The 57671-nt window shown below is 46.2% G+C and carries 50 protein-coding genes, 3 tRNA genes, 1 pseudogene and 1 riboswitch (1 of these 55 running past the window's edge); of the genes and pseudogenes, 14 read left to right on the top strand and 40 right to left on the bottom strand.

What is annotated here, in order from left to right:
- Nucleotides 1-1034 carry the 5' portion of an ABC transporter substrate-binding protein gene (locus OB236_RS17135; protein ID WP_262685081.1) on the bottom strand. It extends 313 nt beyond the left edge of the window, so only the first 1034 of its 1347 coding nucleotides appear in the window; its start codon is at nucleotides 1032-1034; its stop codon lies off the left edge, out of view.
- Nucleotides 1035-1056: 22 nt separating this feature from the next.
- Nucleotides 1057-2922: an ADP-ribosylglycohydrolase family protein gene (locus OB236_RS17130; RefSeq protein ID WP_262685080.1), complete on the bottom strand. Its 1866-nt coding sequence runs from the start codon at nucleotides 2920-2922 to the stop codon at nucleotides 1057-1059.
- 187 nt (nucleotides 2923-3109) lie between these two features.
- Between OB236_RS17130 and OB236_RS17125 the strand changes: the two genes are divergently transcribed.
- Entirely contained in the window at nucleotides 3110-4102 is a 993-nt protein-coding gene (locus OB236_RS17125) for an AraC family transcriptional regulator (RefSeq protein WP_262685079.1), read from the top strand.
- Nucleotides 4103-4366: 264 nt separating this feature from the next.
- On the opposite strand, the gene OB236_RS17120 is transcribed toward OB236_RS17125, so the two are convergent.
- The 13 genes from OB236_RS17120 to OB236_RS17060 form a co-directional block, all read right to left on the bottom strand.
- Nucleotides 4367-4843 carry a GNAT family N-acetyltransferase gene (locus tag OB236_RS17120; RefSeq protein WP_262685078.1) on the bottom strand — a complete coding sequence of 159 codons (477 nt, stop codon included), beginning with the start codon at nucleotides 4841-4843 and terminating at the stop codon, nucleotides 4367-4369.
- A gap of 23 nt (nucleotides 4844-4866) precedes the next feature.
- Nucleotides 4867-5598, bottom strand: a complete 732-nt coding sequence (locus tag OB236_RS17115; RefSeq protein ID WP_262685077.1) for an MOSC domain-containing protein — start codon at nucleotides 5596-5598, stop codon at nucleotides 4867-4869.
- Between the two features lie 312 nt (nucleotides 5599-5910).
- Complete coding sequence (locus OB236_RS17110; RefSeq protein WP_262685076.1) at nucleotides 5911-7221, bottom strand: aspartate aminotransferase family protein; 1311 nt, start codon at nucleotides 7219-7221, stop codon at nucleotides 5911-5913.
- A gap of 56 nt (nucleotides 7222-7277) precedes the next feature.
- A complete protein-coding gene (locus OB236_RS17105) occupies nucleotides 7278-8750 on the bottom strand; it encodes a M81 family metallopeptidase (protein WP_262685075.1) in 1473 nt (490 codons plus the stop codon).
- Between the two features lie 26 nt (nucleotides 8751-8776).
- On the bottom strand, nucleotides 8777-9169 hold the full coding sequence (locus tag OB236_RS17100) for a RidA family protein (RefSeq protein WP_262685074.1): 393 nt from the start codon (nucleotides 9167-9169) through the stop codon (nucleotides 8777-8779).
- Between the two features lie 117 nt (nucleotides 9170-9286).
- Nucleotides 9287-10345, bottom strand: coding sequence for a sialidase family protein (locus tag OB236_RS17095; RefSeq protein ID WP_262685073.1), 1059 nt, complete (start codon nucleotides 10343-10345; stop codon nucleotides 9287-9289).
- Nucleotides 10346-10362: 17 nt separating this feature from the next.
- Nucleotides 10363-12240, bottom strand: a complete 1878-nt coding sequence (locus OB236_RS17090) for a DUF2341 domain-containing protein (RefSeq protein WP_262685072.1) — start codon at nucleotides 12238-12240, stop codon at nucleotides 10363-10365.
- A 159-nt stretch (nucleotides 12241-12399) separates the two neighbouring features.
- A complete protein-coding gene (locus OB236_RS17085; RefSeq protein ID WP_262685071.1) occupies nucleotides 12400-13311 on the bottom strand; it encodes a dihydrodipicolinate synthase family protein in 912 nt (303 codons plus the stop codon).
- Between the two features lie 81 nt (nucleotides 13312-13392).
- Nucleotides 13393-14532, bottom strand: a complete 1140-nt coding sequence (locus tag OB236_RS17080) for a succinylglutamate desuccinylase/aspartoacylase family protein (RefSeq protein WP_262685070.1) — start codon at nucleotides 14530-14532, stop codon at nucleotides 13393-13395.
- Nucleotides 14468-15202, bottom strand: coding sequence for an MBL fold metallo-hydrolase (locus tag OB236_RS17075; RefSeq protein ID WP_262685069.1), 735 nt, complete (start codon nucleotides 15200-15202; stop codon nucleotides 14468-14470). The genes OB236_RS17080 and OB236_RS17075 overlap by 65 nt, the downstream gene beginning before the upstream one ends.
- Entirely contained in the window at nucleotides 15199-16218 is a 1020-nt protein-coding gene (locus tag OB236_RS17070) for a Gfo/Idh/MocA family oxidoreductase (RefSeq protein WP_262685068.1), read from the bottom strand. Before OB236_RS17070 ends, OB236_RS17075 begins: the two co-directional genes overlap by 4 nt.
- Before the next feature lie 45 nt (nucleotides 16219-16263).
- Nucleotides 16264-17466 carry a threonine synthase gene (locus OB236_RS17065; protein ID WP_262685067.1) on the bottom strand — a complete coding sequence of 401 codons (1203 nt, stop codon included), beginning with the start codon at nucleotides 17464-17466 and terminating at the stop codon, nucleotides 16264-16266.
- Between the two features lie 128 nt (nucleotides 17467-17594).
- A complete protein-coding gene (locus tag OB236_RS17060) occupies nucleotides 17595-18272 on the bottom strand; it encodes a FadR/GntR family transcriptional regulator (RefSeq protein WP_262685066.1) in 678 nt (225 codons plus the stop codon).
- A gap of 244 nt (nucleotides 18273-18516) precedes the next feature.
- On the opposite strand from OB236_RS17060, the gene OB236_RS17055 reads away from it, so the two are divergent.
- Nucleotides 18517-19203, top strand: a complete 687-nt coding sequence (locus OB236_RS17055; RefSeq protein WP_262685065.1) for a FadR/GntR family transcriptional regulator — start codon at nucleotides 18517-18519, stop codon at nucleotides 19201-19203.
- Here OB236_RS17055 and OB236_RS17050 read toward each other — a convergent pair.
- From OB236_RS17050 to OB236_RS17025, 6 genes are all read right to left on the bottom strand, one after another.
- Nucleotides 19175-19975 carry an SDR family oxidoreductase gene (locus OB236_RS17050; protein WP_076230758.1) on the bottom strand — a complete coding sequence of 267 codons (801 nt, stop codon included), beginning with the start codon at nucleotides 19973-19975 and terminating at the stop codon, nucleotides 19175-19177. The genes OB236_RS17055 and OB236_RS17050 overlap by 29 nt on opposite strands.
- A 16-nt stretch (nucleotides 19976-19991) precedes the next feature.
- Complete coding sequence (locus OB236_RS17045; protein ID WP_262685064.1) at nucleotides 19992-20813, bottom strand: carbohydrate ABC transporter permease; 822 nt, start codon at nucleotides 20811-20813, stop codon at nucleotides 19992-19994.
- 12 nt (nucleotides 20814-20825) lie between these two features.
- A complete protein-coding gene (locus OB236_RS17040) occupies nucleotides 20826-21698 on the bottom strand; it encodes a carbohydrate ABC transporter permease (protein ID WP_256711293.1) in 873 nt (290 codons plus the stop codon).
- A gap of 83 nt (nucleotides 21699-21781) precedes the next feature.
- The gene (locus tag OB236_RS17035; protein ID WP_262685063.1) at nucleotides 21782-23110 is read right to left on the bottom strand and encodes an ABC transporter substrate-binding protein; all 1329 of its coding nucleotides are present in this window, start codon (nucleotides 23108-23110) and stop codon (nucleotides 21782-21784) included.
- 338 nt (nucleotides 23111-23448) lie between these two features.
- The gene (locus OB236_RS17030) at nucleotides 23449-24567 is read right to left on the bottom strand and encodes a Gfo/Idh/MocA family protein (protein WP_262685062.1); all 1119 of its coding nucleotides are present in this window, start codon (nucleotides 24565-24567) and stop codon (nucleotides 23449-23451) included.
- Between the two features lie 18 nt (nucleotides 24568-24585).
- Complete coding sequence (locus tag OB236_RS17025; protein WP_262685061.1) at nucleotides 24586-25536, bottom strand: aldo/keto reductase; 951 nt, start codon at nucleotides 25534-25536, stop codon at nucleotides 24586-24588.
- A 316-nt stretch (nucleotides 25537-25852) separates the two neighbouring features.
- Nucleotides 25853-26049: riboswitch (cobalamin riboswitch) on the top strand.
- Nucleotides 26050-26239: 190 nt separating this feature from the next.
- Here OB236_RS17025 and OB236_RS17020 point away from each other — a divergent pair.
- From OB236_RS17020 to OB236_RS16990, 7 genes are all read left to right on the top strand, one after another.
- The gene (locus tag OB236_RS17020) at nucleotides 26240-27823 is read left to right on the top strand and encodes an ABC transporter substrate-binding protein (RefSeq protein ID WP_262685060.1); all 1584 of its coding nucleotides are present in this window, start codon (nucleotides 26240-26242) and stop codon (nucleotides 27821-27823) included.
- The gene (gene nikB, locus OB236_RS17015) at nucleotides 27820-28785 is read left to right on the top strand and encodes a nickel ABC transporter permease (protein WP_262685059.1); all 966 of its coding nucleotides are present in this window, start codon (nucleotides 27820-27822) and stop codon (nucleotides 28783-28785) included. Before OB236_RS17020 ends, nikB begins: the two co-directional genes overlap by 4 nt.
- Nucleotides 28778-30601: a nickel transporter permease gene (gene nikC / locus OB236_RS17010; RefSeq protein ID WP_262685058.1), complete on the top strand. Its 1824-nt coding sequence runs from the start codon at nucleotides 28778-28780 to the stop codon at nucleotides 30599-30601. Before nikB ends, nikC begins: the two co-directional genes overlap by 8 nt.
- Entirely contained in the window at nucleotides 30589-31329 is a 741-nt protein-coding gene (locus tag OB236_RS17005; protein WP_262685057.1) for an ABC transporter ATP-binding protein, read from the top strand. The genes nikC and OB236_RS17005 overlap by 13 nt, the downstream gene beginning before the upstream one ends.
- A gap of 24 nt (nucleotides 31330-31353) precedes the next feature.
- A complete protein-coding gene (locus OB236_RS17000) occupies nucleotides 31354-31713 on the top strand; it encodes a (2Fe-2S) ferredoxin domain-containing protein (protein ID WP_262685055.1) in 360 nt (119 codons plus the stop codon).
- A gap of 130 nt (nucleotides 31714-31843) precedes the next feature.
- Entirely contained in the window at nucleotides 31844-32503 is a 660-nt protein-coding gene (locus tag OB236_RS16995; RefSeq protein WP_262685054.1) for a CPBP family intramembrane glutamic endopeptidase, read from the top strand.
- Between the two features lie 266 nt (nucleotides 32504-32769).
- Nucleotides 32770-34206 (top strand): S1C family serine protease, encoded by a 1437-nt coding sequence (locus OB236_RS16990; protein ID WP_262685053.1) that lies wholly within the window; start codon nucleotides 32770-32772, stop codon nucleotides 34204-34206.
- Nucleotides 34207-34333: 127 nt separating this feature from the next.
- On the opposite strand, the gene OB236_RS16985 is transcribed toward OB236_RS16990, so the two are convergent.
- Nucleotides 34334-34528 (bottom strand): hypothetical protein, encoded by a 195-nt coding sequence (locus OB236_RS16985; protein WP_262685052.1) that lies wholly within the window; start codon nucleotides 34526-34528, stop codon nucleotides 34334-34336.
- Nucleotides 34529-34700: 172 nt separating this feature from the next.
- On the opposite strand from OB236_RS16985, the pseudogene OB236_RS16980 reads away from it, so the two are divergent.
- The 4 genes and pseudogenes from OB236_RS16980 to OB236_RS16965 all read left to right on the top strand — a co-directional run bounded on the left by OB236_RS16980 (nucleotide 34701) and on the right by OB236_RS16965 (nucleotide 36183).
- Nucleotides 34701-35157 (top strand): annotated as a pseudogene (locus OB236_RS16980) (DUF1801 domain-containing protein).
- 99 nt (nucleotides 35158-35256) lie between these two features.
- The gene (locus OB236_RS16975; protein ID WP_076230720.1) at nucleotides 35257-35679 is read left to right on the top strand and encodes an SRPBCC family protein; all 423 of its coding nucleotides are present in this window, start codon (nucleotides 35257-35259) and stop codon (nucleotides 35677-35679) included.
- A gap of 197 nt (nucleotides 35680-35876) precedes the next feature.
- Nucleotides 35877-36005 carry a TetR family transcriptional regulator gene (locus OB236_RS16970; RefSeq protein WP_317259359.1) on the top strand — a complete coding sequence of 43 codons (129 nt, stop codon included), beginning with the start codon at nucleotides 35877-35879 and terminating at the stop codon, nucleotides 36003-36005.
- 4 nt (nucleotides 36006-36009) lie between these two features.
- Nucleotides 36010-36183, top strand: a complete 174-nt coding sequence (locus OB236_RS16965) for a hypothetical protein (protein ID WP_262685051.1) — start codon at nucleotides 36010-36012, stop codon at nucleotides 36181-36183.
- A 59-nt stretch (nucleotides 36184-36242) separates the two neighbouring features.
- Here OB236_RS16965 and OB236_RS16960 read toward each other — a convergent pair whose 3' ends face one another.
- A complete protein-coding gene (locus tag OB236_RS16960) occupies nucleotides 36243-36818 on the bottom strand; it encodes a TetR/AcrR family transcriptional regulator (RefSeq protein ID WP_262685184.1) in 576 nt (191 codons plus the stop codon).
- Nucleotides 36819-36990: 172 nt separating this feature from the next.
- Between OB236_RS16960 and OB236_RS16955 the strand changes: the two genes are divergently transcribed.
- Nucleotides 36991-37968: an NADP-dependent oxidoreductase gene (locus OB236_RS16955; RefSeq protein ID WP_262685050.1), complete on the top strand. Its 978-nt coding sequence runs from the start codon at nucleotides 36991-36993 to the stop codon at nucleotides 37966-37968.
- Nucleotides 37969-38248: 280 nt separating this feature from the next.
- Here OB236_RS16955 and OB236_RS16950 read toward each other — a convergent pair whose 3' ends face one another.
- The 17 genes from OB236_RS16950 to OB236_RS16870 form a co-directional block, all read right to left on the bottom strand.
- Nucleotides 38249-41299 carry a peptidase domain-containing ABC transporter gene (locus OB236_RS16950; RefSeq protein ID WP_262685049.1) on the bottom strand — a complete coding sequence of 1017 codons (3051 nt, stop codon included), beginning with the start codon at nucleotides 41297-41299 and terminating at the stop codon, nucleotides 38249-38251.
- 19 nt (nucleotides 41300-41318) lie between these two features.
- Nucleotides 41319-42104: a peptidylprolyl isomerase gene (locus OB236_RS16945; RefSeq protein ID WP_262685048.1), complete on the bottom strand. Its 786-nt coding sequence runs from the start codon at nucleotides 42102-42104 to the stop codon at nucleotides 41319-41321.
- A gap of 116 nt (nucleotides 42105-42220) precedes the next feature.
- Nucleotides 42221-42370, bottom strand: a complete 150-nt coding sequence (locus tag OB236_RS16940; protein ID WP_262685047.1) for a hypothetical protein — start codon at nucleotides 42368-42370, stop codon at nucleotides 42221-42223.
- Nucleotides 42371-42548: 178 nt separating this feature from the next.
- The gene (locus OB236_RS16935; protein ID WP_262685046.1) at nucleotides 42549-44603 is read right to left on the bottom strand and encodes a LuxR family transcriptional regulator; all 2055 of its coding nucleotides are present in this window, start codon (nucleotides 44601-44603) and stop codon (nucleotides 42549-42551) included.
- Nucleotides 44604-44982: 379 nt separating this feature from the next.
- Nucleotides 44983-45207 (bottom strand): helix-turn-helix domain-containing protein, encoded by a 225-nt coding sequence (locus OB236_RS16930; protein WP_262685045.1) that lies wholly within the window; start codon nucleotides 45205-45207, stop codon nucleotides 44983-44985.
- 10 nt (nucleotides 45208-45217) lie between these two features.
- Nucleotides 45218-45700: a DUF2975 domain-containing protein gene (locus OB236_RS16925; RefSeq protein WP_262685044.1), complete on the bottom strand. Its 483-nt coding sequence runs from the start codon at nucleotides 45698-45700 to the stop codon at nucleotides 45218-45220.
- A gap of 421 nt (nucleotides 45701-46121) precedes the next feature.
- Nucleotides 46122-47951 (bottom strand): glutamine--fructose-6-phosphate transaminase (isomerizing), encoded by a 1830-nt coding sequence (gene glmS / locus OB236_RS16920; protein ID WP_262685043.1) that lies wholly within the window; start codon nucleotides 47949-47951, stop codon nucleotides 46122-46124.
- A gap of 523 nt (nucleotides 47952-48474) precedes the next feature.
- A complete protein-coding gene (gene glmM / locus OB236_RS16915) occupies nucleotides 48475-49815 on the bottom strand; it encodes a phosphoglucosamine mutase (RefSeq protein WP_262685042.1) in 1341 nt (446 codons plus the stop codon).
- 40 nt (nucleotides 49816-49855) lie between these two features.
- Nucleotides 49856-51088, bottom strand: a complete 1233-nt coding sequence (locus OB236_RS16910) for a CdaR family protein (protein WP_262685041.1) — start codon at nucleotides 51086-51088, stop codon at nucleotides 49856-49858.
- Between the two features lies 1 nt (nucleotide 51089).
- The gene (gene cdaA / locus OB236_RS16905; protein WP_076238083.1) at nucleotides 51090-51896 is read right to left on the bottom strand and encodes a diadenylate cyclase CdaA; all 807 of its coding nucleotides are present in this window, start codon (nucleotides 51894-51896) and stop codon (nucleotides 51090-51092) included.
- Nucleotides 51897-52036: 140 nt separating this feature from the next.
- A complete protein-coding gene (locus OB236_RS16900) occupies nucleotides 52037-52648 on the bottom strand; it encodes a zf-HC2 domain-containing protein (RefSeq protein WP_076238084.1) in 612 nt (203 codons plus the stop codon).
- A gap of 79 nt (nucleotides 52649-52727) precedes the next feature.
- Nucleotides 52728-53294: an RNA polymerase sigma factor SigW gene (gene sigW, locus OB236_RS16895; protein ID WP_076238085.1), complete on the bottom strand. Its 567-nt coding sequence runs from the start codon at nucleotides 53292-53294 to the stop codon at nucleotides 52728-52730.
- Nucleotides 53295-53357: 63 nt separating this feature from the next.
- Entirely contained in the window at nucleotides 53358-54236 is an 879-nt protein-coding gene (locus tag OB236_RS16890; protein ID WP_262685040.1) for a DMT family transporter, read from the bottom strand.
- 163 nt (nucleotides 54237-54399) lie between these two features.
- A complete protein-coding gene (ppc, locus tag OB236_RS16885; RefSeq protein ID WP_262685039.1) occupies nucleotides 54400-57189 on the bottom strand; it encodes a phosphoenolpyruvate carboxylase in 2790 nt (929 codons plus the stop codon).
- Between the two features lie 149 nt (nucleotides 57190-57338).
- Nucleotides 57339-57412: transfer RNA gene (locus OB236_RS16880), tRNA-Gly, on the bottom strand.
- Nucleotides 57413-57444: 32 nt separating this feature from the next.
- Nucleotides 57445-57521, bottom strand: a tRNA-Pro gene (locus OB236_RS16875).
- Nucleotides 57522-57594: 73 nt separating this feature from the next.
- Nucleotides 57595-57671 (bottom strand) — tRNA-Arg (locus OB236_RS16870).

The raw sequence follows: 57671 nt of genomic DNA, 5'->3' as shown, positions 1-57671 counted from the left end.
TTCTTGCTTTCCTTAGTGATGGCCAGTGAGACATCCGGACCGCCGAAGAGGCTGCCTGGTTTGCCATCTCCGTTCAAATCCGGGAACGGAGCTGCCAAAAACTCATAGTCGGTAGTCAAGCCATATTTCTTTTTGTCATTCGCGGAGATAGTCTTTGTCATTCTGGTATCGTGCCAAGTGCCGAGCATAATCATGGCCGTTTCGCCTTTAGCGAATTTGTCAGATGCATCCGGATAAACGCTGAGACCATACGCACCATTTTGCATAATTCCATTTTGGAACATATCCTTCCAAGTCGTTGCCGCTTTCACAAGATCACCGTCTGTCCATTTGACTTTGCCCGCTTCGGCTTCGTAAATTTTACCCGGAGCGAATTCATTAGCTATCGCAATGAACATATCAAAATTTTGCCAAGCATCTTTGGCGCCTTGAATAAACGGAGCATTGATCCCTTTAGATGGAGCTACTTTCACATATTCCACCCATTCAGCATACGTGGTTGGTGGTTTCAATCCTGCCTTCTCCAAGAGGGTATTGTTATAAAAGAGGTAACCTGCCGCACTATTAAAGAATGGAAGTGCAGGCGTTTTGCTGCCCGCTAACAATTGCTTCAGACCTAAATCGTAGAACCGATTCTGCCAGTCATTCCCCCATTCTTTGACAGCGTATGGAGTAAGATCCTCGCTAAACTCCGTGTATTCTTTGGCCATCGCGCCAGCCTGAATACCGAATACATCAACCTCATCTCCTGATACCATCGCCAATTTCAGTGTTTTGACATAATCGTTATACTCATAACGCTTGTAATTAACCTTAACTTCGGACTGTGAGGCATTAAACTTGTCTACGAACGGTTTGGCTTTGTTCTCATCCGGATTCCACGACCACCAATTGATCGTAACCGGAGCTGCTGATTTGGCCTCCGGGGCTTTCGATGTCGCCGGAGCAGAACTCGTATTTCCACCGCTGCACGCAGTGAGCAGCATAGAGGTAAAGAGCGTAGTGGATGCGATTAAACCTATTCTTTTTTTCATGTTCAAAACCCCTTTTTATGATTTATGCAAATAATATATCGGTAAAGAAATAATACGGACCTGGCGTTTTGGTGTTTTTCTGCGCTACAGGAAGAACATACACTTCTAAAGGATGCTCCCCTTTTAGCACCTCGATTTCGAGCTGATGCTTCCCCTTCGGCAGTTGGATCTCCGCGAATTTCGACTCTAAAGCCCGATGAAATGCAGGCATGAATGCAGTTTCATTCTCATCATCGATAATGAGCTCTCCATTCAAATGAGCCTTTACAGGATTAGCAGTTGCTACGATAAGCCGCAGCGCTTTGTCACCCGGGTTGATCATTGTCGTAACTGCACGATAAATTCCAGGTTGGTCCGTCTGTAACGCTTCCGCGAAGCGAAGCCGATTCCCTGGGAAAATCGCTGAAGCCTCTAAGGAACCTTCCGGACCGGATACCTTCCAATGCGTTGCGCACAATAGGTTTAGATTCAGCGTCTCTTTGTTCCAATAGTTGTTGTCATGATAGCGCAAAACTTGAAAAGTAAGCGTGTAAGCAGGTTTAAGCTCATGGTTCGAGGTAATGTTTGTTTTCCAGGAGAGTTCCTGATCCGGCTTGATCATGAATGGCTCCTCCTTATTTCCGATCCAACCATCCGGTATATCCAGCTTTAGGTAACCCTCCCACAATTCCTTCGAGCGATTTATTATTGTGAAAGTTATTTCCTTTTGCTGCTGCTTACCGATAGCAGGCCCTTCATCTCCATAGTTGACGATCACTTCAAGCCCTAAATTGCTCCGTGTACCTTTGGGTAGCAGATAACGATCGGTGTGAAAGCTGTGGTTCCAGAGCCAATTTGGATCATAATGATCAAGCAATCCCTCCTTGAGTGCAGTAGGAGTCTGTTTAGTGAATTCCAATGGAATTTCCCACACGGCGGCGACTTCTTTACCGACCTTAAAGGTTCGGCTCGTTAATTCATCCAATGTCAAAGGAACGTTGAACCCGACAATAGGAGCATTAACCGCAATGCGGTCACCCACCGGCTTAAGCCAGCGCTCTGGAAGATTCTCCGGTCCCAAAATGATACCGAGAATGGCACCTAATGTCGCTCCCGTACAGTCGGTATCATACCCACAGTTCACAGCTTTCAGAATGGCGTCCTCAAAGTCTTCTCCATATAGCCATCCCAGAATGGTGAAAGCAATGTTTTGCGGGGCATCCGTGAAATTGGGGTTCCCGTGGTACTTCAAGATCAATTCTCTGGCTTCAACCCACGTTTTCCCTTCTTTATGCCACACAAGCAAATCCTTAACCGCTAAAGCTGTCCGACAATCGACCGGCATGTAGGTAAGTCCGATATTAATGAGCCGATCTCTGTCGTTTTCAAAAAATGCAGCGCTTTCAATCGCAGCAAAAAACATCTCGCCGTACACACCTTCCCCCCCAGCATGATCGACAATAGCATCCTGATACGCGTAATAAGCTGCTACACCTGGGCATCCGGGAGCTATCATTGCCCAAATTTCAGAACGTATAGGTGAACCCATACAGTTGGTAAACGGATTGTTAAACCACCCTGCAATCGGTGGGACAAGTCCTCTTCGCAAATTAGCTAACGCGTAGCCATACTCGTCAAAAGGAAAAAACACATGCTCCATCCATTCTTGACCCAGCTCCACGGATGTCAATCGTGCCCCGTATTGTTCCAGTGCATGCAGCCAAACGATTTGAAGATCCAAATCATCGTTAGGTAGCGGACCTTCCGACAACTCAGTGTAGTAGGTTAAATCCAGCAGCTCCATTTTCCCCTCGACCGGATATCCAAGCGTACCACCTATATTTTTACCTAACCATCCCCCATAAATTTTACGGTAATAATCCGTTTCATTCAGTCGACTCGTTCCCATTTGGTTTGCCTCCATGTTTGTAATATAGACTCAATTTATCAGCATCGTTAGCAAACCGCCATTGACGATTTTAATGTTTCACAAAAACTTTGTAAGCGTTCTATACAGGCAGCTTCTCCTGTTGGTAGAAAAAAAAGCAGGCCTATGTTACCATCAACCTACGATAATTTAACAAGGAAGGCAGGCGATGATGTTGAAATACTACACGCTCTCCCGATTATCCGCAATCGATGTCAAATGGACCAATTCATTCCGTGTGAATGAATTATTTAACGCGCATCATTACAACCCTTACTACCAGTTAATAATGGTTTCAGAAGGACCGATATACATACAGGTGGAGGATGAAAAATTCATTTTGGAAGCAGGGGAAACGTTCCTGTTGAATCCGTGGGAACGTCATTGGGGGTGGAAAATTCCTGAGGGGCCCTCCACTTTTTACTGGGTTCAGTTTTCATCTACGTCCCCCTTAACGGAATTAAATACCCAGACAAAACCTATTAGCGATTATAAAATTTTACATGCCGAAAAGAACGAACTCAGAACGGTTGAAAATAAAGATTCCGATCAGCTTCTGATCCCGCGTCGTTTTAAACCAAGCCCTCGCTATAAATTACTTGGTATTTTTGAAGAACTTGTTAATGAATTAAAAAAACCAATCGGCTATTTTAAGTTTCGGATGACTACGCATTTTTGTAAAATACTGGAGATTATTTCTACAGATCTGCTTGAACAGCATTTTAAAGATTTGACGTTACCAACCTCTTATCACATTTATAGACAGCTGCTTAATTTTATCCACGATTTTTATCAGACCGATCTTACTAAAGAAGTTATTGAAAAAAGGTTGAGTCGTAGTTACGAATATTTGAGCCAGGTATTTAAAAAACACTCCGGGATGACAATTACTCATTATATTCATCAATTACAGATTCAACGGGCTAAGCATTTATTAGACGAAAGCCAAATTCCCATTCAGGAAATCGCTAAGGAGATCGGCATCGCAGACCCCTTTTATTTCAGTAAAATATTCAAAAAATTAGTGGGCATTCCCCCTTCCACATACAGAGAGAACAGACTTTCGGAAGGCCGTACTTTCCTTGGTGAGGACATGCAAAAGGGACTAACCCCTCCGAGAGAATCGGAATATAGGATAGCCCCTGGTTCAACACTTTTATGATTACTTCTTTCACACTGGCGTCTCCAACGGACGACAATATATTTTGGAATGAATGTATCCAAGTTGGAGATGGAATCCGCCCATTTTGCGGCCTAATGGGAAGCATATTTGTATATGACCATAGTGGGGCCTTATTCGATGATGCAGGGATCTGAAATATATTAAAGCTAATTGTACTCATAATATCCATCTCCCCTTAACGAAAGACTGTATATCATCCATACAATGTAAATGCCTAAAATTATATGCAATCAACTTATTCGTTTAGTTCGATAATAGTTTAGTCATCTTGAAATTAACTAAATTAACGCCATTGCGTTCAACAACCTGCAATTGTATGGTTTGATATCCTTGACGTTCGAAAAAGGGCTTTGCCGTGATACTTGCCTCCGTATCCATTTCAGTGAGCCCTAATTTTCTTGCATCTGCTTCAATTGTATTCATCAAAGCAACGGCTATTCCTTGCCCCTGATAATCTTTATGTATATACAGTCTATCCAAGTGACCCTCGGGGGTCATATCAGCAAACCCGACGATCTCACCATTAATTTCCGCAACGTATGTGATGTTGTGACTCAAAGAAACTTTCCAATTCGCAATCTTAGCGATTTTTTCACCTTTTGGTGCCCATGCTTGAAGCTGATCTGCTGAATAATCCCGTGCGTTTATGGTATGTACGGTTTCGTAAAATAATGTAACGATCTGATTGATATCGGAATCTTGGAACTTTCTTATTTTCATCAAAGAGTGACTCCTTGCTATTTTCAATGACTTAGATACACCTTATCACCAACATGAATCTTCCCCACCTGTGCTACAGAAGCATATACGCCAAAGTTCAAATTCATCTCCTCATTTACTTTCCTCAAAAGAGAAGTATCATGCTTCAGCGTATCAGGATCAATCGTAATCATGGAACAACGGCGACAATACTTATCTACTTGTAAATGTGTATCGCCCACGACTAACCGCTTTCCAATCCAGTCGCTTTCATCGATTGATTCGTCATCTAAGGCCACAATGAAGTTCGCTCTAAACCGACGCAAATCTAATCTCTTGCCCCAGATCTCTTCAAGCTTACGTAATGAGGTTGTTGTGACAATCAGAATACTGCTCGCATCAACAGCCAAGAGGTCGGACTTTTGGGGATCATATCTTTGCATCGTTATCTTTTTCTTGGACAACCTTTGTATTTCATCCAGCAATGCTTCATTCCATGTAAAATTCCGCCCAAACGGCGAGGTTACATGAATATTAGGAAACTCATTTTCCGATCCCTCACCCATGAGCTCCGCCTTATAACCCAGCATTTCAGGGATGCTTCTTGCAGTAATAAAGCTATCCCATCCTTCCTTGGTTTCATCTATAAAAGCATAACAGCGGTCGCCATACAATCCGTATCTCTCGATTGTGCCGCTCTCTAAACGTTCACCTGCGAATGACTTTACTGGAAATCGATGGATTTCACGGAGTTCACCAATACAAGATGCTGCCAATGTTAACGCCTCTTTCCCTAGCATGAATATAGCTATGCAATTAAGAATAAACAAATTGTTATAATTTAACAACAATAATTGAAAAGCACATTAAAAAACAGTTCATTAAAACGGAACTTTATCTTGAACTCCCTTCAAATCAATCCTATCATCAAATAGAATGAAATTATAAAATATTCGGATTCATCTAATCGATAGGGGAAAAACAGCCGCGGTGGTCTCTAAACTGTGATCCGAGTCTGCTTATTACCTACATATAAAAGCTTCCTAAACCCATTATAATGGGTCTGGAAGCTTGAAGGACTAGCATGATTACAATTTAATAAGCGATTGCTCAACAGCTTTCAGTGTATCGCGTACATCCACAGCCGAATGCTCTGTCGATACGTACCACAAACCGCTGGTGCGGACAAGTACGCCTGCCTCCAGCATTAATTCGGCAAACCTTGAATATTGGGCCGCATCGCGCTTATTAAAAGCGTCGAAGTCCTCCACCTGCTGTTCATGAGTAAACATCATATGAAATACAGGTCCGAGTTGATTCACGACGCCCGGAATTTGATGCAAAGCAAGCAGCTCGCGAATCCCGCTGGCCAAATCCGTACCGGTCTGTTCCAGCTTGATGTAGTATTGCTCTTCTTCACGAGAAAGCTCTGTTATCGTCGCCAGTGCGGCGGCTGTCGCCAATCCATTACCGTTTAAGGTCCCCAGGTGACTGACCTTACCCTGATCAATCTGTTCAAGCAGCTCCCTCGAACCAGCAACGCCGCTAATTGCAATACCACAGCCCATCGCTTTGCCGATAGTAACAAGATCCGGCATGAGGCCGAATCGACCGTGCGCTCCACCCAATCCGACACGGAAGCCCGTGATGACCTCATCGAGAATCATCACGATGCCAAGCTCCTGTGTCAGTGCACGCATGTGCTCCAGATAACCAGGCTTGGGCATAAGGCAGCCTGAATTGCACATAACCGGCTCAGAAATGACTGCGGCAATTTCGTGCTGTTGCTGCCTGAGCACCAATTCCAGAGCTTCAGCATCATTCCATGGCAGCAGTATGATATCCTCCAGACTGTTTTCGCTTTGCCCTTCGGTTCCAGGCGGTGTAAGATTCTCTGCCTTGTTAGCTAGAGTATGCATATCGGGACTTGGGAATGAGGTGAAAATACTGTCCGACCAGCCGTGATAATGACCGTGAAAACGAACGATTTTCCGTTTACCGTTATATGCTCGTGCAAGCCGAAGGGCCAGCATTACGGCTTCCGTTCCCGAGCCGCTAAGTGCAACCTTGTCCGCGCAGGGTAATATTTGTGTCAGCCTTTTGGCCAACTGAATTTCCCCGTCATGCTGCAATCCGTAGGCTATGCCGCGCTGTGAAGCATCATTCACGCTGGCAATCAGGGCAGGATGCGCATGACCAAGTATAAGCGGACCGTAGGCAAGCAAATAGTCGATATAGGTGTTTCCGTCCACATCGATAATTCGGGAGCCGGATGCATTTTCAACAAACAGCGGTACAGGCTTCATAGCAGCACGCAATGAGCTGGCCACCCCGCCAGCCAAAAATTGCTTGGACTCGTTAAATTTTTGTGACGATTTATCCGTTATATATGGATTCAAGCCGTGCATCCTCCTTTATTTTGCATTATGCATCATGATCGAGTGTCTTGTTTTCCTTATGCTTGTTTATCCAGGGGATAGATCGGTCTTTTCACGTATTGAAAGTCGAAATGGCTCAGATTAGCGGAGCAGCAGCCTGGTGTATCCACATGTATAACACGTTTGGCGAATGCTCCAAGCGCTGTTTGCCAGGCAATTGCCGATTTAACAGCAATAATATGGTAATCATCGGGCCATATACCTATATAACGCAGATGTCCCAAATCCCATGGCGGTGTCCGCTTTTCCGTTACGACTACAGTTAAATTACCGCTTACTATAACCGCCGTTCGTCCCATATCGGCAAGCTGGCCGGTCATATAAGGACCAACATGATGATAAAGACCATCGAACAATAAACGGATCTGTCCCTTCAGTTCAACAGGCAGACCGTGAAGCTTGTCATGCCTCCCACCCACTTGCCCATGGAACACGCCCCCTGTACCGATTTCATGTGCTTGCTGCGCGGCCTGTGGGTCACACATAACGATGAGCGATTTACAAGGCAAATCCGTCAAGTGCTGCAGTATATGCGTGGCGTCACCTGGAGCCCCGCCACCTACATTGTCTGATCCTTCGGTTAGGATTACCGGGCCTTCCGGATTGGCTACAGCTAAAGCTACCGCATCTGCTGGAGGAACAAAGCTTACAGTAAAGCCCTCCCGACGTGACCATGCGGCCTGGACAAGACTAGCGGCATAATCTTTAGCCAGCCCCTCGTCACCATCAGTCGTCACGACAAAGGACATACCGGCTGCAGGTACATCACTGTAGGGAAATCCTCCGGCTACGGTTACGTTTAATACCTTATTATCTTTTTCGATGGCAAAAGCCAGCTCCATTACTTCTTTCATCATTCCTTGATCGGTCAGCATTCCTTGAGGAATGACCAGCATATTCGTGGCACCAAATGCCTGCAATGGCCTGATCTCTCCCTGTATCATCCTCACAAGCAATTGGAAGGCCTCTGCGGCCCTATCGAACATATCCACATGAGGGTACGTATCGTAACCGACCAGAATATCGGCCTTTTCCGTCATTTCGACGCTGATATTCGCATGTAAATCCAAGGTAACTGCAATCGGCAGTCCGACTCCCAGACGCTCTCGCAGGCGTCCCAACAGCTCGGCTTCCATATCCGGAATCGCTTCTCCAACCATCGCTCCATGTAAAATCAGGATCAGTCCGTCTATGTTATCGTCTATCGAATGCACGATATCACTCAGCAAGGCTTCGACCGCTGCCGTTTCGACCATGCCGCTTGGTGTAGCCGCCGTATACAACCCAACGGCTAAATCTGCCCCAACACTGCGGGCGGCTGCAATAACACCGCCCATTGAGGTTTGAGTATGCTCATAGCGCTTGTAAAATAACTCGCTTCCCGACACGTACTCGGCAGAAAAAGCTGTTAATCCAGTCGTTCCCGGAGCAAACGTATTGGTCTCGTGATAAAGGCCTGCAACGGCTATTTTTAGAGCTTTAGGCTTCACTTCCAGATACCTCCTTCATATCCCGATCAGGCATTGCTTCTTGGGGAAGGAATATAAGCAATGACATCAATCTCAATCAGGTAAGATCCAATACCGCTAACAACCGTTGTTCGTGCTGGATATGGGGCAGCTACTATTTTCTTGTAGGCTTGATTATAAGCAGGAATATCCTCTGCACGGGACAGAAAAGCATTCGTCTTCACCACATGATCGAAGCTGATACCAGCCGCTTCCAGAATCGCACCGACATTACGGATGCACTGCTCCGTCTGTTCCTCAATTGTCGTACCGGACACCTCAAGCGTATCCGGATTAACCCCTACCTGACCGGACACGTAGAGGAAGTCTCCGGCACGAATGGCATGGGAGAACGGTAGTGGAAATTGCGGTGCTTTACTCGCATGAATGGAAATTGACATGAAATAACATCGTCCTTTCTAATGTTAAATGTAAAATAGTAGAATCGCCGTGTTACGGTATTGTAGTTTTCTAGCTTTATCCATCGCGTCTGTTCATCAGGCAGTAGCTCCGTAGACTTAAATCGATTGCTCCGGTCCAATCGTTCCTGCTGTTGGTAGGGCAATTTCTGTATCCTGTATGCTCAGATTATCGATATATACATCCGTGCCTGTACCCGCCGTGCTTCCCGAAGCTATATTGAAATGGGTGATTTGATCCCCTGTCAAATAGTTTGCTGCATTGCCTTTAAAGCTGCCGTTCACCCATACCCCTATTTGCTTGGCGGGCACATCGAATCTCAATTCGATATCATACCAGACTCCTGTTGCCAAATCTGTCGGAACCGGAAGCTCAACACGGCTGCCCGCGGTATTGTATACCTTCAATGATCCATCGGTTTCCAGCATAAACTGGAATATGGTTCCAGGTGCATTGTGAACGTAGGAATACGGCTCACGTAACGAGAAGCTGAACAGGTTGGAAAGCTGGTTCGCGTATACGCTGAATTTGACGGTCCCTTTTCTCATTGCAGGGAAAAGTCGGCTGCCAGCTGTCAAAGTCGAAGTATTGTTATCGAAGAGCCGTAAAGAGCTTGCTCCGCTTCGGGATTGATTACTGCTGACTTCCATTGTATCGCCCAATTTCCACCAATAATCATTTTTTAAATCGGTATACTCAAAATCGTCCGAGACGCCATGCGAACGGTACAAATAACGATTGAAATCCTCGATTCTGATTGTTTGTGCTGTCGTTAATGAATTGCCCCACCAGCCGAATAAATACGTATCCGAATCCACCTTGACCGTAGATGGCTGTGTGGCTATACGTTTGGTCGGATTAACCGCGGCTTCGGAAAGACGGGTTCGACCTAAAATATCACGCATACCTCTCCATGTTGCAGCTTCATCCGAACTGTAAGCGAGTGTAAGTGGATTACGCAGATAGCTGGTTCCACCAAAGCTGTTGTTGCCTGGCCAGAGCAGCAAAATATCATGATTCGTGTGGCGTGTCATAACCGACATTGTATTTGATGAAAATACAGGTGCATCGATTGGCGCAGACCATGTCCGGCCATTATCCGTCGAGGTGCTTTGGGCCAGTCTGTATTTATCGGAGACCTGCTGACGCATATACATCAATAAGTTTCCATTATTCAGTTGAGCTCTGAAAGTCCGCCTTCGCCGCCACTTGAGGTGACAGAAAGCTGGCTGACACTCTTGGTCCACGTGACCCCCTGATCGGTCGAATAGAGTACACTGGTTGCCAGTGATCCGTCAGGTGCTTTGACGTAAACGAAAGGAAAGATCCAGTCCCCATTCACCAGCTTGATCGGATTCGTATAAGTGACATTATAATTAATTGGATAGGTAACACCATTGTAAACAAGCGTACCCGTATCGATTTTTACAGGCTGGGCAAAGGTTCGACCGTTGTCCGTTGATTTGGCATAATATAGATCGTTCCGGCACGCGTTACCGGCTGTCAGGCAATTGGTCGTCGTATACCCATAGTAGGAATAGAAATATAGGAACACATTGCCTGTAGCCGGATCGACGAACAGCGCTGCCGGTTCATCCCGTCCAGCATCATTTAGATTGATGATCGGCGAAGGAACAGTCCAGGTAAGGCCACCATCTGTTGAATATTTGGAGTAGATACCACTTGTCGTGGAACCGACCGTATTGGCAACCATCATGATGTCTCCATTTGCCAGCTTTTCAGGCTTCACATTATCCTTGAACAGCGAGGTCGTATGCTCAACCAACGTTTTATTGCCATATTCAACCTGCAGAGCCTCCTGACCCGCTCCTGTAAACTCGGCCGATGGATTACCATAATACATCGTGATGGTTGAACTGCCTGAAGCCAGAGCCGGAATACGAACATAAAATCCGCTGCTATCCATGTAATAAGCCAGCTCCCGATTCGCTGCATCAGCAAAGCGAATATCGCGATAATCCTGCTGCAGCTTGCCGGCAGCAATCAGACCACTTGTGTCCAAAGCCGCTTTGGTCACATATACAGCTCTGTCTTCAACAGAAGCCGCAGTGCTATTGGTCACCTGCACGGACTTTTTGTAGGCCCATACGCCCCCGCCCGCAGCTGTCCATTCCCCGGTAGGACGATTAGTTACATACACCATGCTTTGCAGGTTCGTATTGGAAAATGTAAAATCCAAATCATCGATATGATTATGAATTTTCACGTATCTTCCTGAACCGGACAAGTTATACAGAATAAGAGTATGATCCAGCTTCAAAAAATCCCAGTCGGTTATCTTGCTATAACTCATGTTGTCGTTGCTGACGTATACCGACAAGTCGGTTTTCTCAAGTCGGGAAGGCCCTTGGCTTTCAACCAGCTCGATTGTATTGAACGTTCGGGTAACACCCAAATCGATGCCAAGGCTTCGATAGTTGTAATCCAGTGCTGCTGCGACAGCTGCACCCCAACTGCCGATCGATCCGCTAGTCGGATTCATGTCCTGGTTCAGGTAACCAACCGTTCCCGTATATGCACCGGAATGCGGAGTGATGAGCAGCACTTCCAGCATGGCTTGCAGGTTGGATTGCTTCAGCCAGGTTCCCGCAGCACCTGCATCAGTGAAATTGGAATGGACCTTAACATATCGTGCATTGGCCGAGAAATTGTGCAAAATAACAGACTGGCCCGACTTCCAGAAGCTCCAACCCGTCAGTTGTGTATAGGTTACATTATCATTGCTCACATAAACGGCGAGATCCGAGCTGTGGTTAATGCGATTGGTGCTATCCTCATCAATCAGCCTGATTTCATTGAAGCTCCTTGACGCTTGCAGGTCGATGCCGATACTGCGGTTGTAGTAGTCGAAATACGCTGCATTGGTGTAACCAAAGTTCGCCATTACACCGCTTCCTGGAGAACTGTCATTATTTAAGTACCCTACACTTCCCTGCCATTTCCCTGCGTATGCAATCGAAGCATTCCATGTGTTCGGAAGCAGACCTGCTAACAGAAGCAGGGCAAGCATTAGACAAATCCTCGATCTCATTCAACATCTCTCCTTATAATTGGTAAAGGAATCCATTCATATGATGGTAGGACCATTATCCTCGGATGATGTATGGATTCTGATGCTGCTTAACTTCTGTCAACGGTCTGGGAGCTCAAGCATGTGATAGGAAACTAATAATAACTTAGTATGGAGCTGTTATTTAAGCTCCCCAACAGCATTCATAATTTTATGATAAAGAGCATTAATCAATGGGATATGGATCTCAGACAGTTGGGGCAACGGCTCTCTCACATCTCCGCAGTCAACCCCCCGCATTTTGACCAATGCTTTTAGAGCCGCATACACAGGCAGCTGCAACAGGTCAGCAATAATATCGTTAATCGTATACTGCAGCTGCTGTGCTTCAGCGATCCGTCCGGCACGGTATTCACGCTCCAAACTCACAAACAACTCGGGCATGATCCCGTAGGTTCCTCCGATACCCGCATCCGCTCCCATGATTCGTCCTGCCAGGAATTGTTCATCAGGACCATTAAAGAGCATGAAGCCCGGTCCGCCCATAACCTTAAATTGCTGCAGCTCGAAGGTACTGGCTGTCGTGATTTTAATACCGATAACTTTAGGGCTTTTGATCATTTCCTTCAGTAGGCTTGGAGTAAGGCTAAACCCTGTCGTTGATGGGATATGGTAAATGATAAAAGGAAGCTCGGTGCTGTCTACAATCCTCATCCAATGCTTGCCAACGCTTTCCTCACGATAGCCGTAATAGAATGGTGAGACAGCTGACAGCGCATCTGCACCTGCCTTCTCCGCATGAATGGCTAGATCCACACTTTCTTTTGTCGTTAATGTCCCAACATGGGCAATGACCGTGACGGCTTTTTGGCTTTCCTCCAACACGGCCTCCAGTACCTGCTTACGCTCATCACTGCTTTGCAGCAGCCCTTCACCCGTGCTTCCGCCGACATAAAGTCCGTCTACTCCTTTATCCATTAAAAACCGTGTCAACTTCTTCACCGCAGTCGTGCTGATATTGCCCTCGCTGTCGTAGCAGGAATTCATCGCCACGATCACACCTTTAAATTTGTCTGTTGTACTGGCTGACATTGTTGTTCCTCCTTGCAGTATTTAGGGGATTGTAGTGGTAAGCTTGCTTGGAAAAGCTTTTCCTGCATGTAGTTAATTCTGTTATTCATGTGAGGCAGCGAGCAAATAGATCGGTTCACCACGTTTGACGATCGGTGTTCCTACCATCATGACAAGAAAACCGTCGGCGTAGGCTCGAACCTCCTGAAGGCTTTCACCGCTTAGAGCATAGATCGTACCGATAAGATCACCAAGATGCACCTCGGACATGAGCTTGACTCGAGGGATAAAAAAGCCCTCTGCTTCAGAGACAACGGAAGCATCGAAGTTGCCGTCCCCATAAATGGTCTGTATTGAAGCAGGAGATTTACCCAGTTCCCTTTGGTCTGGAGCCACGAGCATTTTCAGATGGTTCATCAACCTGAGTGAGCCTGTGTAAAAGCTGTCTGAATCCTGCTGACGTATTCTTCTTCCTCCATAAGCTTCCGTATATAACCACGGAATGCCCAACGATTGAGCAGATGAAATACTGCGGCCTGCGGCAATAGTGGAATGTGCCCAGAGCAGATCCATACCGAAAGCGATGGCAGCAGCACGGCTTCGTTGGCCCAGCTCCGAATGCTCATCATGATAATAGCCAACCATCGTTGCTACAGCGTAATGTGTACCCCCACTGTGCAGGTCAAGCAGAAAATCCGCATGGGCAATAAATTGGTGGTGCAGTACGTAGGCGAGCTGCTGAGTTATCGAGCGCTCCGGATCACCGGGAAATGCACGGGCCAAATTCACATCATCGTCCGGGCTGATTCGAGTGCCTCCCCTGTAAGCAAGCGGGTTGGCTGTAGGCAGCATGACCAGCCTGCCGATCACATCCTGCGGGGACAACTGGTTATACAATCGCAGTATGGTATCGATCCCCTCATATTCGTCGCCGTGGATACCGGCAAATACGAGCAGTGACGGGCCTTCCTTTTCTCCTGTTATCTGAAGTACCGGCAAGGTCAGATCTGTATCAGGATGTACTCGAAAAGTTAAGCTTGAGCTGCCTTTCGTACCACGCTCATACTGATTCCAGTCAAAATGATGTTCAGTTTCCAGTGATCGTTCATCTGCCATACCCTGTGCCTCCTCTATTCCTGCCTTCATCAACCCAATCCGCTCCGTACCATGAAGCGGATCATACAATACTTTCAGGTGGCTCTCCGGCTTCAAACCGTCGATGTGCCAACATAATATGCTCATTGGCATGCTCCAGAATAGCTGTTCCATGACCAGAGAACAGCTGTTTGAGGTTCATCGATGACAAACTGGCTATCGTCCTGCGGTATTCACTTAAGGAAAAGTCGGGGCTGCTTTGAAGCGCAAGCATGCCTCCACTAAATACAGTGTCACCCGCAAACAGAGCTCCAAGCTCAGGGCAGTATAAGGCGATCATATCGGCGCTGTGTCCGGGAACCGCAATCACTTGCAGCGTCAGGTTGCCTATTGCTATTGTTTCCCCGATGCACAGTGTCCGGTCAATTGGACACGCCTTGAAGCGATACCAAGCCGGATAAATCCCGTTTCGCCTTGCTTCAGGTAGTGAAATCCTTGCTTCATCACCGGAAGCAACTATATCCGCTGTCAGGCTGCCAGCCAGCACCGGAACGGACAAATCATGACGAAGCTTGGAGGCACCACCCGCATGATCTGCATGTGCATGGGTCAAGATCAATGCTTTTATCTGTTCTATGGCTATACCGTCATGTTGAATCCAGGCGACAATTGCGTTTGAGTCCATCCCGGAGCCAGCGTCGATAACCACATATTCACCACCGCCATCTACTAAGTAGATATTGCAATCGAAAGCATTGCTGATTTTGTAACCCAAATCGCCGCCGCCAATGGCATACACCGATTCCGATATTTTCATGCCTGGCCCGTCCTCTCGTACATGGACAAACTTACAGGCCTTCGTTCTGTCGCGGATTGCTCTATAGCAGCCGCTACCCGGACAGCACGAAGCGCATCGTGCGGAAGCAAGATTTCAGAAGCTTTTCCTTCCGTGACGCAGGCTACAAAGTGTTCCAGCTCACTCGCAAGTGCACCGCCGATTCTCCCATGTAATTCAAATCCGGCAATAAGTGAGGGTACATCTATTTTGTTATTACCAATATAAGAGATACTCTGTTCGGGGTCATGAATTTGAATCGCTCCATCCTCTGCCGTTATTTCCATTCGTACATCTGCGAAGGATGACGCACCATCCGGGAGGAGCCAATTATTTTCCAATATGCCGATTCCCCCTCTGGAGAATGTTAGCATTGCCCAGCTCAAATCGCCTGACCGATCGGCTCCAGGTGGGCTGGTCGCATACACCTCACACACCTCATCCTCCATATACCAATGCATCAAATCGATATCATGGATTCCGAGAATATAGACAGGTGCAACGCGGTTATACATCGAGAAAAAGGCTTTGCCATTATTTCGCTTCGCATAAATGGATCGAAGTGGTCCATATTCTCCTGCGGAGAGCTTCATTTTTACAGCTGCATAACGAGGATCAAAGCGCAGCACATGCCCTGTCATCAGCAACCGATTATGCTTCATGGCCGTTTCGATAAGCAGCGCAGCATCCTCGGGAGAGTGGGCGAGCGGCTTCTCCACGAATACATGCAAACCCGCTTCAAGTGCTGCAACTACTGGCTCCTTATGCAAATGCTCCGGTGTGAGCACATCGACAGCATCCAGCTTCTGCTGTTGAAGCATTTCGCGCCAATCTGTATAACACTCCGCCTGTGGGAACCAGGCTTTGAATATCGCAAATTGCTCAGGATTGCGGTCACATATAGCCGTAACCTGTACATTCGGCATCTGCTGCCAGATATGTCCATGCAGTGCGGCGAAACGCCCCAAGCCTACGAGGCCAATCCGTATAGGATTCATCGGTACCAGTCCTCTCTTGACTTATTGAACTACTACCTCTAATTGTTAAATATCCAGACTCTCAGCTTGCAGTGTTGGCACTACTTTATTGCTCACCATCGCCGATAAACGAGCTCCATCCTTGAAGCCGACACCACTGATGATACAAACGACGGGATTCCCGTGAGGCTGCTCTGCTCTAGCACATGCTTGAATCAAGCCGGCGACAGACGCTGCCCCGGCGGGCTCGCAGAAGATGCCCTCCTCCGCTGCCAGCATTCGCTGCGCTTCCCAGATCCCCTCATCCTCCACGGACATTGCGGAGCCGTCACCTGCAGCCATTACCGACAGTGCAGCCTTGCCGTCTGGCGGATTCGGCACCTGCAGACCGGAAATCAGCGAAGTCGATTCCCCAGGTGCCGGAACAGATTGCCCATTTGCATAAGCGCGAGCAATATTCGAGCAGCCACTCGACTGTACGGCAACCATCTGCGGCTTACCTGAGGTATATCCGAATCGAAATAACTCGTTAAATCCCTTCCAAATTCCCAGGTATAAACCGGCGCCACCCGCTGGAGCATATACATGAGAAGGCATTGCCGCCATCTGGTCAGCCAGCTCAAAAGCAATCGTCTTCACACCCTCCATCGCAAAAGGGTTATATCGGTAAGCTGTGATCATCACCTCCCAATCCTTACGCTGTGCGGCTGCAAAGATATGGCTGAAGACGCGCTCTCCAACCTCAGGACTGACTCCGAATCCCGCTACCTTTCGAACCTGCGCATTGTAGGCCAGCATCTGCTCCAGCTTGGCTTCTGCCATATGCTCCAAAGCATACAGATGGTACGGAATGCCTGCTTTAGCTGCATAAGCAGCAACCGCTGCCCCGGCATTGCCAGAGGAGGTGCCTATGCATGCTTGTCGTCCGTTGGCCAAAGTCCACGATATCCCCATCGCAGCGATCCGATCTTTGTAAGAGCCGGTCGGATTACCACCCTCGTATTTGAAATAAAGCTCTTTTAACCCGAGCCGCTTGGCCAAAGCTACGCTCTTAATAAGCGGGGTCATCCCTTCACCGGCATACAAGCGGTTTTCTTTGTGTACCTCTGGCAGCAGCTGATGATATTTCCAAATTCCATTTTCAGTCGGGTCCATCCAGGAGCCCTGTGGCTTTTCATAATCCAGCAGCAATACACCCCCGCATAAGGGGCAGGAATAAGATAATACCTGTTCAACACCCGTATGACACTCGCTGCAAACCGCCTTCATCAGAAACACCCCCTTCAATAGATATGATGGTATGACCATTGTTGCGAGGGAGCTTCCTCCCAGACTGCCATATGGCTCGATAGATCATCAAACTGCCCATTCGAAATACTCTCAGCGATCCTACTTCATCAATCCGTATATTTTTTCAGCGGACGGAGATGGAGCTCCATCTCTTTCTTCGCTTTACTTACATCCTTCGCACGAATGTACTCAACCAGCCTTTGATGCTCTATAATCGATTTTTTTGTATCCTCCAGATTGCCAAAGTGCAGCTGCCGAATATTCAGGAAAAAATCGGTAATTAATTCGCTGAGCTCAAAGTAAGTTTCGTTACCTGTAGCTCTGAACAAGGTTTGATGAAATTGCAAATCCTCCTCGAGCGGCATTTGCCCGCTATCCAGCTTGGCTGCCATTGCTTCATTCCATACATCCATTTGGTTGATAAAACTGAGATCGTATTTCTCGATGGCCATTTCTACGGCACCCAGCTCCAGTATGCGCCGTGTCGCCAGCAGCTCCTTCATCTTGCGCTCATTCTGATGCCACCGGAATGATACCTGATCCATCACGGGCTTGAGCGATAACGCATTGACATATATACCATCGCCCGTTTTGATTTTGAGAATACCGATCATCTCCAGCGACTTCAATGATTCCCTGACGACGGTACGGCTTACGCCCAGCATGTCAATTAGCTGCTTTTCAGAAGGCAATCGTTCTCCTTCCTTGAGCTCATTTTCAATAATATGATTTTTGATCCGTTCACTGACGATATGCGACAAATTCATTTTTTCAGAGATTTCCACTGCCAGCTCTCCTCCTGTATCTATAGGCAAACCTAGATTATGGTATGACCATTCTATGTTTTAATTTAAATCTACTCCATCGTATTGTGTCTTGTCAACGTATCGTACCTTGCTCTGAGCACCACTTCCCCGCGCATCCCAAGCACTCTCATTGACAAAATGTGAAAAGAAAGCTAAGATTTCGTAGTGGTCTGACCATACAATATCAGGCCTGTTTAAATAGAGTGAGGAGCTGCCAGCTATTATGAAACCGATTGATAAAAGTGAACGTTATACCCTTACACAATTAGTCGTTCAAAATCTAAAACAATTCATTCTCGACAGGAGCATGCAGCCCGGAGACAAGCTGCCGGCCGAAAGAGAGCTATCGCTAATTCTCGGTGTCAGCCGCGCCATCCTTCGTGAGGCACTCCGTTCACTGGAAAGCTTCGGTATTCTGGAGATCAAGCACGGAGAAGGCAGCTATGTGGCGACCAACTTTGTGAATCCCCTCTTTGAGCAGCTATCCTTTATTGTGCAAATGAATGCCAAAACCGTCCGCGAAATTCACGAAATCCGTTATTTGCTGGAGGCCGCTGCCCTTGCAGCCCACCCTACTCCTACATCTGCCATATGGGCGGAGCTTGAACAGTTAGCAGATCAATATGCCAATCCTGAGCTGAGCCATACTCAACGCGCCACACTGGATGCTAAGTTCCATCTTACCCTGATCCTTTCACTCGGGAACCAGACCCTGGTCTACCTGGCAGAGCCACTCATTCAACAGGTACCTATGAAAGAGCTTGATCTGAATGGAATTGAACAGAGCGTCCAGGAGCACAAGCGTTATTTGGAGGCCGTACGTAATGGTGATATGACGCTGGCCGCGGCAATTTTGTTAGAGCATCTGTCCGATAATTCCTCTACCAGGAGCTCCAACCCCCGTCTATAATCAGATTATGACCGGTCACATACTTCGAGGCCCGTGAAGCCAGATACACAATGGCTCCCTTGATATCATCATCGTCAGCCATTCGGCCGAGCGGAGTCCGCTCCTCGTAATTGCGCAGAAACTGCTGTGAAGCTATTTCCTTGTCGCTTCCCACGGGATTATAGCCTCCTGGACTAATGCAATTCACGCGCACATTGTATTTCCCGTAATAATTGGCTAGCCACTTGGTCATACCAACCATTCCCCACTTGGCGTACGTATACTCGATTCCACTCGTCATGCCGCTGTCACCATATACCGGAAAATGGGGTCCCAATATACCCTGAATCGACGATATATTAATGATACTGCCTTCCTTCTGCTCTCTCATCACCTTCACAACTGCCTTGGATAGCAGCATCACGCCGAGTCCATTCACCTGCTGAGCCTGCAGCCAACCCGCTGCTGTCGTATGCTCAATATCGTCCAATCCTTCACGGGATACCGAATTATTGACAAGAATATCGATGCGACCAAAGCGGTTGACCACCTCCGCAGCCAATGCGGTAATGCTCTCCTCATCACTCAGGTCTAGTGCTATCGCCGCTGCCTGACAGCCTTGCCTGCTTAAAGCTTCCACCTGCTCCTCACATTTGTCGATATTTCGTGAAGCCACAATCACCATGGCTCCAGCCTGCCCGAGAGCTTCCGAAATATGAGCGCCATAAAGACCTGAACCTCCGGTTACTATGGCTACCTTGTGATCCAATCGAAATTGATCCAGCACCTGCATCGCTGCTTCTTCCTCCTCAACCCTTCACACTGCCAACCGTGATGCCCTTGACAAAATAACGCTGAAACACGATGAAAATGATGAAAATGGGGACAAAGCCCAAGGTTGCGGCTGCCATCTGAGCACCGTAATTAGCTGAAAATTCACTAATCAGTGTAGAGATCCCTACATTGATCGTCATTTGTTTACTGTCACTCAGCATAATCAACTGCCACAAATAATCATTCCAGGTAAAAGAAAAAACGAATATAGCCAAAGCTCCGATACCCGGCTTAACGACCGGTACAAAGATCCGGGTAAACAGGCCAATCTCACTGCAGCCATCGATTTTGCCCGCTTCCAGAAGCTCGTGGGGAATTGTCTGGCTGAATTGCTTCATCAAAAATACCGCAAAAGGAAGCGCCAGAATCGGTAATATAACGCTGCCCAGATTGTTGACCAAATGAAGATCTCTCATTAATGTGAACATCGGCACAAGTCCCAGCTGCCTCGGAATCATCATGGTCGTGACGACGGCGCCAAATATGAGCGCTTGCCCAGTGAATTTGTGTTTCGTAAGCGCATACCCAGCCATCGTAGCAATCACACAGGCCAATAGCGTAGCAATACCAGCGACGAGCACACTGTTCAACAACCATTGAAAGATTTCACTGTCCTTTATCAATCGCGAGTAATTCACTAGAGTCGGGTTAAGCGGGACGAGATCGGGCGGAATTTTGATCGTCGTGGACTGATCCTTGAATGAACCGGTTATCATCCAATAGAGTGGGAACAAGAAAAAAATGGCGCATGCGTATAACAGCACATCAGCGATCCATCCAAGCAGTTTTGCCAGCATTCGCATGCCCTCCTAATACTCGACATCGGTCTTGAAAAATTTAAATTGAACCACCGAGAATATCGAGATCAGCACTGCAAGCACGACACCCATCGCCGAAGCCAGACCCAAATTCCCGTATTTAAACGCCGTCTCGTACAGCAGGTACATAATGGTCGTGGTCGAGTAGCTTGGTCCTCCACCCGTCAGCAACTGCACAACAACAAACGTTTGAAAAGCACCGATCGTTGTGGTCACAATGACATACAACGTCGTAGGCTTCAACAGCGGTAGCGTAATATTCCAGAATTGCTTCCAAGGTGAAGCTCCATCTATGGAAGCCGCTTCATAATAGGAAGAAGGAATATTGCCGAGTGCCGCCAAGTATAAAATAATCGGTTGGCCGACACACCAGGTAATGACCACAATGATGACAGCAATCAAGGATACATCCGAATCCGCCAGCCACATCACCGGCTTCACCCCGACCAGGGACAAACCATAATTTCCGATTCCGCTAACCGGATTGTAGATCCACAGCCAAGTTACCGACAAGATGACCTGCGAAGTGACAATCGGCAAGTAAAAGCTTGCCCGAAAGAAGGAAGCTATGGCTGCAGATTTTCCAATAATAAGGCTGGCCGCAACGATCGAGAAAAATACAGACACAGGAACTACACCCAACACCAGACCAAACGTGTTCAGAATCGAGCGTACAAATATTTCGTCCTTGAGCAAGGCTGTATAATTGCTGAGCCCTACCCACTCCTTTTGTCCGATGCCATAGTCAAACAGGCTCAAATACAAGGCATCCAGAAACGGATATATTTCAAAAGCAAGAAAAACGATCAAAAAGGGCGCTATGAAAAAAAATCCCCAAAATTCCTTGTACCATCTTGAAGCCATAAACATTCCCCAATTCTCTTGATGAACTGATCCGGAAGTTTTTGCAGCAGGCAAGCTACCGGCATGACAATACTCGATTCTGCTTACTTTGAATTTTGCGTAATGATCTCATTGGCTTTTGTCACCCAGTCATCCAAAGCCTGCTTCGCTGTTTTCTTCTTGGTGATGGCAGCCTGCAGCTCGGGAAAGAAGGCATTTCGGGTTGCAGCATAACCTGGAATAGCTAAACCGATATCGCTGGAATATTGAAACAGCTTGGTAGTTTTCCCTTGTATCGAATCTGGCTGATACGTCTTGGACAGCGACTTGCGCGCTGCGAGAACGGAAGGTACTTTTGCCATTTTCTCCATGCTCTCTTTGCTGTTAATGAACTTTACGAATTCCTTGGACCATTTCATCTTATCTTCGTTTTTGGTGTTCCATGCCCAGGTTCCGTTGCCGAACAGGATCGAGTTGGACGTTTTACCGTCTTTGGATGGATAAGGAATCAAGTCGTATTCGAATTTCGGTGCAGAGCCTTCCTTAAAAGCTTTATCGAACGCGCTGACATTGCCTAAACTGCCGAAGGTCATTCCGATTTTCCCTTGCAGGAACATCTCATTAATGACAGAGCCTGCTTTCAAGCCTGCTACGCCGGGTGGAGTGATGCCTTCGTCAATGATTTTGATTAAATATTCCAAACCGGCTACGCCTTCAGGGGAGTTGAGCACCGCTTTTGTTTTATCATCAGACCAGGTTTTGGCTCCGAAACCCCAGAGGAACATATGATGACCCTGATCACCTCCCGTATCGCCAGCGTACACACCGAATCCGTAAATTCCTTTCGCCGGATCGTTTACTTTTTTGGCAGCCTCTAGAAACTTGTCATAGCTCCATGTGGACATATTTTGCGGTAATAGCTCCAGTGCGCCTTTGGCTTTAAAAATATCCCTATTCACCAGCAGCCCGGGAGAGGTAATGCTATTAGGAAAAATATACAATTTATTATCTACAGATAATGAGTTCAACGTGCTTTCTTCGAAGTCCTGCTTATCGACAATATCATTCAGGGGAAGCAGCAGGTTCTTCTTGGCATAGGTGAGCGGCCAGCCAATAGCGCCTTGCTGTACATCAGGGAGCTCCGAGGTATTAATGGCGATACTAATCCGTTCACCGATCTTGTCGTCCGGCGTTTTAACGATGTTAATCGTGACATTACTGTTCGCCTTTTCAAAATCCTTTTTGATTTCCTCATATGTAGCCTGAATATCATCGCGGGAATCGACCCACCAATTCAGAGCAACCTTCTTGGCCTTTGAAGCCTCATTGCTCGGATTGCTCTGCTGCGGCGAAGAGCTCCCCCCATTCGTACAACCTGCAGCCAAACTCGTGGATAATACTAATGCAGCCAAAGCGGTTTTTGACCTTCTCATATTTCGTCCCCCTGTTCGATTGATGAATAATTCCGTTCAAGCCTCCGAACTACCCCTGACTACTACCCGATAATGATTTATTGTACCTCAGCTTGCAAGCTTCCAACACCACCATTCTTATGAATAGTATGGTCATACCATTATTCCGATGACGGTGATACGAATTTAAGTGACAGCTAGATTATGGTATGACCAGATTATAGTTTAAAATGATCTTACCTGTTTCTGTTTATTCTGTCAATTCATTTTCTTATATTTGGGTAATTTTATGTTATATAATCTAACGTATTGTTCAATAAATAACTCAGTTTCAAGTGGTCATTGTTTTTAATGTTATGTTATATGACATTTTTGTTGAACAAACTTAAGCTCAATATAGTTTGTTCGCTGCTTGACAGCAGTGCAGCCTCTGCAACAGCTATGGATGTATATGCTGCTGATCCATCCAGTAACAATTTTTTATCCTCATCAATTGGCAGGTGAAGAATGGCCTTGCGAAACGTATCCATTTCCCGTTCCATCGGCGTACGCAGGAAAGCGGGCGGCCGCATCTGCGGATCTCCATAGATCACTCCACCATCCATGCGCTGATACGTTTGAATCCGCTCCTGGTCCTCATGATCAGCACTATGCAATCCGATGATCGCCTCCGTCCGCCCATCCTTGCGCAGCTCTACCGTTGAATTTCTAAAATCGATTTTGATGGCGCCAAGTGTGCCATTGATTTTCATATAATGCTCTCCCCACTGGAAACCTGACCCATACTGCAATGTACAAAAGGTCCCTGTGGCAAACTGCAGGCTGATCAGTAGCACGTCATCCTCATCCCCATAACCGTCTCCTCGATGAGCCACATTATCGGCCATCATGGATACTTTAACTGCAGGTCCCAGAATGGACAATACAAGATCCAGCTCATGAATATGGTGGAAAAGATGCCCGCCCGATAAGTCCTGCTTTTTCTTCCAGCTGACCTCCTCCTTACTTTTCTCCCAGCCCGTTCGTTCGCTGTGAGCAACGACAAGTTGCCCGATCTCGCCTTGTTGAATCCAGCGCTTCACCTGCTCAATTCCCGGAAAAAAATGCAAAATGTGCCCAACCATCATGTGTACCCCTGCTTTTCTGCAAGCATCCAGCATTTCCTTGCAATCGCTCAGGCTTAGCGCCGCAGGCTTCTCACAGAACACATGCTTACCGCAGCGGGCTGCCTCGAGGACCGCTTCCTTATGCGCATAATTGGGGCTCGATACAATGATCGCATCCACATCCTTACGGCTAACCAGATCCTCCAGACGATGCTCAACCCTGCAATCAACCTCCATGGCAAGAGCCGCTGTGCTGCCCCCGCTGCCTCCGTAGACCGCTACAACCGTCGCTCCTTCCAGCTTATGCAAAATACGCGCAAATTCAGCGCCAAAAAAACCGCAGCCTACAATACCAAAACCAACATTTTTCATGTAAACGCTTCCTTTCTTCTATTTATTCCATTGCGTTGGATCAACAAATTGGCGAGGAATATCAGCAAAAGCTTGCTCAACACGCTCTCGTGTCCGTTCGGAAAGAGCGGGACGGTTCAAAAGCTCCAGGTTATGCTGGATTTGCTCAGGAGTTTCCGCACCGATAACCAGACAATGAACATTCTCCAAATCGCGAACATAGCTCATAGCAAGCTCTGCGACGGATATGCCTTCCTCCAGTGCCAGCCTGTGAAGAGTCTCAAGCAGAATGCTCCCATCAGCTTGAATGGCCTCTGGCAGCGCATCCTTCTCCAGAAAAAACAGACCCTGCAAAAACACACTTCGAACGACTATCCATTTCCCCCTGCTGGTAAAATCATCGAGCGCGCCGCAATGAACCATTCGTCTGTCAAACAAGTTAAGAGGAAGCTGCACCATGTCAAATATATCATCCTGCACCAATCCGGCGCTGTAGGCATACTGCTCGACAGGATCGGCTCCAAACGATATGCCGGCTCTTTGAATGAAACCCTCCTTCTGCAGCTTGTGTAGTATACGGTTCACCTTGTCTCCGTATACTTGCAGCATAACAGGATCATGAATCATTAATGCAGACAAAGAATCGACCTTCAGACGGCAAATAATTCGTTCGGTCGTCTGCACCATCTGACGCTCCAGCTCCAGCTCGGAGGTGTGATGAAGATCAACCTTCAGCTTTGATGCTATAAACGGCGGTTGTTTACCTATGAAAAAGCGACCCAGCTTCAGTTCTGCATCTCCATACTCATGAGCTGTGTCATAACAATTAATACCTGTATGCTCGCAATATTCAAGTAAGGCGCTCCCATCCACAGTACCGAGGCGATTGTTAATTCCATAGCTGCCCAGTCCCAATTGTGCAGTACCCAGCATATATCGTGATAATTTCAGTCCATTGCGTTCGATATACGGTACAGCCGTGCCGATCATCGTTTTCCTCCTGTCTTGTATCTTCTTCCACCCTTGGATATAGTTTGGATTTCAACAACAGTATTATGGTCTGACCATATTATTTAAATTTTATACTCTTACCCGGCAAGTTGTCAATACAAGTTTGTCATCGTTTGTCCGAATTTTTAGACTTCGCTATCCGATTTAAATGGAGCTGCTTGTATGCACTATTAATGGTTGTACAAACCGATAATTCCAAAACCATAACGATAATGACAGCTGCAATTTTTATTTCACTTACTCGATATTTGTATTGCATAAGATATTAATATTGTTTATGATCAAGGTTGATAATTGAATATTTGTGGGAACAGGTGCTTCAGCAAGCTGAAGCTTAAAAGGGAAGTTCGGTGCAATGCCGACGCGGTCCCGCCACTGTAACGGAGAAGTCCTCAACGATAATGCCACTGATCTTAGCAAGGTTAAGATTGGGAAGGCCGTTGATGATCATGATCCCGAAGCCAGGAGACCTGCCAGTTCTGACAACACTGCTTTTACCTACGAAGGATAGGGAGGTGTTAAGGACGGCCAAAAGTTTCATACAATAAAACTATGGGCATCTTTACCTTTTTCTTGTTATAGGGTAACGATGTCTTTTTTGCATTGTATACGATGTTCCGGCTTTAACAAGGTGGCACAGGAAATACAATTATGAGAAGGAACACAGGAGGAGACAAACAAGATGTTGATTTATTTAAAGAAAACTAGTTGGTTCACATTCGTTTTGACTTTACTCATCGCATTATCCGCTTGCAGCACGGCTACAAACTCGGCTAGTTCAGGTACAGGTGCTAACAATGCCGCAGCAGGTACAAGCTCCGCGATGGCCGATCAGCAGGTGCTGAAATATGTTACCTTGAATATGCCCCGCTCGTTGGATCCAACTAATGTAGATGCACAACGAATTACGTCGGACGGGATTGCCGAGCCATTGGTCATGCTCAATGATGATGCGACCTTACGTCCATGGCTGGCCAAGTCATGGAAAAACGTAGAGCCTACCCTTTGGGAAATGGAGCTGCAGCCTAATGTGAAGTTTTGGAGCGGAGCAGTGATGGATGCGGCAGCAGTCAAAGCAGCGCTCGAACGCCATCAGAAGCTGAACAAGCGGGCTTCCTCACAGATCGGCGGCGTGGAGTTCATCGTCAAGGATGCATTGCACATTCAGTTCAAAACACCTAAGCCTGACCCGGCTTTTATTTTCAAGCTTACCGGATTTGCAATCCATAATGCGGCTGAGGCGGATCGTCTTGGCGATAAGTTTAATAAAGAAGCCGATTTAACCGGATTTATGAAACCCACGCAATTTATTCCCGGCGAGCTGCTGATTGCCGAAGCCGTTCCCACATATTGGGGCACGAAGCCGAAGCTTCAGCGTGTCGAGGCAAGGCTGGGTTCCGATGGTCAAGGTCGCCTGCTCGCTATGAAAAGCGGAGATACTGACGCCGATATGAATGTGGAGGTTGAACAACGGATTGCCTATGAAAAGGATAAAAAATTCAATGTGCTGTACCCTCCGGGCTCAACGCGCAATTTATGGCTGAACATTAAAAAGGTTCCCGCTTTTCAAGACCCCAAGGTTCGCTTGGCTATAAGCCTGGCCTTGGATCGCAAAGAGCTCATTGACGGTGTGAGCCGTGGATTTGCGGAGCCCGTGACAGGCCACTTCCCGAAGGGACTTCCGTATGCACTGGACAAAGGGCCGGAATCCGACCGTGCCAAGGCAGCGCAGCTGCTTGAAGAAGCAGGCTGGAAAGCCGGAGCAGACGGTGTTCGTACCAAGGATGGTCAAAAGCTGCAGTTCAAGCTGCTGACTTACTCGTTCTTTCAGCCAACTGCTGTAGCTTTGCAAAGCCAGTTAAAGGCTGTCGGCGTTAATATTGAAATTGCACCTGTTGAAACAACAGCTTCGAATCAGTTAATGCTTGACGGCAATTTCGAGATGGCTACCTACTGCTCCTGCGGCAGTGTAACCGGAGATATCGGAGGCCAATTGAAATCGTACTACCGGAGTGGCATTGTCAGCAATTATGGTGGATACAGCAATCCTGAGGTGGACAAGCTGATCGATCAGCTGTCAGCTGAATTTGATACCAACAAGCAAAATGAGCTGGCGAATCAAGTTCAGAAGATCGTACTGGATGAAACCGCAATCGTATATATGTATAACTCGGCAAGCTGGGGCTCGGCCTACAACAACAAGGTGAAAGGCATAGATGAGAACCTGAGAACGAAGATTGTACCGGAAATGTACATCAGCAAATGAGTATTTTCAAATATCTGCTCATTCGTATAGCGGTCACCATTCCTGTACTTCTCGGTGTCACTCTGCTCATATTTTCGTTATTACGTTTTATTCCAGGTGACCCTGCGCAGATGATTTTGCTGACGATGTTTGATCCCGGGGCAACCGTGACTGATCTGGATGTCGATGCCGCTATCCTGCGCAAGCAGCTGGGGCTTGATCAGCCTTTTGCGGTTCAATATTTGACATGGCTGAAGGAGATCGTTTCCGGTAATCTGGGAACCTCCTTTCGCAGCCGTACACCCATTACAGAAGAGCTTTGGGTACGGATTCCGGCAACCTTGGAGCTGGCAGGCGCAGCATTGGTAGTCATGCTCGTCATAGCTTTACCTTCTGGGATAGCCGGTGCCGTATTTCATCGGCGTCCTACCGACCATATCACCCGTTTTATCGCGTTAATGGGCGTATCCGTTCCGAATTTTTTTCTCGGATTGGTATTGGTTTATTGCCTTTCCTATCTGCTCGGTTGGTTTCCCACACTTGGAAGAGGCTCTTGGCAGCATTTGGTCCTCCCTGCTTTAACGCTCGGAACAGGGCTGGCTGCAACGACCTCCCGATTGCTGCGCACCTCTTTATTGGAGGTGTTTTCCAAACGCTATATGGTGCTGGCAGAGGCCAAAGGACTGCCTCGCTCTGTCATCGTATACAAGCATGCCCTGCGCAATGCGCTGATTCCCGTTATTACCTCTTTCGGCATGATCATCGGCGGTCTGCTCGGAGGAGCTGTTATTATTGAAACTGTTTTTTCATGGCCGGGTATCGGACGTTATGTGGTCGATGCCATCAACGGAAGGGATTATCCCGTTATTCAGGCATTCGCCTTACTTATGGCTGTTACCTATGTCATGATCAATGTGCTGATAGATATCATATACCGCTGGATCGATCCCCGTGTGCGGATAGAGGAGGGAACCCATGGATAAGCGAATGCTCAGACAGCTGCGGTCAACGATAGTAAAGGACCCGATTGCCTTGATTTTGCTGCTATTCATCGTTGTGGTGATCATACTCTCATTGGGCGCACCCGTATTCACAAGCCATGATCCGGTCAAGGTCGATTATGCACAAGTGTTTATGCCACCCTCGGGTGAACATCTTTTGGGTACCGATAATTTCGGCAGAGATGTGTTCACACGGTTGATCTATGGAGGCTCTGCTTCCTTAACGGCTTCCTTCATGGCTGTCGGCCTAATCATTTCACTTAGTCTAGTAATTGGCGTAACAGCAGGATATTTGGGAGGCTGGGTCGATCAAATACTGACCCGCTTCATGGATGTACTGCTTTCGTTTCCAACCTTGGTACTGGCGATAGCTATTGCAGCGCTGATGGGTCCAGGATTAACGGGCTTGATGATCGCGGTAGCCGCCGTATCCTGGCCTTCTTATGCACGGATTTTCCGCAGCTATGTGCTGATGGTGAAGCAGGATGGTTATATTCAGGCAGCACGCTGTTCAGGGACACCGGCTTGGAAAATCATGCTCACTCATATACTGGGAGCCATTATCGGACCAATTCTGGTGCTCATAACGCTGGATATTGGATATGTCATTCTAAGTATCGCTTCCTTATCATTTCTTGGCCTCGGGATTCGTCCGCCACAGCCGGAATGGGGTGCTATGTTAAATGAAGGCCGAGCTTACCTGGAGGAAGCGCCTTGGTTATTTCTAGCTCCAGGTACAATGATTTTCGTTATGGTGCTGGCGACTAATTATTTGGGTGACACGGTTAAGGATGCATTGGAGCCAAGAACACTTCACGTTCCGCTGCTATTCAAGAAAAGAAACCGAAGGAGCAGGAAGCTCACCGAAAGCTCAAGCAGCCAAAGGGCAGCGAACATGGAATCGGCTGCAGCCGCAGCCATTGGATATCAGCAAGCAACTGCGGGTAAAGAACCGCTGCTTATCGTCAGCAACATCAGTGTGGAAGTGCTCAGCACTCGTAAACGTCAAAAGTCGCAGCCGATTTTACAGTCGATCAACCTGGAGCTATATCCAGGAGAATGTTTAGGCTTGGTCGGAGAAAGCGGCTCTGGCAAAAGCACACTGGCGTTGACCATCATGGGACTTCTGAGACACCCACTCCAACAATCGGACGGCAGCCTCGCCATTCTGGGAGAAAGTACGTCTGACTGGCAATGGGAGGATTGGCGGATGATCCGCGGCAAGCGGCTAACCTATATTACACAAGACCCGATGGATACCCTCAATCCAACATTGACGATCGGTGACCAACTGCTGGAATGTCTGATTTATCATCAACACAACCCTGCATTAGGACGAGTCGAGATGAAGAATAAAGTTATCGATATGCTGTCCAAAACCGAGCTTGCACCAGAGGTTTATGCCATGTATCCTCATCAGCTTAGTGGGGGTATGCGGCAGCGGGTCGTCATAGCCATGGCTATGATCAATGATCCACAAATCATTATTGCCGATGAACCTACAACAGCGCTCGATGTAAGTACACAGGCCAAGATTATGGCACTGCTCAAAAAACTGCAGCAAAGCAGTGGCGCTGCGATGATCTTTGTATCTCATGATCTTAGGCTCGTTGCCCAGGTCGCAGACCGTATTGGCGTGATGCATCAAGGCCGTTTGATTGAAATGAATGATGTGAAATCGATTTTTACGCAGCCCCAAGAAACCTACACCAAGCTGCTGCTGGCATCTATTCCTCGTCTGTTTATCCCGCAGCACAGCCCGGTTATGGCGAAAGGAGATCCTTCATGCTGCAAGTAAAAAATTTGCAAAAGGCCTATCGCAGCAAGCAAGTGCTACATGCTATTGATTTTGCGATAGCACAGGGAGAGATTGTCGGATTGATCGGCATGTCCGGATCAGGGAAAAGCACCATCGCCAAATGCATAATGGGTCTTGATAAACCAAGTGGTGGCGATATACTATGGAATGATCAGTCCTTGTTAAAATGGAGCGCTCGAAGCTCATGGAGACAAGACATTCAGATTGTGTTTCAAGATCCCCGAACCAGCTTGAACCCGCGTTGGACAGTAAGACGCAGCATCGCCGAGCCGTTACGAAATTATGGCTCTGCTACCGAGGCGCGGATTGTTCAGCTTTTGCTGGAGGTTGGTTTAGACGAACGGTATTTGAACCGCTATCCAGACGAGCTGAGCACTGGACAATGCCAGCGGGTATGCATAGCCCGTGCGCTAGCATTAAAGCCGAAGCTGCTTATATTGGATGAGCCATTATCGGCCCTGGATGTGTCGATTCAAGCGCAAATGCTCGTACTGCTCAAGCAACTTCATCTTTCGCAGCAGGTCAGCTACTTATTTATTTCCCATGATATAGCCGTCGTATCCGAGCTATGTGAACGTGTGCTCGTCATTGAGAAGGGCACGATTGTCGAGGATACTACGGCGATACGATTAATTAGCGAACCCAAGCATGCCTATACACGCAAGCTGCTCGCCGATACGCCTACCTTTCCTCAATTTAATCAGTAGAATTTACTAGAAAGCGGTGAAAGCATGGCAACCTGGAATTTATCCGAAACGCAGCATCATGTGCTAATTTGCAACGGCGGGAGCTGCATGAAGCATCAGGGGGAAGAAGTCACCTTGGCCATCCGGGCAGAAATAGCTGCACAAGGTGCTGATCGTTTTATCCATACCACAAGAACACGCTGTAATGGACGCTGCCAGGATGCTTGTGTGGTTACCGTATATCCGGAAGGCGTATGGTACAAGGACATGACACCGGAAAGCGGTAGAGCGATGGTACGCGAACATTTGCTTCAAGGCAACATCCTGCAAGAGCATATGGTGTACAGCTTTAAAGATCGTTTTGTCCCTACAGGATTAGGCCCCGAAGGCGTGCAAAGAAATTAATAATCGTTGATCATAGTCCCCTCTCGATTCATCAGTCTCGGTACTAGTACAAGTTAGTACTTACTGAAACCTGATCCATTAACTACTATTAATAGTATAAGTAGATAATGAGAGATTGGGTGAGGTTCTGATGGGGATATGGGTATTATTGATCGTACCGACTGTTACGATTGGGCTTGGGCTGCAGCTGATGCATAGCGTTCCGATAACATTTGTGTTATTTTACAGCTGGCTGCTGTTTGTACCGTTAATTGACTTTTTGTTTATTCAAAAAGTACCTCTTGATGAGGCGATCAAACAGCTAGGCTTACATCCTCGTAAGAACTCTATTGCTGTCGGTGTCTTATCCGGGATCATATTTGGCCTTATTATTGTTATCCCTGCTTCAATTCTCACCCCTATTCTGTTTGATATCAATGAAATTCAGCAGACCTTGGCTGGCTGGGGTTTCTCCGGGAATAAAGGTTGGCTGATTCTTATTTTAGTATTGGTTAACCCTTTGCTGGAAGAATTGTATTGGAGGGCTTACGTCTATCAAAAGCTGCTGCGCAAAGTCAGCTCTTATGCAGCTATTGGCTGGACGGCGTTGTTCTACACCACTTACCATTTACTTTCATTGATCACGCTGCTCAAATGGCCTTTCCCCCTTATAGCGCTCCTCCCTGTTTTCATTGCAGGTTTGTTCTGGGGTTACTTGACCCGCAGATCCAACTCATTGATTGGGTCCGTGATCTGCCATGCTTTGGCCGATGGTGGAATTATGGCGGTATATGTGTTGTATTTAAGCTAAAAAAGCATTTCATATCTGCATGTCTTAAAGAGCCTTGCATCCATAAGTGGGATGAAGGCTCTTTTGCATTTCTTTTACCTATATGATAACAATCCATTTAGCAGTCCGGTGAATACGTCTCGCTGCGCGGCCAAATAGTATGATTTTACCAGTTAAATCTAATGTCATTTTATAAGTAATTTAAGTTGGCGTTAATACTTGAGGTCCAATATAGATAACAGAAGGACGTCTTACTCACTATTATTTATAAAATGGAGGTTTTAACAATGGAAAACAACCACAAAGATAGCGAGACTATCATACAGCCGTCCAAGGATCATGAGCGTCGCAACGAACAGAATTCATTATTACACCAAGAGGAATCCGGTGATTTTAAGGTCACCCAGCCTCGATTATTCGGTGATTCACACCCCAGGAACAAGCGTCCTCCTGAGCCTGGTTCGCAGGGAAGCAAGAAATCCGGCACTAGCGGAAAAAGTGTCTTTGCCGCCTTTATGGCTGGCGTGATTGTCGTGGGCGGCATGATGTTTGCCTCCGATCGCATGAATATGTTTACTGGAGGTACCCCTGCTTCTAGCGTTTCTGCAGCTGCCCCTAGTACTGTAAATAGCGGCACTGCACAAAAAGCTTCACTGGATATTGCGAGACCCACCAATATTGCTGATATTGCGCAACAGGCAAGCGCGGCTGTTGTTAAGATTGAAACCAAAACGAAAGCTCAAAGCTCCAATAAGCAAAATAACCCGCTCTATAGCGATCCATTTTTCCGTCAGTTTTTTGGAGACAACGGCGGCAGTCAGGAACAAGATCCAAATGGTCAGCTTCAACCTTCGGGGCTGGGCACCGGCTTCATCTTTGAATCGTCCGGCTACATTATAACGAATGAACATGTCATTGATGGCGCCGATGAAATTAATGTAACCATTGAAGGACAAGATAAACCATACAAAGCCAAACTTCTGGGCAATAGCTACGACCTCGATCTGGCGGTTCTGAAAATTGAAGGAAGCACTCCTTTCTCAACGTTGCCTATCGGTAATTCGGACAATGCGCGTGTAGGTGATTGGGTTGTAGCCATCGGTAATCCGTACGACTTTGACTATACGGTAACAGCTGGATTGTTAAGTGCCAAAGAACGTCCGATCAGCATCCCGGATACTAATGGTACCCGTGACTACAAGCATTTGCTTCAAACCGACGCCGCTATTAATCCCGGCAACTCCGGCGGTCCTCTGTTAAACATGGACGGAGAAGTCATTGGTATCAATACCGCAGTGAACTCACAAGCTCAAGGAATAGGATTTGCCATTCCGTCCAGTACAATTAGCTCGGTGCTACAGCAGCTTAAGGATAATGTCACCATTCCCAAAGAACCGGCTCCGTTCATCGGTGTGAGCGTTCAGGATCTGACATCGGATATGTTGAATGATCTCAAAGTCGATACTACAGACGGTGCTTTGGTGGCTGATGTACAGCGCAAATCCCCGGCTTTTGAAGCTGGCATTCGTCCTTATGATGTCATCATCGCAGTCAATGGGACAAAAATTACGAGCTCCACCGAATTAACTACAAAAATACAGGCTCTAAAAGCTGGAGATCAAGCTACTATCACAGTTATCAGTAATGGCGTCAAGAAGGACGTTACCGTAACTGTGGGCGATAAAACAGCAACCACTAGCACACAAAAACAAAGTCAAGGTTAATCAAAGCACCGAACAAGTGTTGATAACCTCCAATAAGGTCGTCTCCAGCTAATAACCTCATATACAAAAAGGAAGCGGTCAGAGCATGCTAATCTCTGACCGCTTCCTTCTTTGTTTATATGACTAATTATTTGGTCTCGATGATCATCGGCAGCAGTGTCTCAACTTTTTCCATGCTCATCAGACCAGCAAGCGGCAGAGGTAGATGATGCTTCTCGTACAGCAAAGTCGTCGACAGATGCTGAATGCGCGTACTTAGAATAGCTCGTACAGGAGCTCCTTGGAGAAATTTACATGCCTTTTCTGGTTCCTGGTTATCCACCTACAGTTTTTTCTGGTGCTTACAAAGGGCGGTGATCGGCACGACCGTAGTCCTTGTCCGCCAGCATGGTTCGGATGCAAAAAAGGACAAGCTAAGCAATCAAGCAAATTTTGAAAATGAACTGCTAATTTGGAAAACACAATATTATTATGATGAATAGGGGTGTTCCTTGATGACAAATACTAGAATGAACCCTAAAGTTGATGCTTATTTAAGTAAGGCAACAAAGTGGAAAGAAGAATATAAGAAGTTGAGAAATATCGTTCTTGACTGTGAGCTGACCGAAGAATTTAAGTGGATGCATCCTTGTTATACGTTTCAGAATAAAAACATAGTTTTAATTCATGGATTTAAAGAATACAGTGCGCTTCTGTTTCACAAAGGTGCCTTGTTAAAAGATGCCCATGGTATCCTAATCCAACAAACAGAGAATGTACAGGCAGCCCGCCAGATTCGGTTCACCAATTTTCAAGAAATAGTTGAAATGGAAACCATCTTGAAAGCCTGTATTTATGAAGCCATTGAAGTTGAAAAAGCCGGTTTGGAAGTGAAACCCAAACAATACTCGAGAGTCAAGGATTGAAAAATATATGCAGCAAATTCTGCATGGAAAGGGATTAAATCATTAGGGCGTGATAGTAAACAGCAATCCATAAGAAATCACAGTAGATTTTAATGGTATAATCAATCATAGAATCTAAATTTAATAAAGTGAGGCGGTAATAATAATGGAAACAGGTAATACAACAATAACGGTAGAAACGACAGTTCATAAACCGGTTGGACAAGTGTGGAAACATTGGACGGAGCCGCAGCATATAACAAAATGGTGTTTTGCTTCTGATGACTGGCATGCACCGAATGCGGACAATGATTTAAGGGTTGGCGGGAATTTTGTTACAAGAATGGAAGCTAAGGACGGTAGCTTTGGATTTGATTTTGGTGGTGTTTATGATGAAGTGAGAATAAACGAGTTTATTTCTTACACGATTGGTGATGGAAGAAAAGTTGCGATCACTTTTATTAGCCAAGAAAACGACACTAAGGTAATTGAAACTTTTGAAGCAGAAACCACCAACTCCATCGAAATGCAAAAAGCAGGCTTTCAGGCAATTCTGGACAATTTCAAAAAATATAGTGAAGCCTCCTAAGAAGATTAGGATAAAATAAGTCGGACAAGCAGGTTTAATCATAAATATTGGAAACATAATTTTAAACCTTCCTTTGGGAAGGTTTTTTATGCTGACTAACCCCCTAAATGAAACAGCGGCTGACTAGGACTTTTGCGCATACGACAGTTAATTAGGGAAGCATTCAGAGATTTGCTGCGGGATAAAGGTTTGATGCAATAACCATAAAAGATATCGCACAGAGAGCTACCATTAACCGTACCACCTTATATGCCCATTATGAAGATAAATATGCATTTCTGGAAGAAATTACAGAACAGGCTTTTCACGAGATGATTCCTGAATAAGTACATGGCAGACCAGCATACAAAGATCATTTCGGCCATGACTGGCTCAGCGATCTATAGCGCAGCGCATTATTGGTTAATTGTTGAGGAAAATGATCGAACCGATCTACTTGTAGATATTGCACGAACCTATGTTATGAACGGTCTGGGGCTGTATCGCAATTGTGATGAATATTGAAACGCCTCGCCGACAGCGGCCTTAGTTTAATGCTCGTCCGGTCTAATACTTTATTTTTCTTATTTTAATACGCTATTTTCTTCGAATATTTGCAATTGGAATCTGTTCAACAATTTCCAATATTGTTCAACCATGACCGATGGTGGATACGGCATCGAACGGGTAATCCACCATTCCAATAAACCCACTCCCGCTGAAATTAAAAATTGCACCGTAATGTCCCTGTTCAGCTCCCGATCGAGACTGATCGAATCCAGATGCTCGTTCAGACTTTGCCGGAACATTGTCTCCATTTGATTTTGGAAAACCGCGCTTCCCTTGCTCGTCAGCATTATGGAATAGAAAGAAGCATGCTGCTCCAAATATTCAAACGTGCGCAGCAGCGCAGTTTTGGAAGTGAGAAGAACCAAGCCCTCTTCAGGCATACAACTGAGCTGCAACTGGTTTAATTGTGCTTCCACGCATTGATCGCGCAGATCGTACTTGTCAGCGAAATGCAGATACACCGTTCCTCGATTGACATTCGCTTCCTCCGCAATTTGGTTGATCGTCATGCTCTCGAAGTCCTTTTCCGACATCAACCTCATAAAAGCATTCATAATCGCTTGCCTCGATTTTTGAATACGCCTGTCCATATCATTCTCTCCCTTTATCCCATACAAAATGAACATATCGAAGCCCTCTGTTGAAAAACCAACAACGGAGCTTGTTTTAACCATTGAACACTATCTACCACCTTGATACACTCACTATATATAACATATGTTGAAAATTCAACGTTTGTTTAACTTATGAGGAGGCGTAATCATGAAAGCAATTGCTTTGACAAGCTTTGGAATCCCCGAAGTGCTAGAGGAACTGGAAGTGCCGGTTCCCACAATCACCAACACACAGGTTCTCATCGAAATGCGTGTCTCGTCCATCAATCCCGCAGATATTCTATTGCGTAGTGGCGCGATTCTTAAGAGTCCGATGGCCGATAAATTTCCGGTTCAATTGCCGCTTGTTCTTGGTAATGAAGTAGCCGGCATCGTAAAAGAGGTTGGCGAAAAAGTGCGTCATTTCAAGCCGGGGGATCGTGTCATGGGCATGGTTCCGATGGGTTCCTACATGGACTATGTTGCAGTGGAGGAAGATCATCTTGCCATTATCCCGGAGAGTCTTTCCTTCGAAGAGGCAGGTGCCGCGCCTGCGGTTGCCCTGACAGCTTGGCAAGCACTGTTTGAGCATGGCCGTCTTCAACCGGGACAACGCATCCTCGTTCAAGCCGGCGCCGGAGGTGTGGGGCATGCGGCGGTTCAATTGGCCAAGCAACATGGAGCATATGTTATCGCAACCGCCAGGGACTATAATCATGATTTCGTCAAAGGACTCGGGGCGGACGAGGTGTTCGACTACACGAAAATCGACTTTGCCACCCAACTAACAAAGCCTGTTGATATCGTATTGGATTCCGCTATGGACGCATCCACTTTCGGTACCGGATTACCAGGAGAAATCGGAAAGAAGAACTACTCGGTCATCAAGGATGGCGGAACCTATATTTCAGTGGTGGCATTTGCGATCAATCAATATCCAAAGGTCCGCGACATTGACGCATGTTTCTTCCAGGCAAGACCTAACCGTACCGATTTTGAATCCATTGTTCGCCATATGAAAGAGAATAAATTGAGTATCCATATTGATGAGACCTATCCCTTTACTGCTCTCGGCCTGCTTCAGGCATATCGCAAAAGCGAAGGATTGCCGAAACGGGGGAAAATCGTCATATCGAAAAACATGTGATAAACCTTTTGCTTAGTAAGATCGGGAGTCTCAAAAGTAAGTTTGCGCACTTGACGGATAGCTTGGCTGATCAAATCATCTTGCAAAAGTAAAGCAATGGCGGTACTGGGTCCCCCTTACACCGCCATTGCTGGAACTGGACACGGAGCTCGGCTATGACAGGTATGATGGAAAGAACAAACAAACGAGAGTTCCCAAAATGATAAACTCTGCTCGTGCAGTCTGTGGCTTCAGCGCATTCATGAGTATGACCGCGAATTCCGCGTGATTTCTTCTATACTTATTCTAACGGCTGACTTACCAGCATGTGATAAAGACCTTTATCCATCATTAGCTGCTCATGAGTACCTGACTCTGCAATAACACCTTGATCCAGTACGAGAATGCGGTCCGCATGCCGAATCGTGCTCAGTCGATGCGCGATGATGAGGGTCGTACGATCTTTGAGTATCGTGCTCATATTCCGCTGAATCGTCCTCTCGGATTCATTGTCGAGCGCACTCGTCGCTTCGTCGAAGATTAGAATACGCGGATTGCCGATCAGTGCCCGCGCAATGACAATACGCTGGCGCTGCCCGCCGGATAGACTTGCCCCCCGCTCCCCAACCTGTGTATCATAGCCATTCGGAAATGTCATAATGAATTCATGTGCCCCGGCAAGCATGGCGGCCGCCATCACCTCATCCATCGAAGCATCGGGGATTTGATAAGCAATATTCTCATGAATCGTTCCGCTAAAAAGTCCAGCTTCCTGCTGTACCACTCCAATTTGCTTACGAAGCGTATCAGCCTGCACCCGCTGCAGGTCATGCCCATCGATGCGAACCACCCCGCTGCTTGGGGCATATAGCTTAAGCAGTAAATTCGCCAAGGTCGATTTCCCTGAGCCACTTCGACCAACAATAGCAGTCGTTTGGCCTGGCGCCATGTCGAAGGTAATGTTCTGCAGTATATTCTTCCCGTCGGAATTATAGCGAAACGATACGCGTTCAAAAGTAATCGCCCCCGTAAGCTTCGGCAGTGCTGTCAACCGGTTCAGATCGGCTTCCTCCACCTCCGTCTCGAATACATCGTCAAGCCGCTCCAAGGCAATCCGTACGCTTTGAAACTCATCCCACATTCCGATTAAACCTAGCGCCGCATCGGTAACGATTGCAAACACCGCACTAAAAGCCATCAGCTCCCCGACGGTCATCTTGTCCCCGATAATAAATACAGCCCCAGCATACAGTACCGTTATACTGCTTAAGGTTTGCAGCACAGTGGCGACAGAACCGGAGAAGATGTCGATTTTCCAACCCTTCATTTGTACAAAAGTAGATTGACGGAACCTACCCTCCACCTTCTTCCTTACCTCGTCCTCGGCCGCGAGAGCTTTCACGGTACGCATGGAGCCAATAGCTTCTACTAATACATTCTGCAAGTCGACATCGGCTTGGAATTGCTTCCTGCTGTTGCGCTTCAAAAGGGGAGTCACGATCAGCGTAAGAGCAATAAAGCAGGGAATAAACGCCAGGGCGATCCATGCCAACGTAACGCTATAGGTAAACATAAGAACTATGTAAACAACAATCGTCATCACATTCAGCACAGCATTCATACTGTTCGTTACAAGAAATTGACGGATGACCTGATTCTCCCCGGCACGCGTCAAGATGTCTCCCACTTTCCGAGTGGCGAAATAACGCATGGGTAAGCGAAATACATGACGATAAAAACTCATGATCATGTCGATGTCAATTTTAATGAACGTCCCCGCTATGACCCATTCCCTGATCGATTGTACAAGTAGGGTAAGCAACGAGACCCCTAGCATAATGATCATCATGACGTTCAGGTCATCATAATTTCTACCAATAAGCACACGGTCGATCACCTGCTGTGTAAACAATGGGAGCGCCAGGTTAATGACCTGTAATAGCAATGTCATCCATAGGAGGTGGAATAGCGCCTTCTTGTGGGAGGCGAAAAAAGCCCAGTAGCGCCTGAATGAAGGTTTCGACTCTTCTTGGGTGAAGAAAGCTTCGACTGGCTTCAGAAACACCGTGTTCAGTGTCCATCCTTTCAGAAAATCGTCATGCGAATAAGTCAATAACCCAACAGCCGGATCGGCCACGGTCACATATCGTTCGTCTACTTTAACGACCACGACATAATGATTGCCTTTCCAATGGGCGATGGCGGGTAGCGTCTGCTCGGTGAGTCCCTTCAAGCTGCTGCGGACCGCCTCCGCTTGAAAGCCGATCGATTCGGCGGTTTTGCACAGATTGAATAACGTGCTTCCTTCCAACCCGACCTGTGCCAGTTCTCTGAGCCGATGAATGCTCAACCGCTTGCCGTAGTGCTCGGCGATCATCGAGAGGCAGGTTGGGCCGCAGTCCATCTCACTTTGCTGAATGCGCACGGGGAATCGGTTCCTAAAACGCCAAGTCCTTCGTCCGCCGTACCGCTGTTGTTTCTCCTGTTCGGCTTCATCCGCAACACTTTCGGAATCATCAACTGCGCTATCCTTCGCGATAACGCTCGCTGCCGCATTTTGTAAATAAGCAGAAGCAATACCGATAATCGTTTCCCTGACTTTAGGATACTTTAGAATCAACTTGTCAAAGTCGCTCTTGGCCAGACTAAACACGGAAACCGCTTCATCCGCTATAACACTGGCCTTTCGAGAATCCCCGGTCAACAGCGCAAGTTCCCCGAAAAACTCCCCTGGCTTTATCGTGTTAAGCTTGCGACCTCCCTCGCTTTCCTTCAGTACGGAAGACGTACCGGTACGAAGGATATAGAACGCATCACCCATCTCCCCTTCACGGACAATCGCTTGGCCGGGCGCATATTCCTTCATAACCATAATATCAAGCAGCGAGCGCAGCTCCTGATGATGCAGCGGGGCAAACAGCGCCGTCCGCTTCAGAAATTTGCGCATCGCATCATCGGCCAATTGTTCAATTAAGTACACCCTCAATTCAGGGTGCGCTTCGATCATTTGCATAAACATGGTTCTGGATAAGCGTAGCAGCTCAAGCTTCGCCGATGCTCTCAGCGTATGCTCCTGAAATTGTTCATTCAACAGCGCTTCCTGTCCGAAATGCGAGCCCGCTTCCATTAATCCGAAGTTGAGTTCTTTACCATCCTCATCCTTACCGATCATTCGTACTTTGCCCGCCAAGATGAGATGGAACGATTCTCCACTTTCCCCAGCTTCAATAATCGTGTCTCCCATATGGAAAGAAAGCCTCTCAAAGGAGGCAAATAACTCCTCTTTCTCCTGTGGCGACAGCACCTGAAAAATAGGGATTGTATCCAACATGATATGATGTAAATCGAGCATCCCTGTGCCTCCTGAACGATCAGCCTAATGGCTCCCCTGCCAAATAGCCCCATAGTTTAATATCGACTTTTGATTTTTTTACAGCTTCGTTCAGCCACTCTTCATAAATCAAATCAGCAAGCTTGACCCTAAGCTCCCCCGTTAATGCAGCTGGAATCACTTCCCAAACATACAGTAATCGATAACAAGATCCGATTGGAAAAGGCCCCCCTGATTGTCCTGCTTCCGAACTGAAAACAAATGACTCCTCTTCGCCGCTCATCTCAGCTCGTCCAACCGACCCGACGTACCCGCCGTCGTACTTGCTGCTACTGTTCAAACAATAGGTTTGCGCCAACTGGTAGAACGGCTCGCCCTCCTCAAGCTGAAACAGCAGCTCTTGCGCCTGCTCTCTGCTACCGACTATTAATTGAGAAATAATTGCTTTATCATAGGAAAGTCTGTTTTTCAAATAATAAGCGTCTACCCTATCTTCTGATGCGATCCGCTTCACCTTCTCCGTCAGAAGCCTGGCTTTGGCCGACTCGAACAGATCGGCCATCGTAAGCCCTCGCACTTTAAGCCAAGCCAAAGTTTCTGCTGCACTGTATAACCCCAATTGCTGTCGCAGCTCATTGGCTTTCGCTTTCCATTCCTGCTCATCGATCGATAACTGATGCTGTTCCGCAAATTCCTTCATAATGGCTCTTCGAATGCTATTCTCGACAGCGGAAAAACGCCCCTCCATGCACGCAAGCTTTAGTACATCGCGTAGACGCCATTCCGTACCGTTCACGCTAAACGCTACCAGCTCCATAGCATCCATAATAAGCCACCTCTTCACATTGAACTGGAAAAAACCTAACGATAGTTAGGTTTTTTCCAGTTCAATAATCTGTTTTTAAAAGAATCAAATCCGAGTCTATCGTTTTAACTTGTGCTTTAGTTTGAACCTCGACTCATACCATTACGGACTACTGTCCCAGAGATTTTTCCCAATGCTCCGCCAGTTGTTTCTTTCATTTCCTGCTCCGTCAACGGCTTCTCCAAATCTTCAAGCTTCAAATCTTTTGATTCGTTCTCATTGGACATTATTATTCCTCCAGTAAATTAAGTTTTTTGATCTCATTAAGAATACCATCTTGCTTTCGCGCATTCTATTATCCGAACGTAGCAAAATAGTAAAATTCAGGTATACCTTCATTCTCCTCACTGATAAAAAAAAGAAGACAGGCTCTCTCCCGAAAGAAAGCTTATCTCCTTACGATCATTATGTTTTTTTCAAGTAGCTGTTAACCAGTTGCGTTCGATTCCTGACATTCAACTTCCGAAATACTGCTGTCAAATGCTTCTTGACCGTTACTTCTGTAATATACAAGTCCGCCGCAATTTCTTGATTCGTATAACCATTCTCCAGCAGCCCCACCACTTCTTTTTCCCGCTCAGATAGCGTCTGCATACCATCATCCTGCTGCCTGAAATGATCTACAAGGCCGAAGGACGCTATCATTTTGTTCAAATAATCCTGCAGCTTGCCGCCCCTCGTATCGAGAACGTAATATGGCGTAGGAGCGTTAATGTCATAATCGTAATGGGCAACGTTTTTCACCTGCTCGCACCCCAAGCTAAGGTGGAATTCCTTTAAGAAGGAGAGCTCCGGAGGAGCAGTCGTCACGACATAACCGGAAGATATAAGCAGTGAGATGAACGATAGCCCTGCAGTTGTACGTATCGCCACGTCCTCAAAATCCGACACATCGACCGTTTTTACAAAATAACCCGCAATATGCTCCTTCGGCACCCGGAGTTCCTTCAGCCTATGATTCGGGAGACTTTGGAAATAAGTGGATGACGGCGGGTGAGTTAGCAAGTAGTCAAGTGTTCCTGTATGAATCGGAATGATTGCCGTCAGACCGCATATGGCCCCCTGCTGATCTCTCATCAACTTAACAATGCCAGGATCGAGATCATAAAGCTCTTGAAGATGAATATGCTTAATCGGGTAAAAACACTCTTCTTTAGAAATGATATACTCGAATCTCTCGCCCGTGTCCGGGTTATGGAGAGGAAGGCAAACTTCCTTCAGATTGATGTAACGATTGTCCAAATACTGCTCTGCCTCCGCCCAATTGGACGGATTCAGCGCCTCCATGAGATACGGAGTAGATTTCTGAAAACAGAAATTGCGAACAACATGATCGCCAATATAATAGTACCATTCAACGCTTTCCCAAGCGTTCGCCTTTCTCTTGGACGGGTTGGTCATCCTGCTGTAATAATATTTGATGCAGCGTTTCCATAACCAGTCGTAATGTTCAGGCTGGCGCAAACGCAGCTGATAGCGGATGGCATCCCGCATCAAATCATGAAGGATCCAACCCCTATCCACTCTCCGTATGAAGGAAAGTCCGACCAGCCTTTGGAATAAATCCGTCTTTACCTGTCGATCCAATACATAGGAGAGCAGCTCCTGATTAAAATGCCGAAGTACAGCTACGGCCTCTACGAGCTCCCTAAGATTGTCGTCCGGAACCTCTTTTAACCAAATGCTCACGATATGTTCGAACACTTCGATTTCATCTACCAATTCCAAGCCCTGAATGTTCTGAACCATCGTCGTCGAGACGATCAAGGACAACGTGAGCGGATGTCCTCTAGTTTTCATCCACACCTGTTTGATCATCGGTTCCTGAGAAATGCCCGAGCGCTCCAAATATTGCTTAACGGACAAATAATCCAGATCCCCAATGGGCATCCGATGTATCCAATGGCGCCATGCCGGAGAACTGAGCCATATGCCTTGCAAGGGAAATCTTCCCGCAATGATAATCAGGATTTCCGGGTGCAATTGTGGAAGGAGTGCCTCTTTCAGCCAGTGCTCCATATCACCCATGTCCTCGAATGTGTCAAATGCGAGGACAAGCTTCTGATTCGCCACCTTTTCCCTCAGGATATCATGGCATAGCTCTAAAAGCGCCTGTGGCTCGGCGATCTGCTGCAGCTTCTCCATCGGATAGCCGAGCATACGCAACATTTGCGTGCAGAAGTCCTGCGGTGTATGAGAGAATCCGCGGCTGTCCATTAACAGAAAAGCGGCATTCACATGCACCGCCAGTCGACGGAACTCGTCGATTAAATAGCTTTTTCCTACGCCACCGGTACCATAGAGATTCAAGATCCGTCCCTGTTGTCCGCCGTCAATTAATTGGTGCAAGAAATACTGGATTTCGATGTCCCGTCCTACCAAATAATGTCTTTCCAGCAGGTCAATCTGGACAGCTATGCGTTCCTCGGGACCGCCTACCTTCACCTTACCATCATACATAGGATATACCTACCTTCGAATTACATTATGGGGAGAAGAGTGCGTTGCAGCAAAGTACGTTCTTAGCCTTCTAAAAGTAAAACGGTCAGGATTATTTTGCAAACCGCAGCCCATAAAAAACACGATAACAAAAAATGCAATCTGAGCAACAATATTTAAAGGCGCTGTTTTATAAATATATAACTACAATTCTTATCATTTTATCACCATTCGGAAAAGATTACTTAATGTATTCTTACTACATTATTTAAACTACTTTTATTCCATATTTTTATTACCCAAATTACAAAAAAAGCAGATACCGTTTGACCAGTACCTGCCGAATTCAAGCAACGCTATTCTTCTATTCTACATCTAGCCAATGATCAAGACTGGCATTCTATCGTACCCGTTTGTCTTCGTCGCTTTTGTACTCCAAAATATCACCTGGCTGACAATCCAAAGTCTTACATATCGCTTCTAATGTTGAAAAACGAACCGCTTTTGCTTTCCCATTTTTCAGAATGGAAAGATTCGCCATAGTAATTCCAACCCTCTCCGAAAGCTCCGTTACGCTCATTTTTCGTTTTGCTAACATCACATCAATATTAATAATAATTGCCATATGCTCCACCTCAGACCGTTAAATCATTTTCTGATTTTATATTAATAGCTTCTTGTAAAAGTCTTTGGAGAACCGCAGCAAAAACGGCGATCACCATAGAGGCGAAAATAATGACCAATCCCATTGGTATGAAACTTGGAGGGTCAACTCTCTTCCCCATGAGATAGTAGAGTGGCATGCCTAGCAGGTACAAGGTACTGATCGTGATGGCACAGTATTTTATATTCTTTAAAACCTTTACCGATAATTCCGAGAACGCTTGGTTCTTATCAATATAGCTTAGAAGTTTAAAGGCTTGATACAGAGCAAAGTAAAAAGGAATCGCTGCCGCGTACATATCGATTAAAACGAGAGATTTCATATAAGGAATATCTGGATACAATTCTCCAGCAAAATTCCCGATCTTAGGCAACAAAAATATGCACAATGCAAGAACTGGGATTCCTATAAAAATAACAGCTAGCTTTAAAAACAATGTCGTAACTTGTTTCATAAAAAGCACCTCGTTAATTAAATTTTACCGAAACGTTAATCATTTTCTGGTTTAATTCAAAATGGCTTTTGAAGTGCGTCCACAATGGCTGTCTGCAATTCCAACCTTGTTCAACATTCATTTAAAACACCCCACTGATTTAATGATAGAATGACTTTAACATACGTTTTATCGTTTTGCAATAAATTAATATCGTTTTTAATTATATTATTATTGTTATTATTACATCCTTTAATTTTGAAAAAAATAAAAAGCATTTCTCATTACAAAGAAATGCCTCTACTTTAAAATGTTAAATTTACAACTTGTTCAACAAAACTGCTGATTAGTTTAGCGCCGATACTAGAGTCTGATACTTTATTTTCCCAGTCTACAACTTTATTTTCACTGAACAAAAATAAAGAAGGGGTTTCCCCCTCCTTTATTCAACTGTAACGCTTTTCGCCAAATTCCTTGGCTTATCGACGTCATTACCGCGTGCAAGCGAAGCGTAGTAAGCCAACAACTGCAATGGAATGACAGACAATGCCGGGCTAAGTAACGGGATTGTCTGCGGGATCTCCAACATTTGATCCACAGCTTTGCCAAGCTCTGTCTCACCTGTTGTGTGAATACCAAACACATACGCTCCGCGTGCTTTAACTTCCTTGATATTGCTCACTGTTTTCTCAAATAGATCCGGTTGTGTCGCCAAAGCAATAACAGGAATGCCCTCTTCGATCAGAGCCAGTGTACCGTGTTTTAATTCACCGGATGGGTAAGCTTCGGAATGAATATATGAAATCTCCTTCAGCTTCAGCGAACCTTCCAAAACAACCGCATAATCGATGCCGCGGCCTATGAAGAACAGGTTATTGTGTGTAGCTATTTGCTCTGCGCATTCCTTGATCACTTCTGCATGCTCAAGAATCTGTTCAACCTTTTCCGGAAGCTGCTTTAACTCAGCAACAACATCAGCGATATAAGCTTCATCCTGTGTTCCTAATGTTTGAGCCAAGTACAATCCAAACAAATAAAAGGCGATAAGCTGCGAGGTATATGCTTTTGTAGAGGCTACCGCAATTTCAGGTCCTGCCCACGTTACAATCACATCATCTGCCTCACGTGCTACGGAGCTGCCCACTACATTCGTAACGGCAACTACACGTGCACCGCAGCGTTTGGCTTCACGTAACGCAGCCAAAGTATCTGCTGTCTCTCCAGACTGGCTGACGACCACTACAAGTGTGTTTGGAGTAATAATCGGTGAACGGTAACGATATTCCGAGGCTACATCGGTTTCCACTGGAATACGAGCCAGCTTTTCAATAATGCTTTTACCGACCATCCCTGCATGATACGCCGTGCCGCAGGCAACGATATGAACCTGTTGAATGGATTTGATGTACTCGTTGGTCATCTTTAATTCGTTCATGACAACCTTCTTACCTGTTGGGTCGATTCGGCTGCCCATTGTATCCCGATAAGCCTTTGGCTGCTCATAAATTTCTTTTAACATAAAATGATCAAATCCGGCTTTTTCAGCTGTAATAATATCCCAATCGACATGAAATAATTCCCGGGAAATAAAATTCCCCTCAAGCGTCATTAATTCGACACCCTCTGAGGTCAAAACCGCCATTTCACCATCGTTCAAAATATATACGTTACGTGTGTGATCAAGAATTGCCGGAATATCGGATCCAATGAAATTCTCGCCTTCACCTACACCAATAATTAAAGGGCTGAAGAAACGGACTGCAACCAGCTTCTCAGGCTCATACTCCGTCAACACACCTAACGCAAAAGCACCGGTCATCCGGGTAATTGCCTTTTGCACCGCCTTGACGATATCACCTTCATAGAGACTGGATATAAGATGGGAGATCACTTCCGTGTCAGTCTCAGACACGAACACATGACCTTGGGCCGTTAATTCTTCTTTTAAAGTCATGTAATTTTCGATGATCCCATTGTGCACCACAGAAAATTTACGCGAATTGTCGGTATGCGGATGGGAGTTTACATCGGAAGGTTTACCGTGTGTTGCCCATCGCGTATGTCCGATCCCAATTGAACCGGTTAATGGTGCCCCATCGAGCACTGCTTCCAAATTGGCCAGTCTGCCCTTGGATTTAGTGATCTGCAATCCATCCTGCGTATATACGGCCACACCTGCGGAATCGTAACCGCGATATTCTAATTTCTTCAAGCCTTCAATCAATATATTTTGAGAATTACGTTTACCAACGTATCCAACAATACCACACATAGGGATAGAACCTCCTGCATATTTAAAAACCCGATTGTATCTATAATAATTTGTTATGACGTTCATCGGTCATGCTGGAGTCTTGTACACACAGTCACCCATGTGCTTTGCATTCCAACTAACGGTAGAGCCGCTACCGGAAGGTCCCCGCCGAATATTCCGAACACCTTCACCTCGTCAACTTGCAAGCGGCTGCCTACGGGATACCATCCATTCCAAGCCCGACAACTATTACTTGAACAGCTTGTCTCTTATCGCTTGAATTGCCTGGCCATCTTCCCATGGCACCCTCACAAGTTCTGGCGCTATTGATACGTAACCCCGATCCTCCTGTTCCTTCTTGAATAAAAAGCTTATTAACATCTTATTCATTTTATGTGTAGAGTGCAACACTAATTTTCTTTTAAATTCCGACAACCTCAGCGACAAAAGCCCTCTAATGACAAGCATTAGAGGGCTTTCGACCCCATTCTCCATAAGTACTTATCCACAAGCCTATAAACCTTGTCGGATATAGTAAACTTTAGGAAAGTTCTTTTTCAATAATCGCTGCCAAATCGTCTACATAAGCCTCAACCTGAATCTTATCCGGTCCTTCAGCCATTACACGAATCAGCGACTCTGTTCCCGAAGGTCTCACCAGTACACGACCATTATCGCCAAGCTCCTGTTCGACTTTCAGGATCGCCTGCTCAATGACGGGGTTCCCCTGCCACTTGCTCTTATCCTTTACTCTTACATTAACCAGCTTTTGGGGGTATTTACGCATAATTCGCTTCATTTCCGTTAGCTTTTTGCCGGACAACACCAAGGTATCCATCAACTGCAATGCGGTCAAAATACCATCACCAGTTGTGTTGTAGTCAAGGAAAATCACATGCCCTGATTGTTCGCCACCCAGGTTATATCCGTTCTTGCGCATTTCCTCCATCACATAACGGTCACCTACCGCCGTTTTGGCCGCCTTCATACCTACCGCTTCAATGCCTTTAAAGAACCCGATATTGCTCATCACTGTCGTCACAATCGTGCTCTGCTGTAATTGCCCAGCTTGATTCAAGGCATGCCCGCAAATGCTGAGAATATAATCCCCATCCACTTCCTCACCGGTTTCATCAATCGCGATTAAGCGGTCTGCATCTCCGTCAAAAGCAAAGCCGATGAATGCGCCATGCTCCAGCACTGCTTTTTGCAAAGCTTCTGGGTGGGTAGACCCACAATGATCATTAATATTGCATCCATTCGGCTCAGCGCCTACAGTAATGACCTCAGCGCCCAAGGCCTTGAATACTTTGGGTGCAAGCTCATAGGCAGCTCCATGCGCACAATCCAGAATAATTTTATATCCTTTAAAAGAGGACTTAACACTCGCCTGCACATAATCCAGATACGCATATTTAGCCTGATCGTCGTCCACAGCCGTGCCGAGATTAGCACCCGTAGGCCGCGGCAATTCATCTTGTTCCGCATCCATTAACCGTTCAATTTCAAGCTCTGTTTCATCTGACAGCTTAAAGCCATCACCACCAAAGAACTTGATGCCATTATCCTCAACCGGATTGTGTGAAGCCGAAATCATCACACCTGCATCCGCTTTAAGCTTACGTGTCAAATAAGCAATTCCCGGTGTCGATACAATGCCAATACGTATTACGTTGGCGCCGATCGATAATAGTCCTGCTACCAACGCTGCTTCCAGCATCGAGCCGGATATTCTTGTATCACGTCCGATAATAACTGTGGGCTTGTCAACTTGTCCCGCCAGCACATAACCCCCGCAGCGGCCAATTTTATAGGCTAGTTCAGCCGTTAATTCCTGATTTGCGATCCCCCGAACACCATCGGTTCCGAAATATTTCCCCATTTATTTGCTATCTCCTTCAATTATCATTTCGTAACATGCGTTACTTTTTGGCACTGATCTCGACTGTAGCTTTAAAATCCTGCGGCGTACTCTTTTTAATAAACGTAGGCAGGTTCCAGCTTACAGGGATTTCATAGCGGCCTGGTGGCATATTGCTCACATCCAGAATGGCCTGAACATCCTGCACCTTCACCTTATCCAGTATCGCCGGTGCACCTTCAGCAACAAAATTAATTTTCCCCGTTTCGGGAAGCACGACCTTCGTATCAAACCCATCATTTTGACCGACGATGGACAGCGGCACCTGCTCAAGGTTTTTTGTAGCGGAAGCTACGATATTGATTTTCACCTCTACCTTGGCAGGGTCCAGCTGAGTCGCCTTATTCCGCAGCGGAATATCCAGATTCAACGTGTATTCCTTTTCTTCCTTTAAGTCAGCGAGATTAATATTAGGGCCCTCATAGAACTCCAAACGGTTCAATACATCCTGTGTCCCGAATACCGTTACTTTATCTACGTTTTGCACCAGAGAAGCAACACTGAATCCCTTGGGAGGCTCACCCGACAGCTTAAGCTGTAGGGGCACCGTCGTAAATGGACTTGTAATCGGAACCTCCACCTCGACAACAGCCGGATTGATGGTAGCTAACTCCATCGTTTTGCCTGTCTTGTCGTAAGCGACCAACTTGGCTTTATTCGACACAGCTGATTGTGCTTTCTCCACGTTTACTTCAGCTCTGACCGATTCTACAGCATCTATGCTTCCACTGGGGAGCGTTACCGTCACTTTATTCGGTTTAACAATAGGCTGCCCCGCCTTTAAGCCCACAGCAGGCATACCTGTTACATTAATCGTTACCGGCATCTGCTTATTCGACTTCTCATCGATGACGACTTTCGCGTTAGAAGGGCTGACTCTCACCGTAACACCGCTTGGAAAACCAACGGGAGTCAAAGGAACAATCCGCTCTCCCTTACCCAAATTCGTCAAGTCGACCTCCACCGAATACTTGCTGAGCATTGCCTTTTTCAAAGCTGCTTCCTTGCCGCTTAATGTCACAATAACCTCGGCAGGGTCCATCGTTTGCACATAAAATTGATTACTATCATATTTAGGCGTTACCGTTACATTGGAAATTTGTTCTTCCCTTACCCCATTATTACTCGTTCCTGGCAAGGTGTTATCTTCCATATGTACCACAGCCCACAATAAAATGCCGATAACAAGTGCCAAAATTTTAACTACATTCGTATTACGCAACCACCGATCCATATTACCATAACCTCCATTTCCAAATGGAGTTTTTTTCCTTGGTCTTGTTCTTGTTTTTCAGCTCTTCAAAAAGCTTGGAAAGTAAGGCTTCTTCCTTAATATCACGAATAATATGACCATTAAGCGCCAGTGAAATTTGACCGGTTTCCTCCGATACAATCACACATACAGCGTCCGATACCTCACTCATCCCAATCGCCGCCCGATGTCGGGTACCCAGCTCTTTGCTTATAAACGGATTCTCCGACAGCGGCAGGTAACATCCCGCAGCCATCAAGCGATTGTTGCGCACGAGAACCGCCCCATCATGCAAAGGGGTATTCGGTATGAAAATATTAATTAGCAACTCCGAGCTGATATGCGACTCTATAGCAATTCCGGATTCAATATAGTCATTCAAACCGGTTTCCCTCTCAAACACGATAATTGCTCCGATTTTACGGCGAGCCAAATAATCTACGGCCTTAATGACCTCACCGACCCGCTTATTCAATTCGTTGTCTGTCTCTGTAGGTGTCCGACTGAACAGTGCGCCCCGACCCAACTGCTCCAATGCACGGCGCAGCTCCGGCTGAAATATGATAATGACCGCCAGTACCCCGAAGGTAAACATCTGATTCATCATCCATTGAAGCGTGCTCAGCTTAAACCAGGTACTCAGTGCCCAAGTCACAACAACGACGAAGATCCCTTTTAACAGTTGAATCGCCCTTGTTCCACGTACAAGTAAAATCAGCTTATATATGACGTAGCTTACAATGAGTATATCTATAATATCTTTTATGTTGATGGCTGTTATATAGTCCATCGTATCTGCCCCCAAACGACACGCGGCTTGATTGTTTCTTGAATGTTTTTTGATGATCCTTAAATCATACCATAATATGAGGAAAAATCCTCCCTTTCAAGATATCTTTAAGGAAGGATTTTTGAAATGATCCATATGTCCTATTTGACCTGTGATATCTTGGATGCCAAACCGTTCATTTTAAACCATAACCAGCCAAAAGCTTCATCTATTTGTGTAATTTGACCCGAAATATGAGCCGTTGAAGCGAGAATGACTGATCCTTGAACAACAACAATATCCCCTTCAATATCCCCATCTACCTGCAGCTTGCCGTTTTCGACCATAATATTGCCTGCAACCTTCTTCCCGACAGGCACATATACGGTATTACCCTGGATGACGACGGATTGAAGATCCGTACCTTTCACGATAAGCTCCGAGTTCTCATTCCACATGGACATGAAGCTGCCCGTCATCACAAGTACGAATACAGCAGCCACAGAGATACCCGGATGATTCCGTATCCACTGCCTCCAGAGGCTTCTTTGCTTCATGGGAGGTAAAGCCGCCATAATCCTTTCCGTTAGTCCGGCAGAGGCCTCTACGCGGGGCCAAGACTGAATTAGAGCCTCGACTCGCTCCAACTGCTGGAGCCGCATCTTACAGGTTGGACAGGTCAGCAGGTGCTTCTTAAGCTGTAAAGCTTCCGAACCCTTAAGACTGCCGTCCATATATTCATGTATCAAAGGGAGGGCTTCCTTGCAATCCATAGCGAGCCACTCCTTTCCGTTTACATAGTTACTTGTGTAATACATACGTAAATGCGCGCAAGATGTTTCAAAAATAAGTTTACAAAACCCGCTCCAACTTTTTCCTTAAAAATTCCCGACCCCGATGTAGACGTGTTTTGATTGTTGTCACTGGCATGGATAATACATCACTGATCTCCTGAAGCGACAAGTCCTGCAAATACCGCAAAATCACAACCGATTTGTATTTCTCCGGCAAAGAATCTATCGATTTACGAATTTCCGTTTGCGTCTCGGATAAGACAACCTGTTCATCAGGTGTATCCTCAAGACTGGGCAGCGTTGAATACCAATCGGTACCTTCACCATCCTTCATCTCCGCATCCAGGGAGTAAGTGGCCTTACGTTTTCGGAGACGATCGATACAAAGATTCGTTCCGATCCTATAAATCCATGTCGAAAACTTCTGAAACTCATCATACCTATCGAGGTTGGTAAACACCCTAAGGAATGTTTCCTGTACAATTTCCTCTGCCTCATGTCTGCTATGCAGCATCCTGTAGGCAAGATGGAAAATTTTATCCTTATATAGCTCCACCAGCTCGGCAAAAGCAGCTCTGTCTCCCTTACGAGCTAATTTGGCGAGCCTCACATCCATCTGCTCCAACCGACATTCCTCCAAACTTCCGATCCACAACCTACATCGTTCATGCGCTTGATTCCGGAATCTTCAGGACACTTTGCGTTTCTCGGCTACTACAATTCCTGTCAATATTAAGAGCATACCAAACCATTGTACACCATGTACAGCTTCATTCAAAAAGAACAGTGAAGCCACAATACCGACAGGTAATTCCATAGCTCCAAGCATCGCTGCCAAGGTACTACCGATCCGTGGTATTCCTACCATAAATGCGATCGTAGGCAGTGCTTGACCCAATCCGCCGAGCCCTACTCCCCATAATAGCAACGACTCTCCCCCAGTCTGAAAAAAAACTACCGGTGGATAAATCAGATACAATAAAGGTAGTGAACCGGTAATCATAACAGCCGATTTCATAAAAGGGTGCAGGTGTGTCTCCATCCTGCCAGCCATGAATAGAAAGAAGCCATAAGTCACTGCAGCTCCGATCCCGCAAATAATGCCTAAATAAGTGAATCGGCTCCAATCCGCCCCGAAGGCCTCCACAGCACATAACGTCCCTAACATAATCATAATTACGGCTAACCACTGATTACGTTCCGGCCATTTACGATTGGCTATCGAATCCATTACGATCGTTATCCAGGTAAACTGAAACAATAGGACGATGGCAACCGTCGCATCCATTTCCGACAGAGCTGTGTTATAGAGAAGTGTTGAAGCGGTTAAACCAAACATACCGACTAACGACAGCTTGATCCATGGACCCTTGAATGGATTTCCCCATGATTGTCGCTGGAGCAGTACGAGCAGCCATAATAAAGCCGCACCTGCCGTCATTTGACTCGCTGTAATCTGAAACTCATTCCAACCGTCTTGGTATGCCATTTTAATTAGCGGAGACAAAAGTCCGTAGCTTGAAGCCCCTACGATGACAAGCACAATCGCAAACCATCTTGAATTCAAGCCTTAATCCTCCTTACGTTTACCTAAAAGGCTTCCAGCACGACCCAAAAAAAGCCAGGTAGCTCAATCTCAGGCTACCTGACTCTACAATGAGCAGACGATAAATTATGTTTGTTATGTCTTGCCTACCGCTTATCCTATCGTTATCCCGATTAACCGTTGATCAGCCAGTATTCCTTAGTCCTGCTGCGATACCATTAATCGTTAACAATACTTCGCGTATGAGCAGCGTATCGTCCTCGTCGCGTTCTCTTTCTGCCCTTAGCTCTGTTACGAGCTGAACCTGCAAATAGCTCAACGGATCTACGTAAGGGTTACGAAGTCGGATTGACTCTTGAATGACCGGTACATTATCCAAAATTTCTTGCTGACCGCTAATCTTCAAAATCAAATCAGACGTCTTTTCATACTCTTCCTTAATTTCATTAAAAATACGCTCTGCGATAGCAGCATCCTTGATCATACTGCCATACTCCTTAGCGATCAACAAATCTGCTTTGGCCATTGCCATTTGCAAATTATCAATCAAAGAGCGGAAGAACGACCAATTTTCGTACATATTTTTCATGATCGTCAAGTTCTCTGCTTTATCCTGATAAAAGCTGTAGAGACCCGTACCGGCCGCATACCAAGCTGGAAGCAAGTAACGGCTTTGTGTCCAGGCAAATACCCAAGGAATGGCACGAAGATCTTCAAATCGATCACTATTTTTACGCTTCGATGGACGGGAGCCGATATTTAGCTCACCAAGCTCCGGAAGTGGTGTAGACTCTTTAAAGAAGGTCAAGAAATCCGGGTCACGGAAAATCAGGTCTTGATACTTCGTCTGCGCTTTTTCCGAAATATCGCGCATAATCGTTTCCCACTGTTCCTCAGACTCTTCAATCTGTGGGTTACGAGCATTCAATGCTGCAATGAGCAATGCAGAGGTTGCTTGCTCCAAGCTGCGATAAGCTATGCCCTTCATAGAATAACGGGAGGATAACACCTCTCCTTGCTCCGTTATCTTAATGCCTCCACCAATCGTATCGGCTGGTTGTGCCAAAATGCTGCGGTTCAATGGCATTCCTCCACGTCCGAGCGCTCCGCCGCGGCCATGGAAAAACTTCAGCTTCACGCCATTCTCAGACGCGGCCTCTGTAATCGAGCGCAATGCCACTCTCAATTCCCAGTTCGCTGTAATCACACCGCCGTCTTTATTGCTGTCGGAATAGCCCAGCATGATTTCCTGCAAGTGATTCGTGCTAACCAGGCTGTTCCGATATGCCGGGATTTGGTACAACGTCCTCATAATATCAGGCGCAGCATGCAAATCATCAATCGTTTCAAACAGCGGTACGGACTGCAGCGTGCATGTCACAGAACCATCGGCTTCCTGACGGTATAAGCCAGCTTCTTTACCGAACACAAGTACCTCCAGCAAATCACTAGCAGCCTCTGCCATACTGATCAAATAGCTTGACACACAGTTCAAACCAAACTCCTGCTGTGCTTGCTTCACAACGCGGTATACATTCAAACATTCCTGAGTTGATTCTGAATAGTCCATGTATGGCGTAGTAATCGGTCTTGGTTCCGTTAATAAACCGCTCAGCAGCTTGATCTTATCTTCCTCAGCGAGTGCCGAATAATCCGCACAAATGCTCATTTTTGCTAAGATTTCTGTCATGGCTGCTTCGTGCTCTTTACTGTGCTGTCTAATATCCAATGAAGCCAAGTGGAACCCAAACAATTCAACCTGACGGATCAATTTAACGACATAATCATCGGCAATAAAATCAGCAAAATGATTACGCAAGCTGCGATCAATAATTTTTAAATCCGCAAGAAACTCATCAGGCGAATTGTATTTTTGCAAACTATTAATGGAAGGATCCGCGGCATTACGGATTTTTTGGATCATATAGACAATTTTGATGCGGTAAGGTTCTTTTTCATTTCGCCATACTTCATGAGACCGCAGATCCAGATGCTCACGATCCACCTGAATCGAATCGAGCAATTCCTGAGTAACCTCTACGATATTTTTGCTAAAGCTTAAATGCGTAGTGAATTCATTCAACAGCTCGTCGTATTTTTGAAGGGCCAGCTTGCGGTGAAGCGTGAGTGTTTCCCATGTAACTTTGGAAGTTACCGACGGATTGCCATCACGATCTCCACCAATCCATGAACCGAATTTCATATAGATAGGCGCATGCCAGGATTCTTCAGGGTAATAAATTTGCAGACAACGTTCCAGCTCCTGATACACCTCTGGAAGCACGTCAAACAACGTTTCATCGAAGTAGTACAATCCATTGTGTACCTCATCGATAACCGTTGGCTTACGATCTCTCAGCTCGTCCGTCTGCCAAAGAGTAATAACTTCACCCATTAGCTTATCACGAAGCTGCTCCCGTTCCCGGAAAGTCAAATTAGGGTTGTCCAATTCCATCACTTGATTGGCGATGCGTTGATGAATATCCAATACGGCACGTCGTGTTGCTTCGGTAGGATGCGCCGTCATAACCAGTTCCAACGAAATGCCCTGCAGCATTTCCTGTACTTCGGCTGCGTTAATTTGTTGATTTTTGAGATCGCGTACTACATCTTCAATAGAACCAGGCTGTACATTTTCGCCAGCCGAACGTTCATAGTCACGTTTTCTCCGAATACGGTGATTCTGCTCAGCAATATTAATCAGTTGAAAATAAATCGCAAAAGCCCGGATCACCTGATGTCTCTTTTCCGGTGCCAGTGACGTGATCATTTCTTTAAATTCATCATACATCTCCGTGGAGTACTGAGCACGCAGATTTTTACTCATTTCTCTAATATTCTCTACAATGACCAGTAATTCATTGCCGCCTTGATGAACCAGCACTTCACCTAAAATATGTCCGAGAAATCGAACATCTCTACGCAGTAGGTTATTCGCAGTATTTTTGTTGATCGAACTGTTTGAATCCGACATGGTTCCCCTCCTGAGGCTTGCTTTACATAGCAATTTTCTTTGTGATGTCTTAGACCATAATGAGTATTTTAACACAACAGTACGCTGATATATAGTTTATTTATAGAGAAAATAAAAAAAGACCCGCTGGGTCTTGTTATGATTGAATATGGAGCGGGTAAGGGGAATCGAACCCCTGCTATCAGCTTGGAAGGCTGAAGTTCTACCATTGAACTACACCCGCTTACGTAAAACTCAAAATCATTTAAAAAATAATGGTCGGGACGACACGATTTGAACATGCGACCCCCTGGTCCCAAACCAGGTGCTCTACCAAGCTGAGCTACGTCCCGATGGTATATGAGGCTGCTTAACTAAGCTAACTTCATAAGCTTGTAATATCAAACTGTGAGTTAATAAACTAAATGGCGCGCCCTGAGAGATTCGAACTCCCGGCCTTTTGATTCGTAGTCAAACGCTCTATCCAGCTGAGCTAAGGGCGC

This window comes from Paenibacillus baimaensis (assembly GCF_025567575.1).
Note: the sequence above shows the minus strand (reverse complement) of the source record. Positions and strands in the feature narration are given on the sequence as shown.

Coding starts and splice junctions, on each gene's coding strand:
- OB236_RS17080 (WP_262685070.1), bottom strand. CDS start 14,532: ATGAGCATATTATGTTGGCACATCGACGGTTTGAAGCCGGAGAGCCAC.
- OB236_RS16900 (WP_076238084.1), bottom strand. CDS start 52,648: ATGGATTGCAAGGAAGCCCTCCCTTTGATACATGAATATATGGACGGC.
- OB236_RS16930 (WP_262685045.1), bottom strand. CDS start 45,207: ATGGCAATTATTATTAATATTGATGTGATGTTAGCAAAACGAAAAATG.
- OB236_RS17020 (WP_262685060.1), top strand. CDS start 26,240: ATGTTGATTTATTTAAAGAAAACTAGTTGGTTCACATTCGTTTTGACT.
- OB236_RS17030 (WP_262685062.1), bottom strand. CDS start 24,567: ATGAAAAATGTTGGTTTTGGTATTGTAGGCTGCGGTTTTTTTGGCGCT.
- OB236_RS17050 (WP_076230758.1), bottom strand. CDS start 19,975: ATGCAGGTGCTGGATCAATTTCGATTGGATCACAAGGTAGCCATAGTA.
- OB236_RS16965 (WP_262685051.1), top strand. CDS start 36,010: ATGGCAGACCAGCATACAAAGATCATTTCGGCCATGACTGGCTCAGCG.
- OB236_RS17095 (WP_262685073.1), bottom strand. CDS start 10,345: ATGTATATGCGTCAGCAGGTCTCCGATAAATACAGACTGGCCCAAAGC.
- OB236_RS17130 (WP_262685080.1), bottom strand. CDS start 2,922: ATGGGAACGAGTCGACTGAATGAAACGGATTATTACCGTAAAATTTAT.
- nikB (WP_262685059.1), top strand. CDS start 27,820: ATGAGTATTTTCAAATATCTGCTCATTCGTATAGCGGTCACCATTCCT.
- OB236_RS17100 (WP_262685074.1), bottom strand. CDS start 9,169: ATGTCAATTTCCATTCATGCGAGTAAAGCACCGCAATTTCCACTACCG.
- OB236_RS16990 (WP_262685053.1), top strand. CDS start 32,770: ATGGAAAACAACCACAAAGATAGCGAGACTATCATACAGCCGTCCAAG.
- OB236_RS16960 (WP_262685184.1), bottom strand. CDS start 36,818: ATGGACAGGCGTATTCAAAAATCGAGGCAAGCGATTATGAATGCTTTT.
- OB236_RS17000 (WP_262685055.1), top strand. CDS start 31,354: ATGGCAACCTGGAATTTATCCGAAACGCAGCATCATGTGCTAATTTGC.
- OB236_RS16975 (WP_076230720.1), top strand. CDS start 35,257: ATGGAAACAGGTAATACAACAATAACGGTAGAAACGACAGTTCATAAA.
- OB236_RS17055 (WP_262685065.1), top strand. CDS start 18,517: ATGAAACCGATTGATAAAAGTGAACGTTATACCCTTACACAATTAGTC.
- OB236_RS17120 (WP_262685078.1), bottom strand. CDS start 4,843: ATGAAAATAAGAAAGTTCCAAGATTCCGATATCAATCAGATCGTTACA.
- OB236_RS17125 (WP_262685079.1), top strand. CDS start 3,110: ATGATGTTGAAATACTACACGCTCTCCCGATTATCCGCAATCGATGTC.
- nikC (WP_262685058.1), top strand. CDS start 28,778: ATGGATAAGCGAATGCTCAGACAGCTGCGGTCAACGATAGTAAAGGAC.
- OB236_RS16935 (WP_262685046.1), bottom strand. CDS start 44,603: ATGTATGATGGTAAGGTGAAGGTAGGCGGTCCCGAGGAACGCATAGCT.
- cdaA (WP_076238083.1), bottom strand. CDS start 51,896: ATGGACTATATAACAGCCATCAACATAAAAGATATTATAGATATACTC.
- OB236_RS17070 (WP_262685068.1), bottom strand. CDS start 16,218: ATGAATCCTATACGGATTGGCCTCGTAGGCTTGGGGCGTTTCGCCGCA.
- OB236_RS16955 (WP_262685050.1), top strand. CDS start 36,991: ATGAAAGCAATTGCTTTGACAAGCTTTGGAATCCCCGAAGTGCTAGAG.
- OB236_RS17075 (WP_262685069.1), bottom strand. CDS start 15,202: ATGAAAATATCGGAATCGGTGTATGCCATTGGCGGCGGCGATTTGGGT.
- OB236_RS16940 (WP_262685047.1), bottom strand. CDS start 42,370: ATGTCCAATGAGAACGAATCAAAAGATTTGAAGCTTGAAGATTTGGAG.
- OB236_RS17090 (WP_262685072.1), bottom strand. CDS start 12,240: ATGAGATCGAGGATTTGTCTAATGCTTGCCCTGCTTCTGTTAGCAGGT.
- OB236_RS16995 (WP_262685054.1), top strand. CDS start 31,844: ATGGGGATATGGGTATTATTGATCGTACCGACTGTTACGATTGGGCTT.
- OB236_RS17085 (WP_262685071.1), bottom strand. CDS start 13,311: ATGTCAGCCAGTACAACAGACAAATTTAAAGGTGTGATCGTGGCGATG.
- OB236_RS17065 (WP_262685067.1), bottom strand. CDS start 17,466: ATGAAGGCGGTTTGCAGCGAGTGTCATACGGGTGTTGAACAGGTATTA.
- OB236_RS17040 (WP_256711293.1), bottom strand. CDS start 21,698: ATGGCTTCAAGATGGTACAAGGAATTTTGGGGATTTTTTTTCATAGCG.
- OB236_RS17035 (WP_262685063.1), bottom strand. CDS start 23,110: ATGAGAAGGTCAAAAACCGCTTTGGCTGCATTAGTATTATCCACGAGT.
- OB236_RS17045 (WP_262685064.1), bottom strand. CDS start 20,813: ATGCTGGCAAAACTGCTTGGATGGATCGCTGATGTGCTGTTATACGCA.
- OB236_RS16925 (WP_262685044.1), bottom strand. CDS start 45,700: ATGAAACAAGTTACGACATTGTTTTTAAAGCTAGCTGTTATTTTTATA.
- OB236_RS16945 (WP_262685048.1), bottom strand. CDS start 42,104: ATGGATGCTATGGAGCTGGTAGCGTTTAGCGTGAACGGTACGGAATGG.
- OB236_RS16950 (WP_262685049.1), bottom strand. CDS start 41,299: ATGCTCGATTTACATCATATCATGTTGGATACAATCCCTATTTTTCAG.
- OB236_RS16910 (WP_262685041.1), bottom strand. CDS start 51,088: ATGGATCGGTGGTTGCGTAATACGAATGTAGTTAAAATTTTGGCACTT.
- OB236_RS17025 (WP_262685061.1), bottom strand. CDS start 25,536: ATGATCGGCACGGCTGTACCGTATATCGAACGCAATGGACTGAAATTA.
- ppc (WP_262685039.1), bottom strand. CDS start 57,189: ATGTCGGATTCAAACAGTTCGATCAACAAAAATACTGCGAATAACCTA.
- glmM (WP_262685042.1), bottom strand. CDS start 49,815: ATGGGGAAATATTTCGGAACCGATGGTGTTCGGGGGATCGCAAATCAG.
- glmS (WP_262685043.1), bottom strand. CDS start 47,951: ATGTGTGGTATTGTTGGATACGTTGGTAAACGTAATTCTCAAAATATA.
- OB236_RS17005 (WP_262685057.1), top strand. CDS start 30,589: ATGCTGCAAGTAAAAAATTTGCAAAAGGCCTATCGCAGCAAGCAAGTG.